The organism is Bradyrhizobium sp. 14AA (assembly GCF_054185205.1).
This window is the reverse complement of the sequence record NZ_JAVAYM010000042.1, coordinates 1-44,844: the sequence shown is the minus strand read 5'-3', so window position 1 is coordinate 44,844 and position 44,844 is coordinate 1. Positions and strand designations below refer to the sequence as shown.

49 protein-coding genes, 1 tRNA gene and 1 pseudogene are annotated in these 44,844 nt (G+C 64.7%); 19 read left to right on the top strand and 32 right to left on the bottom strand.

The features are described from left to right. Positions 1-442: 442 nt before the first annotated feature. A complete protein-coding gene (locus RAD15_RS40985) occupies positions 443-1,117 on the bottom strand; it encodes a TetR/AcrR family transcriptional regulator (protein ID WP_458184383.1) in 675 nt (224 codons plus the stop codon). A gap of 168 nt (positions 1,118-1,285) precedes the next feature. Here RAD15_RS40985 and mhpA point away from each other — a divergent pair, with 168 nt between their 5' ends. The 3 genes from mhpA to RAD15_RS40970 are packed head-to-tail and all read left to right on the top strand — an operon-like array spanning position 1,286 to position 4,920. Further along, a complete protein-coding gene (gene mhpA, locus RAD15_RS40980; protein ID WP_458184382.1) occupies positions 1,286-2,794 on the top strand; it encodes a bifunctional 3-(3-hydroxy-phenyl)propionate/3-hydroxycinnamic acid hydroxylase MhpA in 1,509 nt (502 codons plus the stop codon). Between the two features lie 22 nt (positions 2,795-2,816). Next, complete coding sequence (locus tag RAD15_RS40975) at positions 2,817-3,668, top strand: fumarylacetoacetate hydrolase family protein (protein WP_458184381.1); 852 nt, start codon at positions 2,817-2,819, stop codon at positions 3,666-3,668. A 40-nt stretch (positions 3,669-3,708) separates the two neighbouring features. Further along, the gene (locus tag RAD15_RS40970; RefSeq protein WP_458184380.1) at positions 3,709-4,920 is read left to right on the top strand and encodes an ABC transporter substrate-binding protein; all 1,212 of its coding nucleotides are present in this window, start codon (positions 3,709-3,711) and stop codon (positions 4,918-4,920) included. A 64-nt stretch (positions 4,921-4,984) separates the two neighbouring features. Here the strand turns inward: RAD15_RS40970 and RAD15_RS40965 are convergent, their stop codons facing one another. The 4 genes from RAD15_RS40965 to RAD15_RS40950 form a co-directional block, all read right to left on the bottom strand. After that, positions 4,985-5,827, bottom strand: a complete 843-nt coding sequence (locus tag RAD15_RS40965; RefSeq protein ID WP_458184379.1) for a hypothetical protein — start codon at positions 5,825-5,827, stop codon at positions 4,985-4,987. Positions 5,828-5,971: 144 nt separating this feature from the next. Continuing rightward, the gene (locus RAD15_RS40960; RefSeq protein ID WP_458184378.1) at positions 5,972-6,238 is read right to left on the bottom strand and encodes a hypothetical protein; all 267 of its coding nucleotides are present in this window, start codon (positions 6,236-6,238) and stop codon (positions 5,972-5,974) included. A gap of 170 nt (positions 6,239-6,408) precedes the next feature. Then, the gene (locus RAD15_RS40955) at positions 6,409-6,900 is read right to left on the bottom strand and encodes an SRPBCC family protein (RefSeq protein WP_458184377.1); all 492 of its coding nucleotides are present in this window, start codon (positions 6,898-6,900) and stop codon (positions 6,409-6,411) included. Positions 6,901-6,902: 2 nt separating this feature from the next. Next, complete coding sequence (locus RAD15_RS40950) at positions 6,903-7,289, bottom strand: ArsR/SmtB family transcription factor (protein ID WP_458184376.1); 387 nt, start codon at positions 7,287-7,289, stop codon at positions 6,903-6,905. Between the two features lie 282 nt (positions 7,290-7,571). Between RAD15_RS40950 and RAD15_RS40945 the strand changes: the two genes are divergently transcribed. Beyond that, positions 7,572-8,633: a serine hydrolase gene (locus RAD15_RS40945; protein ID WP_458184375.1), complete on the top strand. Its 1,062-nt coding sequence runs from the start codon at positions 7,572-7,574 to the stop codon at positions 8,631-8,633. 65 nt (positions 8,634-8,698) lie between these two features. On the opposite strand, the gene RAD15_RS40940 is transcribed toward RAD15_RS40945, so the two are convergent. Further along, a complete protein-coding gene (locus tag RAD15_RS40940; RefSeq protein WP_458184374.1) occupies positions 8,699-9,529 on the bottom strand; it encodes an outer membrane protein in 831 nt (276 codons plus the stop codon). Positions 9,530-9,799: 270 nt separating this feature from the next. After that, a complete protein-coding gene (locus RAD15_RS40935) occupies positions 9,800-10,504 on the bottom strand; it encodes an SDR family oxidoreductase (RefSeq protein ID WP_458184373.1) in 705 nt (234 codons plus the stop codon). 100 nt (positions 10,505-10,604) lie between these two features. Here RAD15_RS40935 and RAD15_RS40930 point away from each other — a divergent pair, with 100 nt between their 5' ends. Then, positions 10,605-11,447: a GNAT family N-acetyltransferase gene (locus RAD15_RS40930; RefSeq protein WP_458184372.1), complete on the top strand. Its 843-nt coding sequence runs from the start codon at positions 10,605-10,607 to the stop codon at positions 11,445-11,447. A gap of 6 nt (positions 11,448-11,453) precedes the next feature. On the opposite strand, the gene RAD15_RS40925 is transcribed toward RAD15_RS40930, so the two are convergent. Beyond that, positions 11,454-11,912: a hypothetical protein gene (locus RAD15_RS40925; protein WP_458184371.1), complete on the bottom strand. Its 459-nt coding sequence runs from the start codon at positions 11,910-11,912 to the stop codon at positions 11,454-11,456. A 273-nt stretch (positions 11,913-12,185) separates the two neighbouring features. Here RAD15_RS40925 and RAD15_RS40920 point away from each other — a divergent pair, with 273 nt between their 5' ends. After that, the gene (locus RAD15_RS40920) at positions 12,186-12,473 is read left to right on the top strand and encodes a hypothetical protein (RefSeq protein WP_458184370.1); all 288 of its coding nucleotides are present in this window, start codon (positions 12,186-12,188) and stop codon (positions 12,471-12,473) included. 65 nt (positions 12,474-12,538) lie between these two features. Here RAD15_RS40920 and RAD15_RS40915 read toward each other — a convergent pair whose 3' ends face one another. The 6 genes from RAD15_RS40915 to RAD15_RS40890 form a co-directional block, all read right to left on the bottom strand. Next, complete coding sequence (locus RAD15_RS40915; protein ID WP_458184369.1) at positions 12,539-12,823, bottom strand: hypothetical protein; 285 nt, start codon at positions 12,821-12,823, stop codon at positions 12,539-12,541. A 12-nt stretch (positions 12,824-12,835) separates the two neighbouring features. Next, a complete protein-coding gene (locus RAD15_RS40910) occupies positions 12,836-13,177 on the bottom strand; it encodes a curlin (RefSeq protein WP_458184368.1) in 342 nt (113 codons plus the stop codon). Between the two features lie 178 nt (positions 13,178-13,355). Then, positions 13,356-13,766 carry a curlin gene (locus RAD15_RS40905; RefSeq protein ID WP_458184367.1) on the bottom strand — a complete coding sequence of 137 codons (411 nt, stop codon included), beginning with the start codon at positions 13,764-13,766 and terminating at the stop codon, positions 13,356-13,358. Positions 13,767-13,797: 31 nt separating this feature from the next. After that, complete coding sequence (locus RAD15_RS40900) at positions 13,798-14,190, bottom strand: curlin (RefSeq protein WP_458184366.1); 393 nt, start codon at positions 14,188-14,190, stop codon at positions 13,798-13,800. A 118-nt stretch (positions 14,191-14,308) separates the two neighbouring features. After that, positions 14,309-14,710, bottom strand: coding sequence for a curlin subunit CsgB (locus RAD15_RS40895; RefSeq protein WP_458184365.1), 402 nt, complete (start codon positions 14,708-14,710; stop codon positions 14,309-14,311). A 168-nt stretch (positions 14,711-14,878) separates the two neighbouring features. Beyond that, positions 14,879-15,538, bottom strand: coding sequence for a response regulator transcription factor (locus RAD15_RS40890; protein ID WP_458184364.1), 660 nt, complete (start codon positions 15,536-15,538; stop codon positions 14,879-14,881). A 599-nt stretch (positions 15,539-16,137) separates the two neighbouring features. Here RAD15_RS40890 and RAD15_RS40885 point away from each other — a divergent pair. The 5 genes from RAD15_RS40885 to RAD15_RS40865 all read left to right on the top strand — a co-directional run bounded on the left by RAD15_RS40885 (position 16,138) and on the right by RAD15_RS40865 (position 22,857). Next, on the top strand, positions 16,138-17,565 hold the full coding sequence (locus RAD15_RS40885; protein ID WP_458184363.1) for an efflux RND transporter periplasmic adaptor subunit: 1,428 nt from the start codon (positions 16,138-16,140) through the stop codon (positions 17,563-17,565). Beyond that, positions 17,562-18,287, top strand: a complete 726-nt coding sequence (locus tag RAD15_RS40880; protein WP_458184362.1) for an ABC transporter ATP-binding protein — start codon at positions 17,562-17,564, stop codon at positions 18,285-18,287. Before RAD15_RS40885 ends, RAD15_RS40880 begins: the two co-directional genes overlap by 4 nt. Beyond that, positions 18,284-19,507, top strand: coding sequence for an ABC transporter permease (locus RAD15_RS40875; protein WP_458184361.1), 1,224 nt, complete (start codon positions 18,284-18,286; stop codon positions 19,505-19,507). The genes RAD15_RS40880 and RAD15_RS40875 overlap by 4 nt, the downstream gene beginning before the upstream one ends. A 48-nt stretch (positions 19,508-19,555) precedes the next feature. After that, entirely contained in the window at positions 19,556-19,873 is a 318-nt protein-coding gene (locus tag RAD15_RS40870) for a response regulator transcription factor (RefSeq protein WP_458184360.1), read from the top strand. 1,115 nt (positions 19,874-20,988) lie between these two features. Next, complete coding sequence (locus RAD15_RS40865) at positions 20,989-22,857, top strand: alkaline phosphatase family protein (RefSeq protein ID WP_458184359.1); 1,869 nt, start codon at positions 20,989-20,991, stop codon at positions 22,855-22,857. Positions 22,858-22,906: 49 nt separating this feature from the next. On the opposite strand, the gene RAD15_RS40860 is transcribed toward RAD15_RS40865, so the two are convergent. Continuing rightward, positions 22,907-23,479: a hypothetical protein gene (locus RAD15_RS40860; protein ID WP_458184358.1), complete on the bottom strand. Its 573-nt coding sequence runs from the start codon at positions 23,477-23,479 to the stop codon at positions 22,907-22,909. A 381-nt stretch (positions 23,480-23,860) separates the two neighbouring features. Between RAD15_RS40860 and RAD15_RS40855 the strand changes: the two genes are divergently transcribed. Continuing rightward, positions 23,861-24,520: a peroxiredoxin gene (locus RAD15_RS40855; protein WP_458184357.1), complete on the top strand. Its 660-nt coding sequence runs from the start codon at positions 23,861-23,863 to the stop codon at positions 24,518-24,520. A gap of 141 nt (positions 24,521-24,661) precedes the next feature. Here RAD15_RS40855 and RAD15_RS40850 read toward each other — a convergent pair whose 3' ends face one another. Then, positions 24,662-26,392, bottom strand: a complete 1,731-nt coding sequence (locus RAD15_RS40850; protein WP_458184356.1) for a methyl-accepting chemotaxis protein — start codon at positions 26,390-26,392, stop codon at positions 24,662-24,664. A gap of 115 nt (positions 26,393-26,507) precedes the next feature. Between RAD15_RS40850 and RAD15_RS40845 the strand changes: the two genes are divergently transcribed. Continuing rightward, on the top strand, positions 26,508-27,953 hold the full coding sequence (locus RAD15_RS40845; protein WP_458184355.1) for a cryptochrome/photolyase family protein: 1,446 nt from the start codon (positions 26,508-26,510) through the stop codon (positions 27,951-27,953). Between the two features lie 67 nt (positions 27,954-28,020). Next, positions 28,021-28,335, top strand: a complete 315-nt coding sequence (locus RAD15_RS40840; RefSeq protein WP_458184354.1) for a histone — start codon at positions 28,021-28,023, stop codon at positions 28,333-28,335. 77 nt (positions 28,336-28,412) lie between these two features. On the opposite strand, the gene RAD15_RS40835 is transcribed toward RAD15_RS40840, so the two are convergent. The 3 genes from RAD15_RS40835 to RAD15_RS40825 all read right to left on the bottom strand — a co-directional run bounded on the left by RAD15_RS40835 (position 28,413) and on the right by RAD15_RS40825 (position 30,662). Then, positions 28,413-29,156 (bottom strand): hypothetical protein, encoded by a 744-nt coding sequence (locus tag RAD15_RS40835; protein ID WP_458184353.1) that lies wholly within the window; start codon positions 29,154-29,156, stop codon positions 28,413-28,415. Positions 29,157-29,253: 97 nt separating this feature from the next. Then, on the bottom strand, positions 29,254-30,126 hold the full coding sequence (locus tag RAD15_RS40830) for a DMT family transporter (RefSeq protein WP_458184352.1): 873 nt from the start codon (positions 30,124-30,126) through the stop codon (positions 29,254-29,256). An 89-nt stretch (positions 30,127-30,215) separates the two neighbouring features. Beyond that, positions 30,216-30,662: a hypothetical protein gene (locus RAD15_RS40825; protein WP_458184351.1), complete on the bottom strand. Its 447-nt coding sequence runs from the start codon at positions 30,660-30,662 to the stop codon at positions 30,216-30,218. Between the two features lie 302 nt (positions 30,663-30,964). Here RAD15_RS40825 and RAD15_RS40820 point away from each other — a divergent pair, with 302 nt between their 5' ends. After that, complete coding sequence (locus tag RAD15_RS40820) at positions 30,965-31,228, top strand: hypothetical protein (protein ID WP_458184350.1); 264 nt, start codon at positions 30,965-30,967, stop codon at positions 31,226-31,228. A gap of 30 nt (positions 31,229-31,258) precedes the next feature. On the opposite strand, the gene RAD15_RS40815 is transcribed toward RAD15_RS40820, so the two are convergent. Further along, positions 31,259-31,720, bottom strand: a complete 462-nt coding sequence (locus tag RAD15_RS40815; RefSeq protein WP_458184349.1) for a host attachment protein — start codon at positions 31,718-31,720, stop codon at positions 31,259-31,261. Positions 31,721-32,045: 325 nt separating this feature from the next. On the opposite strand from RAD15_RS40815, the gene RAD15_RS40810 reads away from it, so the two are divergent. Beyond that, positions 32,046-32,321 carry a hypothetical protein gene (locus RAD15_RS40810; protein ID WP_458184348.1) on the top strand — a complete coding sequence of 92 codons (276 nt, stop codon included), beginning with the start codon at positions 32,046-32,048 and terminating at the stop codon, positions 32,319-32,321. Positions 32,322-32,361: 40 nt separating this feature from the next. Here the strand turns inward: RAD15_RS40810 and RAD15_RS40805 are convergent, their stop codons facing one another. Beyond that, positions 32,362-32,652: a hypothetical protein gene (locus RAD15_RS40805; protein ID WP_458184347.1), complete on the bottom strand. Its 291-nt coding sequence runs from the start codon at positions 32,650-32,652 to the stop codon at positions 32,362-32,364. A 119-nt stretch (positions 32,653-32,771) separates the two neighbouring features. Between RAD15_RS40805 and RAD15_RS40800 the strand changes: the two genes are divergently transcribed. Continuing rightward, complete coding sequence (locus RAD15_RS40800; protein ID WP_458184346.1) at positions 32,772-33,737, top strand: helix-turn-helix domain-containing protein; 966 nt, start codon at positions 32,772-32,774, stop codon at positions 33,735-33,737. Positions 33,738-33,796: 59 nt separating this feature from the next. Here RAD15_RS40800 and RAD15_RS40795 read toward each other — a convergent pair. From RAD15_RS40795 to RAD15_RS40785, 3 genes are all read right to left on the bottom strand, one after another. Continuing rightward, positions 33,797-33,873 (bottom strand) — tRNA-Arg (locus RAD15_RS40795). 153 nt (positions 33,874-34,026) lie between these two features. Next, a complete protein-coding gene (locus RAD15_RS40790) occupies positions 34,027-34,521 on the bottom strand; it encodes a hypothetical protein (RefSeq protein ID WP_458184345.1) in 495 nt (164 codons plus the stop codon). A gap of 172 nt (positions 34,522-34,693) precedes the next feature. Next, on the bottom strand, positions 34,694-35,260 hold the full coding sequence (locus tag RAD15_RS40785) for a hypothetical protein (RefSeq protein WP_458184344.1): 567 nt from the start codon (positions 35,258-35,260) through the stop codon (positions 34,694-34,696). 180 nt (positions 35,261-35,440) lie between these two features. On the opposite strand from RAD15_RS40785, the gene RAD15_RS40780 reads away from it, so the two are divergent. After that, the gene (locus tag RAD15_RS40780) at positions 35,441-35,827 is read left to right on the top strand and encodes a VOC family protein (protein ID WP_458184343.1); all 387 of its coding nucleotides are present in this window, start codon (positions 35,441-35,443) and stop codon (positions 35,825-35,827) included. Positions 35,828-35,887: 60 nt separating this feature from the next. Here the strand turns inward: RAD15_RS40780 and RAD15_RS40775 are convergent, their stop codons facing one another. Beyond that, a complete protein-coding gene (locus RAD15_RS40775; RefSeq protein WP_458184342.1) occupies positions 35,888-36,385 on the bottom strand; it encodes a hypothetical protein in 498 nt (165 codons plus the stop codon). 261 nt (positions 36,386-36,646) lie between these two features. Here RAD15_RS40775 and RAD15_RS40770 point away from each other — a divergent pair, with 261 nt between their 5' ends. Further along, on the top strand, positions 36,647-37,000 hold the full coding sequence (locus RAD15_RS40770; protein WP_211406421.1) for a GrlR family regulatory protein: 354 nt from the start codon (positions 36,647-36,649) through the stop codon (positions 36,998-37,000). A gap of 10 nt (positions 37,001-37,010) precedes the next feature. Here the strand turns inward: RAD15_RS40770 and RAD15_RS40765 are convergent, their stop codons facing one another. The 7 genes and pseudogenes from RAD15_RS40765 to RAD15_RS40735 form a co-directional block, all read right to left on the bottom strand. After that, on the bottom strand, positions 37,011-39,698 hold the full coding sequence (locus tag RAD15_RS40765; RefSeq protein WP_458184341.1) for a PAS domain S-box protein: 2,688 nt from the start codon (positions 39,696-39,698) through the stop codon (positions 37,011-37,013). A gap of 122 nt (positions 39,699-39,820) precedes the next feature. Beyond that, positions 39,821-40,735 carry a DMT family transporter gene (locus tag RAD15_RS40760; RefSeq protein WP_458184340.1) on the bottom strand — a complete coding sequence of 305 codons (915 nt, stop codon included), beginning with the start codon at positions 40,733-40,735 and terminating at the stop codon, positions 39,821-39,823. Between the two features lie 79 nt (positions 40,736-40,814). Continuing rightward, positions 40,815-41,630, bottom strand: coding sequence for an NUDIX hydrolase (locus tag RAD15_RS40755; protein ID WP_458184339.1), 816 nt, complete (start codon positions 41,628-41,630; stop codon positions 40,815-40,817). A gap of 4 nt (positions 41,631-41,634) precedes the next feature. Then, positions 41,635-42,588, bottom strand: a complete 954-nt coding sequence (locus RAD15_RS40750) for a dihydrodipicolinate synthase family protein (protein ID WP_458184338.1) — start codon at positions 42,586-42,588, stop codon at positions 41,635-41,637. A gap of 28 nt (positions 42,589-42,616) precedes the next feature. Then, positions 42,617-43,495 (bottom strand): SDR family oxidoreductase, encoded by an 879-nt coding sequence (locus RAD15_RS40745; RefSeq protein ID WP_458184337.1) that lies wholly within the window; start codon positions 43,493-43,495, stop codon positions 42,617-42,619. 162 nt (positions 43,496-43,657) lie between these two features. Next, positions 43,658-44,518: a MaoC/PaaZ C-terminal domain-containing protein gene (locus RAD15_RS40740; RefSeq protein ID WP_458184336.1), complete on the bottom strand. Its 861-nt coding sequence runs from the start codon at positions 44,516-44,518 to the stop codon at positions 43,658-43,660. A 195-nt stretch (positions 44,519-44,713) separates the two neighbouring features. Beyond that, positions 44,714-44,844: pseudogene (locus RAD15_RS40735) on the bottom strand (DNA-binding protein); the annotation flags it as partial.

Here is a 44,844-nt window from a genome sequence, read left to right as displayed (position 1 = left end):
GCTTCTGCCAGCTCAAACACTTCCGACGCTTGGCAACCCGCTATGACAGGCGAACCGCCAACTTTACCGGCTTCATCCATCTCGCAGCCGCAATGATCTGGATGCAATGAATGTCGATCGGTCCTAGTGCGCCCTGGACCCGGCACGGCGTTGTGACGTCAAAGCCTGGGAGGACGCATCAAAGACGACGCGGCATTGTGGGCTGAGCTGATCGCGCTGAGCGGCCATGCAGCTTCTGATCTGGTCCCGGTCGGGAACATAAGCAGCGCAAAGCCGAAGCGCGTCTCCCATGCAGGCTTGCCGCTGGTCAGCCTCGCTCGGACCGGACTGGGCCAGGGCCGGCGTGATCGTTGCGCTCAGCAAAGCAAGAACAAGACGAAATTGCATAGGGACTCTCACTCTCGGGTTGGACATTTGGCGAGGCTGGCGATGTCATCCAGCGTCATTGTGGAAGATGAAGAAACGTCGCGATGGTGGCCTCGACCAGCAGATCGCGAGAGGTTTCCGGGGCGATCTCAGGCGCAATCCGACTGAGCAGCATCGGAAAAGCCGGCGGCTGGTTCAGCGCAGCGTTGAGAAGCACAAAAAACAGCGCGGGATGGCGACTGCGAATGATGCCTGCTTCGATGCCGGCGGAAAAAAGCTCGCGAACCGTCGCATAGGCCGGATGTAGAAGTCGGTCGGACACCAGCACGGCCCGCTCCGGCGCGTCTGTGGCATGCCGGACGACGAAATCCCTGACGACAGGATGCGCAGCATAGAATGCGGCGATCGCGGAGATCACGCCGCGAAGCCGCTCAGCCAGCGGGCGCGTGGAATCGCGAGCGATCTCCTGGACACCGGCCATGGCGGGAAGTCCGATTCCGACGACTCGATCCAGGCAAGCCTCCCAGAGCGCCGCCTTGTTGCCGAAGTGAACGCGAACAAGGTTGGCACTGACATTGGCAGCTTTGGCAACGCTGCGCAGATCGGCGCCATCGAAACCGTGGCAGGCAAACGCGTGGGTGGCTGCCGCCAACAGCGCTTGCCGGCCGTCCGGCATGTCCTTGCTCCGGCGCCCTCGTGGGCGGGAGACCACTGCGGTCTTTTTCCTGGCCTTCGCCATCGTCATCTGCATATATGTTCACTTGTACATATATGCAGATGCGCGCCCATTGCAAGAGCTAATCATGCTCGGCCTTGCCCGGCCGAGGCGTCCGCGCCCCGGGGACCCGCCTGTCCGCAGGACGGACACTCGGCGCGGCGACGTTGAAGAGGTCACCCGCCTGAGGACAAAGATCGCCTCATGCAAAATAACTCCGCCCCCGAAGAGTTCGACGTCGTGATTGTCGGCCGTGGCCCGGTCGGCGCCACGCTCGCCAATCTGCTCGGCCTCTGCGGCCTGCGGACGCTGGTGCTGGAGCGCGAGGCACGGACCTATCATCTGCCGCGCGCGGTGCATTTCGACGACGAGTGCATGCGCGTGTTCCAGACCATCGGCCTGACTGATGCGATCCTGCCGCAAATCATCCTCAGCCCCGGCATGCTGTTCCTCGACGCGCACGGCAAAATGCTGCTGGACTGGTCGCGGCCGCAGACGCTGACGCCGATGGGCTGGCATCTCAGCTACCGCTTCCACCAACCCGATCTGGAGGATGTGCTGATCGGCGGCCTCGCGCGCTGGCCGCACGTCACCTTGCGCAGCCGCTGCGACGTGTTCGCGCTTGACCAGGACGAAGGTGGCGTGCGCGTCCGCTTCGAGGACCTTTCCAGCGGCAAGCTCGGCGAGGTCCGCGCCGGCTATGTGATCGGCTGCGACGGCGCGCGTTCTCTCGTTCGCCGCTTCATCGGCTCCGGGATGGACGATCTCGGCTTCCACGAGCGCTGGCTGGTGATCGACGTCCTGCTCAAGCGCCCGCGCGATGACCTCGGCGACTACAGTCTCCAGCACTGCGATCCCAGCCGCCCGGCGACCTATGTCCGCGGCACCGGCGCGCGGCGGCGCTGGGAGATCACGGTCCTGCCGGACGAAGATTCGAACGAAGTCGCGCAGCCGGCAAAGGTCTGGGAGCTGCTGTCGCGCTGGGTTACGCCCGACGATGCCGAGCTCGAGCGCGCCGCGGTCTACACATTTCATTCCGTCATCGCGCAGCAATGGCGGAACGGACGGCTCTTGCTCGCCGGAGACAGCGCACACCAGACCCCGCCCTTCCTCGGCCAGGGCATGTGCGCCGGTATCCGCGATGTCGCCAACCTCGCCTGGAAGCTCGCCAGCGTCATCCGCGACGGCGCTGCGCCCGATCTGCTCGCCACCTATCAGAGCGAACGCCAGCCGCATGTGCGCGAGTTCATCGAACTCGCCATTCGCCTCGGGGGCGTAATCAACACCAAGTCGATCGAGGCAGGTCTCGCCGCCGGCCAGGCGCGCGAGAATGCGCCGGTCAAGCTCGAGGTCAAAAAGCCCCTGCTCGGCCCGGGGCTGGCGCCCGGCGACCTGCTCCTCGCCGGTCATCTTGCCCCGCAGTTCATGCTGACTGACGGCAGCCGCAGCGACGACCGCATCGGCTACGGCCACGTCCTCCTCATCGAGAGCGCGGCCACGCTCCCGCCTGGCCTCGCGCTTTCGCAGGCGGGACTCAAAATCCTGACCAGCGACGATGCCGAAGGCCTCGGTCCCTGGCTCCGCGAGCACGGCATCACCGCCGCGCTCGTCCGCCCCGACCGCTACATCCGCGGCACCGCCCGCAACGATGCCGAGCTCGACCGGCTCATCGCCGCCATCATACCTCCAACCCACGTGCCGTCCGCGGCCTGACCGAACATCTCAAGGATATCTCATGAAGCTGCTCTCTTTTGTCGCCGACGGTCGTGCCTCCTTCGGAGCCGTCAAGGACAACGGCGTCGTTGATCTCGGCGCGCGCATGGCGCCCTGCACCACGCTGCGACAGTTGCTCGAAGCTGATCGCCTGCAAGAGGCGGCAAAGCTGGTCGCGTCCACGGCGCCCGATCATCCGCTCGACAAGATCAGCTTCGCGCCCGTCATCCCCGATCCCGGCAAGATCATCTGCGTCGGCCTCAACTATCGCGACCACGTCGCCGAGACCGGCCGCACGGTTACGGAGAAGCCGGCACTGTTCGTCCGCTTCCCCTGCAGCCAGGTCGGACACCTCCAGCCCATCGTGAAGCCGAAGGTCAGCGACGATTTCGACTATGAAGGCGAACTTGCGCTCGTCATCAGCAAGGAAGGACGGCACATTCCGGCCAGCCGCGCGCTCGACCACGTCGCCGGCTATTCCTGCTACAATGAAGGCAGCATCCGCGACTGGCAGCGCCACACCAGCCAGTTCCTCTCCGGCAAGACTTTTGCGGAGAGCGGCAGCTTTGGACCGTGGCTGGTGACGGCTGACGCGATTCCCGATCCGTCGAAGCTCTCCTTGCAGACGCGTCTCAACGGCACCGTGGTGCAAGACACCACCACCGATCTCCTGATCACCGCCATCCCCGAACTGATCGCCTACATCTCGACGATCTGCCCGCTCGTCCCCGGAGACGTCATCGTCACGGGCACGCCCGGTGGCGTCGGCGCCAAGCGCACACCGCCGCTGTGGATGCGTCCCGGCGACACCGTCGAGGTCGAGATCTCCGGCATCGGAATTTTGCGCAACAAGGTCGTCGCCGAGGCGGCCTGACCACCGCGACCGATCGATCAACGATAAATCAGGAAACGCCATGGCCCATCTCCGCACGACATCCACCGCCATCCTGCTGGTCACGCTGGCGCTCACAGCGCAAACTGCCCGTGCGGAGATCAAGGGCGATGCCATCCGTATCGGCGTGCTCACGGACATGAACGGCGTGTTCGCCACTGCCATGGGTCCGGGCTCGGTGGAGGCGGCGCGGATGGCGGCGGAGGAGTTCGGCGGCAGGATCAACGGCAAGCCGATCGAGATCCTGCAAGCCGATCACCAGAACAAGCCAGACCTCGCCGCCTCTCTCGCGCGAAAATGGTTCAGCGACGGCGTGCAGGCGATCGCCGACGGCGGCAGCTCCGGCGCGGCGCTTGCGGTGCAGGAGCTGGTGCGCGGCAACGGCAAGATCTTTCTTGTCTCCGGTGCCGGCGCCAATCAGCTCACTGACGAGGCCTGCGCACCGACCAGCGTGCAGTGGACGCAGGACGCCTATTCCACCGCGACCGCCGTGGTCTCCGGCATCATGCGGACCAGCAAGGAGCCATGGTTCTTCATCACCGGTGACTACGCCTTCGGCCATTCGATCGAGGCGACCGCGCGCGCCCGCATCACCGAGCTCGGCGGCAAGGTCGCCGGCAGCGTGAAAGCCCAGCTCGGCACCCCCGACTACTCATCGTTCCTGCTCCAGGCACAGTCGTCGGGCGCAAAAATCCTCGCGATCAACGTCGCCGGCGACAACGCCACCGCGATCAAGCAGGCTGAGGAATTCGGCCTCGCCGACCAGGGCATGAAGATCGTGCCGATGTCGTTCCAGAACGTTGACATCGAAGCCGTCGGCCTCAAGGCCACCCGCGGCGATCTCATCGTCACCTCGTTCTTCGAGGACGTCTCGCCGGCGGCCAGGAGGTTCTCGGACGCGTTCTATGCGAAGCGCAAAGCCATGCCTTCGCAAATCCAGGCCGGCGTCTATTCCGCCGTGCGCCACTACCTGCAAGCCGTGAAGGACACCGACTCCGACGACAGCGCGGCCGTGATGGCCAAGATGAAGGCGACACCGGTGTCGGATGCCTACACGCCCAATGGCCGCATCCGCGAGGACCAGCGTATGGTGCACGATCTCTATCTGGTGCAGGTCAAGACGCCGGAGGAATCCAAGGGCCCGTGGGACTTCGTCAAGCTCGTCGCAACCATCCCGCCCGACCAGGCCTTCCGCCCGCTCGACCGCAGCAAGTGCAGCCTGGTCGGCAAATAAAGCGTTTTCAAGCGAAGTGGATACCCGTTCGCGTGAAGAAAACGCGTCGAAATAAGAATCAACCTCAGGCGAGATAGCGCGTCAGATAGCCTTCCATGGCGTAGAGCGCGCAGAGCGCGAGGCTCGACCACACGGCGGCGCTGAAATACAGGAACATCCAGGTCAGCTCGCCCTTCCAGTGCGCGATGTCGTGGGTCACCACCCAGCGCGTCGAGACGTCATGCAGGCCTTCGAGAAAGCCGAGGAGCCTGTTGCCCTCGGCGTGCCCTGCCCGCCAGCGGCTGAGATACATCGGCACGTCGACGGTGACGAGGAAGGCGAGGAAGCAGGCGATGCCGACGATGCCTGACATCAGCGCCCAGCGCACCGGCCCCTGGAATTCCGGCATCAGCCGGCACAGCGCGATGCCGGCAAGGAAGAAGGTCACCGCCCACAGCGAGTTCTCGATCGCGTTGTAGAGGAAGTTGGTCGTCACGACCGCGTACCAGGAGAAGCACTCCGCGATGATGATGATCGGCACGATCACCAGCGCGATGTTCACCGCGGTCTCGGCACCTGTCATCTTGCCGAGCTGATGCAGGATGATCGCCCATTGCGCGACGAAGCAGAGCTCGGCCACGGTCGCGACCGTGCGGCCGACGACGACGCTCGACAGCCAGGTGTCGAACAGGCAGATGCGCTGCACGTCGGCGCGCGGCAGCACCGAGCGGAAGGCGCAGCCGAACACATAGCCGGCGCAGAGCAGGAACATCAGCCCGATGTCGGAGCCGCCACCGATGCTGCCCGCGACCGTCGGGTAGAACTCGCGATACAGCATGAACCAGACCAGAATATTGGCGCTGCTCACGAGCGTCAGGGATCCCCACCACCACGCGAGGGGATTTGACCGCGCCTGCCACTGCAACATGAACCGCTCCGCTGTAATCGATATTTCATCTAGCGGTAGCAATTCTGTCACAGTCAGGCAGCTCGTCGCGACAAGAATCTGCGTGACGGCACTGTCATAATTCAACGCCCGGGGGCCGCCCGGCCCGCATCCGGGCGCCTGCGCTCAAAGCCCTCCGGCCCGGCGGCCGCCGCTGCGGATGCGGTTGTCACATTCCTCGACGTAGTGCTGATATTCGGAGATCGCGCGATTGGCCATGCGGATCCGGTTCGTCTGCCCCTCCTCGAGCATCCCGGCGACACGTTGCGCGAGGAACACGCAGGCCTCGAATTCATCGCGGATGGCGTCGGTACGCGTGAGAAAATCCCAGGCGATATCGTAGGCCTGCTCGGCGGCCGGGTTGCGGTAGTCGCTGAAGATAATCTGCGTCATCGACGGTAAAGCCGAACGAGCGCGAACGTTCCTGTCGGTATTCTCGAGCGCGCCGCCCCGGCCGATGGAACGAAAACCACCGGCCGCTCCGGCACATCAGTGACCTGGTATCAGCCAGGGCCGTTATCCGGGCGATGCAGCGAATCGAGTCCGGAATGACGGCGCTGCTCTCACCTCCTCATCCCCGCCACATAGGCCGCGAGCTTGTCCAGCGTCTGGTAGCCGTATTCGACGGCACCGAAGCCGATCATGCCGTCGCGCTGCTCGGTGCTCGAGGCCAGTTGACGCATCATCAGCACGGTCTTGCCGTTGCTCTGCTCGGCGAAGGTGATCGTGAAACGAAACATGCCGGGATCGTCGTCCTGGTCGGTGCCGTGATCCATCTCCATCAACGAGGGCCGCTCGATGCGGCGGAAGCGCATGCGGTTCGGATAGACCGTGCCGTCGGGTCCGATCATGTTGAAGCGCCAGACCCCGCCGACGCGCACGTCGATCTCGAAGGTCTCGACCTTGAATCCCTTGGGCCCGAACCATTGCGGCAGATGTTTCGGGTCGGACCATGCCTCGAACACCAGATCGCGCGGCGCGTCGATCACGCGCGACATCACGATCTCGCGGTCCATCGACCATTGCGACAGGGCAGCTTTGGTTGAATTCGTCATCGTCAGGCACCTTTCCGCTTGGTTGTTCGGGACGGCCGCTTGGCGGCCGCCCTCTCCTTCTCTTTCTTGAGCTTCATCACATAGGCCTCGAACCGGTCGAGCCGCGCCTCCCAGATCGCGCGCTGCTGCTGGAACCAGTCCTCGGCACCAACGAGCGTGTCCGGACTGAGGCGGCAGGTGCGCACGCGCCCGGACTTCTCGGACTGAACGAGCCCGGACGTCTCCAGCACGTGGATGTGCTTCATGAAGCTCGGCAGCGCCATGTCGAAGGGGTCGGCGAGCTCGCCGACCGACGCTTCGCCCGCGCACAGCCGCATCACGATCGCCCGCCGCGTGGGATCGGCAAGGGCCGCGAAAACCTGGTCGAGCCTGGATAATTGGTTAGCCATGAAGCTAACTATACGGCCAGCGTCATCCGGCGTCAATGATTGTTAGCTCATGGGCTAAGTAATTTTCCACAGCGCCGGCGGAACCCAGAACGCGCAATCGTGAATTGGGTCATCGCGCCCTCACCGCTAAAAGAGACCCGGGGGCGCATCGCATCATTTGTCAGAGCCGTGCCGTCTGTTGTCACCACTCCATACCTCAGCCGGCGAACCCTCGCCTGGGCTGCGCTGGTTCCGCTCGCGATCGCACTGGGCCGGCCGCGCCGGGCAATGGCGGATTCCGACATGATCGCGCAGATGCGCGACATCGTCGCCGCCGAGCTCGCACCGACCGCAACGCCGGACCATCCAGGTGGTCTCTCGGCCGCGCTCTATGCCGGCCGCCATGTCGAGTTCTTCAACTACGGCTTTGCCGACGACGCTACGAAGAGGCCGGTGACGCCGGACACGCTGTTCAACCTCGGCTCCCTGCGCAAGCCATTCGAGGCGACGCTGGTCGCGCTCGGCGTGCTCCGCGGTGAGCTGCGGCTCGACGATCCCCTGCCGAAATATCTGCCCGAGCTCCGCGGCGATTATATCCGTCGCGTCACTGTGGGCGAGCTCGTCACGCACACTTCGGGACTGTTGCTACCGACCGACCATCCGCCCTGGCCGAACGAGGAGTTTTCGCGGGCGCAGTTCATCGACATGCTCAACGCGTGGAAACCGCAGGCCGGCGAAGCGCCCGGCAAGCAACGCATCTACAGCCATGCCGGCTACGCGCTGCTCCAGCTCGTGCTCGAGCGCTGTTACCGCACGCCGGTCGCAACGCTGTTCGCGCAGCGCATCCTCGGGCCGCTCGGCATGAATGCGACCTCCGTGCCCGAACGCGGCGAGGACAGCCGTGCCGTCATGGATACGGCCTGGATGGATCGCGTGGTCCAGGGCTATTCGGATCAGGGCACGGCCATTGGCCCGATCGGCAACCAGCAGAGCTATTTCGACTTTCCCGGCACCGGCCAGATGTTCTCTTCGCCGCGGGATCTCGCGACATTCGTTGCGGCCTGCGTCGACGGGCGGGCGGTCGAGCCGCAGCTGCGCGAGGCATTGCGGACGACGCAGCACGAGCTCTTCCGCGTCGACGACAAATTCGGACAGGGCATGGCCTGGGAGACCGTGCGTCTTCCTGATGTCACCGTCGTCGACAAGCCGGGCGGCCTCAACAATGCCTCCGGCTATATCGGCCTCGTGCCGGCACGGCGGATCGGCATCGTCCTGCTCGCCAATCGCGGCGAATACCCGCACGAGATCGCCCGCTACAAGATTCTGCCGGCGCTGGCGCATCTGATCGCCTCGCACACGGGCTGACTTGCAAAACAGAAAGCCCCGGCAGAGCCGGGGCTTTCCACGCCAGAGTCGGAACGGGATGACGATCAGTATCTGGCGACGACCGGTCCGCCGAACTTGTAGTTCACGCCGACGCGCACGATGTTCGACGTGAGGTCGATCGAATGCGTGTAGACGTTGGTCGGGAAAGTGCCGAACGACACAGACGTGAGATTCGTGCTGGTCGTCGTGGCGCGACCGAGATCAACATAGAGATATTCGGCTTTCAATGACCAGCCATTCCCGACCGCGTACTCGCTGCCGACGCCTGCGGTCCAGCCGACGCGGGTATCGCGGATCGTTCCGGATTCGGCCGCGCCACCGAAGAACGTGTCGGTGAACGTGAAGTTGCCCTTCACGTCGGCAATCGCGGCACCACCGGTGGCATAGAGCAGCCAGTTGGGGGTGGCGAGGAAGCCGATGCGGCCGCGGATCGTGGCAAGCCAATCGGCCGAGACTGAGGAGTTGACGGTGAAGTTGGCCAAGCAGCAAGGATATTTGGCCGAGCCGGTCGCACTACCCTTGAAGCCGAAATAGTTGATGTCGCCTTCAAGGCCGAGCACGGCGTTGTTGACCTGCCAGTTATAGCCGGCGGTGAAGCCACCGGTCACGCTGGAGCTGTTGACGTGCTGGGCACCGACCGCATTGACGGCAGGCACGCTGCTGGAGGTGAAGTAGGCGGGGGGATCGTACACGGTCGAAGTCGTCGGGTCGGCGCTGCCCCATTGTCCGCCGACATTGGCGCCGACATAGAAGCCGGTCCAGTTGTAGCCCGGCGCCATCATGGGCGCCTTGGTGTAATGCGCCGCGAGGTCGGCTGCATGCACCGATGCGGAGCCCAGCACAACCGACGCAACCGCAAGCAAAAACTTCTTCATTCCAGTCTCCTAGCCCCACGCGATGACGTCGCGTTTCGAAGCGCACCGACAGAAATCGTCGGGCGCAGCTGAGGCATAGGCCGCACCCCCCTGCTCGTCTTGGGCTGCGGCGAAGTTCATAGGGACTGTGAGGAAGTGTGAGCTTCAGATCGTGCGAACGGACGACGGGTGTGACCGATGGGCCACGCGTCGTCCAGCATCGGCGGCGTGCGACGCACGCCCGCGTCGCATCACGACAAGCACCCAGAACGCGATTCGACACTGCGTGCCTCAGACCGAGCGGGTCAGTCCACCATCGACGCGGATGTTCTGGCCGGTGATGTAGGCCGCGCCGTCGGATGCCAGGAACGAGATCGTCGCGGCGATCTCCTCGACCTTGCCGTAGCGCTGCATCGGCACGCTGTCGCGTCGCGCGTCGGTCTGCGGCAAGCTGTCGATCCAGCCCGGCAGAACGTTGTTCATGCGGATGTTGTCGGCCGCATGGGTGTCGGTGAAAATCTTGGTGAAGGCGGCAAGGCCGGCCCGGAACACTGCCGAGGTCGGAAACATCGCGCTCGGCTCGAACGCCCAGGCGGTCGAGATGTTGATGATGGCGCCGCTCTTCTGCGCCTGCATCACCGGCGTCACCAGCCGGGTCGGACGGATCACGTTGAGGAGATACGTGTCGAGGCCGGTATGCCACTGCTCGTCGGTAATCTCGGTGATCGGCGCGCGTGGGCCGTGACCGGCGCTGTTGACGAGTACGTCGATGCGCCCCCACCTGGCAAGCGCACCGTCGGTGAGCAGCTTCAGATCGTCGTTCGACTTGTTGGAACCGGTGACCCCAAACCCGCCGAGCTCGGCCGCCAGCGCCTCGCCCTTGCCGGAGGACGACAGGATCGCGACGCGAAACCCGTCCGCCGCAAGCCGCCGCGCAGCCCCCGCCCCCATGCCGCTGCCGCCTGCGGTAACGAGTGCGACCTTCTCTGCTGCCATGACCGTCATCCCCTAGGTTGAGGCGGGCCGCAGGCCCGGCCTATCATGAGGCCTTCTACCGCCGGACCTGCCGGCAGGTCCACCGTCGAGAGCAGCCATCATGAGCGATCTGCAGATCCGCAATTTGCGCCCCGAGGAGATCACGCTCGCCGTCGACTGGGCCGCGGCCGAGGGCTGGAATCCGGGCCTCTCCGACGCCGCCTGTTTCGCCATCCCCGACGCGCACGGCTTCTTCGTCGGCGAGATCGACGGCGAGCCGGTGGCGACCGTCTCCTGCGTCAATTACGACGATCGCTTCGCCTTCCTCGGCTTCTACATCGTGCGGGAGAGTTTTCGCGGCTCTGGCCACGGCCTGCGCATCTGGAACGCGGCCATCGCGCATGCGGGCTCGCGCGTGATCGGGCTCGACGGCGTCGTCGCGCAGCAGGACAATTACAGGAAGTCCGGCTTCCAGCTCGCCTACGCCAATATCCGCTATGGCGGCATCGCCGCCGCGCCACCGAAGCCGCCCACGGACGTCGTGGCGCTCGACACGATCCCGTTTGCGCGCGTGGAAGCCGACGATGCCACGGTCTTTCCGGCGCAGCGCAGCCCCTTCCTGCGCGCCTGGATCACCACATCGGGCCATGTCGGCCGTGCTGTCGTGCGCGAGGGCAAGCTCGCCGCATGGGGCGTCATCCGCCCGTGCCGGACGGGCCGCAAGATCGGCCCGCTCGTCGCCGACGACCGCGCGGCGGCGGAGGCGGTCGTGCAGGCCCTGCTGGCAAGTGCTGACGACGGCGAGGTCTTCCTCGATGTCCCCGCCGTCAATCGCGAGGCGATGGCGCTCGCGGAAGCGCTTGGCCTCAAGCCGGTGTTCGAGACGGCGCGGATGTACACGGGGCCGATCCCGCCGCTGCGGATCGACCGCGTCTTCGGCGTGACCAGCTTTGAGCTCGGCTAGCTCTGCTCAGTAGCAGCGCATGATGTTGACGGTATGCTCGCCGCCGCCGCGGCCTGGCACCGTCACCTGCTCCGTCGGACAGCTCGGGACATAGGGGCGATCGGACGGCACGACGTTCGGCGGGAAGCGATGCGCCCAGTCCCAGGGAACATCATAGGTGTAGGTGTAGCGCACGTCGTTCGAGAGCGGCTGCGCGGCATCGCCGAAGGGCTGGCTGTACGTCGCACCGTCGTAGACGAATCCGCCGCCGCCCGGCCAATAGACCCAGGGATTGTTACGCCGGTGGAACCGGGCGCCCGGCGCGATCGGCGGACGCGCCACCGTGCCCGAAGGCGATGCGGTGAACCCATGCGGCGCGGCGCCGCCGGGTCTGGCAAAACTGTCGCTGGGGCTAAGGAGCAGCGCGACTGCGCTGAGCGAGGCGAACAACGCCCCGAGTGGTCTCACATGTGATCTGGACGTCATGATACGCACCAACTCGTTTGGCTTGGCGATAGCGGCTCCCCGCCGCACGCTAGGCCGCCCTGTCGCCCACCCGCAAACGTATAATTAATTGTTGGTTAAGACACGGGATTAACGGGGAACACAGTGCGGCAGAACGCCCGGGATTCCCGACGCTTCGTTCCCAAATCGGTACTTCATAACCAGTTGATCCGAGTTGATCGCCTGGACGGGATTGGTCCGGAACGCTCCCCCAACGGGGCTGTTGGCCCCGACAAGAAAGAAGGAGCATCTCGCATGCAGAACACGTCGAAACTCGTTGGCCTGATCGCGGCATCACTCGTCGCAGGCACTGCAGCCGCCTCGGCGCAGGGCTACGATTGGAACGGACCGCGCGCAGGCTGGGACCGCACCGCCCCCGGCTATGACACCGTCCAGCCGCGCGCGATGTACTATCCCGGCACGGCGGGACCGTATGGCGCGCTCAACGGCACCAACCATCCGGCGCCGAGCTCGACGCAGGGCGACGTCGGTCCTGACGGCAACAACAACGGCACGCTGACCGGCAGATATCGCAGCTGGTAATGCCCGCTCGCGGCGTGGCCCATCGTCCCCTTCCGGACGGTGGGCCTTCGCGCGTCAGCGCCGTCTCAGTGCTCCTGCAGCTGCTTGCGCAGCCAGTCGAGCATGTCCTGCGGATTGCCGGTGCCCTGTGTCACGATCGCGGTGTTTCCGCCGCTGCGGCGATAGACCGTCGTGCGCCCCGGTTCCTTCTCGATCTTGACCTCGGCCTGCGCCGGATCGCCACTCTGCGTGATGACCGACGTGCCGTTCTCGTCCTGGACCACCGTGGTGTGACCGTCGCCGGCCCCGGACGGGGCCGCCGCAACCACACTCATGAGTCCTATTCCGGATGCGAGCAGGAGCAGCTTCATGTCACACCTCCATCATCGGCCGAACTGAAAGATCGCCAGCCAGTTGAAACGCCCGAACTGCCTCACAGCTCCCGTGTTCATGTCTCCGATCTGGAGCAGGAGCGCGTTGGTGGAATTGCCGATCTGGGTGATGTCGGCGGTGTTGCTCGCGCCGGACTGACCGATCACCGCGTTGGTGGTGCCGCCCACCTGGATCACGTTGGCATAGTTGCGCGTGCCGTTCTGGATGATGGTCGCGTCCACCGTCCCGGTCCCGCCGATCTGGATCACCCGCGCGATGTTGATGCGGCTGTTCTCCTCGATCGTGACGGGCTGAACATTGTCGCCGAACTGCACGATTGTTTCAATGCTCACGTTCCGGTTCGTCACGCTGCGCTGGACGGATCCGGCGCATGCCTGCGTCGTCGTGCCGATGGCGGCAAGCACGCTCGCCACGGCCAACACATGCCTCAGGGCTTGCCTCAGGACTTGTCTGCCGCATCGCATCGCGCTTCCCCGTTCGTTCTCGACGCCGAAAACTTCGCCCTGCGTGCTACGGTCCGGCCTGGACGATTGTCGACGCGTTGACCGCGCCGAATTGCAGTACCGCGCCCGCGTTCATGGCGCCGAGCTGGGATATCGCGCTGGTCGCCGACTGGCCGGTCTGACCGACGAAGGCGAAATTGTTCATCCCGGCCTGCCCGATCGATGCGGAATTCGTCCCGCCGAATTGCAGGACGCCCGTGGCATTGTTGGTGCCGGTCTGAGTCACTGTCGCGCTGGTGCTGCCGCCGATCATGAACACGCCCGCCATGTTGAGCTGACTGTTCTGGTTCAGCACGACGGGCGGCCCGCCGACCGACACGATGGTCTTGATGTCGGCCGTCTGGGCGCCGGCCGACCCGGCGCCCGCCGCGCACAGGGCGAATATTACGACGCACGCGCGTCCCAAATGATGCTTCATGACATGCCTCGTCACTTCAGAGCGGATCCGCTCACGGGGTCTGCTGGAGAATCGTCGAGCCGTTCAGGATTCCGAGCTGGCCGACTCCAGCCACGTTGTTCGCACCGATCTGTCCGATCAGGCTCGAATTGGAGCCGCCGACCTGGCCGGCCAGCGCGGTATTCGACGCCGTTGGCGTCGTGCCGCCCTGCCCGATCACCGAATTGTTGACGGTGAGCAGCGAACCCGTCTGCAAGGTGGTCGCCGTGTTGGTGGCGCCGAATTGCAGCGTGGTGGCGCTGTTGCTGGTGCCGCCGCTCTGCGAGATGAAGGAGCTGTTGGTCGTGCCGAATTGCAGCACGCTGGCCGAGTTGCCGGCCTGGGCATCGACGGCCGTCAGCATGCCGAACGTGACGACTGCCGCGATGAGATATCTGCTTCGCATGTCATTTCCTCCGTCAAAGCCGGCGATCGATCTCGATGGGTCGACCGGCCCTGTTGCGGTGCTGTCGAGAATGGCGCGGACGCGCCGCGTGTGACGCGTCCGGCCAAACGGGGCTGGTTCAGTGCGCCGTCTGCGAAACGGTGCTCGTGTTGATGCCGAGAAGGCTGAATTGGCCGACGGCGGCCGAGTTGTTCTGCAGCGCGGCGGGCCCGAACGAGTTCTGCGTGATCCCGCTGTTGTTGTTGCCGAAGGCCACCTGGCCGGTGGTCGCCGAGTTCTGCACGCCGATCTGGTTCACGGTGCTGGCGTTGTTGAGCGAGGCGGAGCTGGTGCCCTGCATGGTGGACGCACCGTTCAGGATGCCGACCTGGGTCGTCGACGAGCTGTCGTTGGTGAGGCCGTTCTGCGTGACGCTCGAACCGTTCACCACGCCGACCTGCACAGTGGTCGAGGTGTTGGCAGCCTGGGCTGCGGAAGACAGGGCGAACACGGCAACGGAAGCAAAAAACAATTTGCGCATGGAGTATCCCTTTCTAAGCCAAAGTTGTCTGACTGGGTTCGGATGCCGTCTTGGAGGAGGCCGACATCGTAGGGATGACTGTGAACCGATCATGCGCCGTGCGACAGACTGCAGTTCATGCTAATCGGTACGGACTAGACGACGTGCAACATGTCGGCACATGGAAGCTCAGGAGCAGCGCCTGACCGCACTGGCACGCGTCGTATCGGCCTCGCGCCCCATGCTGTCGATCAGCCGCACCACTTCGATCGGCGAGCGAAGCTCCAGCTTTCGCATCATCCTGGCGCGATGGACCTTCGCCGTCACTTCGCTCACTCCGAGCTTCGCCGCGATCTGCTTGGCGACGAGCCCTTCGGCCATCAGCAGCATGATCTCGTGCTCCCGCGCCGTCAGAGTCTCGACGCGCTGCCTTGCTTCACGCACGGTGTCTTCGCGTTCCAGCCGTCTGCGGTCGCGTTCGATACCGTGCCTGATCGCATCGAGGATCTCCTGCTCGCGAAAGGGTTTTGGCAGAAACTCGACCGCGCCGCGCTTCATGGCCTCGACGGAGACGCGAACGTCGGAATGCCCGCTGATGAAGACGATCGGAATCGGCACGCCGGTCTCGGCGAGACGGCGCTGGAGCTCGAGGCCGGTCGGCGAGGTGCCGGGAAAGCGGACGTCGAGCACGAGGCACGAAGGCCCGCCGGAAATACTCTCCGCGAGAAACGCTTCCGTCGACGCGAACAACTTCACCTGGTGTCCGGTCTCCTCGCAGAGATTTCCAATCGCAGTTCGAATCTGAATTTCGTCATCGACAATATAAACTGTGGCTTGATCTGAACTCATGGCAATGGACTCCCCGGATTGGCGCTCGATGAGCAAGCAACGAGCCATCCATTCTTCTTGCAGGCGGAAACAAGGTGCTTGAATGAATTCGCGGGGATCGAGCGAATGGCTTCGGTCCGCCAGCTTGATGTCTTAGGGCCAACGCCCGCCCGAGGCGAGTGAACGCGTTCACACATCGGGCTTCGTGATTGGAGGGATTCGAGCCCGCTGCCCCGCATCACAGCGGAGCCCGGTATCGGGAATGCGACAATCCGGTGTCGTGACCGCGGACTCGCCCACTGCGTCATTGCATCGTCACTCATGTGCCGACTTGAACGACGGCCACGGGCCGCCTCCGCCACACCAGACGGGACGTTCAGTCAGCTTATCGAGTTCGATACCGCGCGCATCGTATCGATACGCTCCGTATGCATTCGCAGCAAATCACGAAAAGTCGCACCCCACGGACTTTACTACTGGATGATCAAGCGCGCCCGACCGCCGCCCCGGCAGCGGCGACATACTGACGATCGATACTACTCTAGATGTTTTACAACCATAGCGCGATCTTCGTCCGTACCGCCAACGAAACCATTTTCATCCAGGGGCGGGTTTTTGATATGCGATTTGTGCCAATTATTGCCTTGCTCGGAACTGCATGCGGCCTCGTCGCGGTCTATGCCGCGGGGTCGGCCGTCCTCGGCGCCGCGGCCGGGAGCGCGGCTGACAAGGCGACGCACGCCTATGAGTCGACCCGGCGCCTGCTCGTGCCCGACGGGCGCGAAGCACCGACCTTCGGATCGGATACGCCGGTGTTCCGCTATGCCGCGATCCAGCGCGGCAGCATCGAGCAGACCGTCACCGTCACCGGCGCGCTGCAACCCGTCAAGACGATCGAGGTCGGCTCCCAGCTGTCCGGTCAGCTCGCCCGGGTCTATGTCGATTTCAACGACACCGTCGCCAAGGATCAGCCGCTCGCCCTGATCGATCCGCGCAGCTTTGCCGCCAAGGTGGACGAAGCCAGGGCCTCCATGGCCGTCGCCAACTCCCTGGTCGACATCGCCCGGGCCAAGCTCGATCGCGCCAGGATCGACCTGCAAAACGCCAGGGGCAGCCGGGACGTGCTCGCCGCCAAGCTCGAGAGCGCCCAGGCGGTCAAGAGCTCGGCGCAGAAGACCTTGCAGCGGAAACTGGCGCTCCAGTCGCAAAACGTGGTGGCGACGACGACAGTCGACGACGCACAGACCGAGTTCACGGCCCGTCTGGCCCAGGAGCGCGAGGCCGAGGTCCTGATGTCCCTCAATTCCTATTCGGTGGATGGGGCGCAGGCCGACGTCCGCCGCATCGAGGCCGAGCTGCAACAGGCACGGATGGCGGTGCCGGAGAAGGCGGCCGTTCTCGCTGCGGCGCAAGCCGATCTCGACCGCACCGTGATCCGTTCGCCGATCGACGGCGTGGTCGTCGGCAGGTTCGTCAACGAGGGCCAGACGCTCGCGGTCGGGCTGGAATCGCGCACCACCTTCGTGGTCGCGCATCGCCTGGAGGACATGGAGATTCATGCCCAGGTCGACGAAGCCGATATCGGGCGCATCGCCCCCGGCCAGCGCGCCCATTTCACCGTGGACTCCTACCCGGACCGCCGCTTCGAGGCGGTGGTGCGGCAGGTGCGCAAGGCGCCGCAGAACCAGCAGCACGTCGTCACCTACACCGTCGTGCTGTCGACCTCCAATCTCGACGGCGCGCTGCTGCCGGGAATGACGGCCCTGGTGAAGATCGTGATCGAGCGGCAGGACGACGTGCTGAAGGTGCCGCTCGCCGCGCTTCGTTTCCAGCCTTCCGGCACGCGGCCGGACGCTGCTGCGCGCAGCGGGGTGTGGGTACGCACCGCAAGCGGCTCGCTTCAGCGCATTGCCGTGACGGTCGGCGCGGCCGGCACCGAGCAGGTCGCGCTCAAGAGCGGAGACCTCGTCGAGGGCAGCCAGGTCGCCGTCGGCCAGGCGATCCGTCCGGCGGGAATGGAATTTTTCGGCATCAGGTTCGGATCATGACCGCCTCCCCGCCCCTCATCAGCCTCCAGTCGGTCTGCAGGACCTACCGAACGGATGGAGTTGCAGTGACCGCGGTGCGCAATGTCAGCTTCGACATCGCGCAAGGCGAGATCGTCGCCGTGATGGGACCGTCCGGATCCGGCAAATCGACGCTGATGAACATGATCGGGCTGCTCGACCTGCCGAGCGAGGGCGCGGTCTATCTCGAGGGCGCCGACGTCGCCGATCTCTCGGAAGACCGCCGGTCGTCCTTGCGCGCCCGCAGCATCGGCTTCGTATTCCAGTCCTACAATCTGCTCGCCCGCCATAACGCGATCGAGAACGTGGCGCTGCCGCTGGTCTATTGCGGCGTCGGTCGCAAGGAACGTCTGGCGCGCGCCGAGCAGAGCCTTCAGGCCGTCGGCATGCTGCACCGGGCCCATCACTTTCCGCGGCAGCTCTCCGGCGGCGAACAGCAACGCGTCGCAATCGCGCGCGCACTGATCGCCTCTCCGCTGATCGTGCTCGCCGACGAGCCGACCGGCGCGCTCGACAGCCGCACCGGCGCCGAGATCCTGGCCCTGTTCGCCGCGCTCAACCGGACCGGCCAGACCATCGTGATGATCACGCATGATCCCGGTATCGCGACGCAGTGCCGGCGCACCATCCGCCTGCATGACGGCGAGCTCGTCGCCGACGAAACGCTGGTTCAGATCCTGCCGAAACGGAGCGCCACGCCATGACGATGCTCCAGGGCTTTCAGATCGCGCTGCATGCCCTGCGCCTCAATCCGCTGCGCAGCTTCCTCACCATGCTCGGCATCGTGATCGGCGTCGCCTCCATCGTGACGGTGTTCGCCATCGGGTCCGGCGCGCAGCTCCGCCTCCAGGAACAGATCCGCTCGATCGGCGCCAACGTGCTGATGATCACCCCGGGCGCGGTCTACCAGGGCGGCGTGCGTCTCAAGGACGGCAGCAAGCTGACGATGACGGAGAGCGACGTGCAGGCCATCCTCGAGCAGATTCCGGAAATCCAGGCTGCGGCCGGCTCGATTGCCGGAACGGCACAGGTCATCCACGAGAGCAAGAACTGGAATACGACGATCAACGGTACGACGACCGGGCACTTCATGGTGCGCGACTGGCAGCTTGCGAGCGGGCGCTATTTTTCCGGCTCCGAAGAGGCCGGCGCCGGCAAGGTCGTGATCCTCGGAAGCACCGTCGCGCGCGAGCTGTTCGCGCCCGGCGACGACCCGATCGGCGCGCAGATCAGGATCATGAAGGTGCCGCTCGAAGTGATCGGCGTCCTCGATCGCAAGGGACCGGCGCAGGACGACGTCGCCTTCGTGCCGCTCACCACCGCCAAGCTGCGCTTCCTCGGCAGCGCAAGCAACATCAACCGGGATTCGGTGGCCTACATCATCGCCAAGGTGGCCGCGGACGGACAGATGGCGGGAGCACGATCGGAGATCGAAAGCCTGCTGCGGCAGCGCCACCGCGTTCCCGCCGGCCAGGAGGACGACTTCAAGGTCCAGGACCCGGCCGCCGCCATGGAAGCGCAGCAAGGAGCGATCCGCACGGTCGCGCTCCTGCTCGTCGCCATCGCCTCGGTCTCGCTACTCGTCGGCGGCATCAGCATCATGAACGTCATGATCGTGTCGGTCACCGAGCGCACGCGAGAAATCGGAATCCGCCGCGCGCTCGGCGGGCGGATGCGGGACATCCGTCTGCAGTTTCTCTGCGAGGCGCTGGTCCTCTGCCTGCTCGGCGGCGCCATCGGCGTCGGCTGCGGCGTCACGCTCTCGATGACGGTTGCCCGCATGGCGGGATGGATCACCTCGATCGACGGCCAGGCGATCGGCCTTGCCCTCGCCTTCTCGATCGCGACCGGCCTGGTCTTTGGTTTTTATCCCGCCCACAAGGCATCCAAGCTCAGCCCGATCGAGGCGCTCAAGACGGAGTGAGAGTATGCCGGGCGTCCGCGTCAACCAAAGACCAGGGAGGCACCAACCATGAGCCCGGATCCAAAGGATTCGATTACACCGACACCGCGCGAGCGGGAGCTGATGATGCTGATCGCGCGGGGAATGCAGAACAAGAACATCGCCTACGAGCTCAAGATCTCGGAGAACACGGTGCGCGCGCATATCGGCAACATCATGCGCAAGTACCGCCTCCAGAACCGAACTCAGATCGCGATCATCTTCGCCCTGCACGCGGCACCGCCGTCGCTTCGCCGCGATCTGGCCGATGGCGGCGGCTATCCGGCCAGGACAGGGTCGGCGCAGGCGCTCGCACGCAATGCGCGGGTGCCGACCTTGCCGGACTGACGGTCACGGCCACAATCCCTTGCGTTGCTTCGGGCGAAACACCCAAGTCCGGGGTCAACGGAGCGGCGGCGAAATATTTCGCTTTATTAGAATTCGGAATTTTGTTAGGAATTGCTCACTCTGGCCCAAGGAAGAGGGGCGTATCGCGATCGTCACGAACGCGGGCCGGGCGGCGGTGGACGCAGATGGCATCGGCGCGAGCGGGTTTGCAGGGCGGGAGACCGTGAGCAAGGCCGCCGCGCATACAACCGGTGCCATCAGCGTACGGCAAAATCGTGTGGTCCTGACGCCCGGGGTCTGTGCGTCAAGTCTTGTGGTGATGTGTGCGGCCCGACCGGGCCGGCAAATCAGCCATCCGCAAGGCGACGGGGGCAATAGTGCATCGCTCCCCGGGGAGAGCACGACATAAGCCGTAAAACCACTGCGCAGGGAAGGCCGGTTGCTAGGCTTCACCTGTATGCCGCTGTGCAAATTCTTGTTGCCACCTTTCGCACAGTGGACCGTGGGTGCCCGGCCGGCACTCGGTCTTCCCTGCGCCCTCTTTCAATTGAGGGGGCATTGATCAAAGCTCGGGCGAAATGCGCCGCGAGGCTGCGAAGGTGTGGCCGCACACTCGCTGTCATCGCCCGCGAAGGCGGGCGATCCAGTATTCCGAGACAGTTGTGATTGAACCGAGAAGCCGCGGCGTACTGGATTCCCCGCCTCCGCGGGGAATGACAGTGGCACTTGGAGGATCAAGTTGACGCCCCACACTCCGTCATTGCGAGCGCAGCGAAGCAATCCAGAATCTTTCCGCGGAAACACTCTGGATTGCTTCGCTGCGCTCGCAATGACGACGTTGATGCACTTGCGCGAGATATCTCTCCACCGTCGTCCTGGCGAAAGGACCCATTACCCCGGTCAGCGTTGTCTTGGCGCGATGTGGCCACCAGCGGTCGCAACAACCAATTTCGGTGGCTATGGGTCCTGGCTTTCGCCAGGACGACGGCGAGGATGCGGCCTCCCCAGCCCTCTTGCATCGACAACAGCCCTTGTAACAAAACCGTCATACAGCGAAACTAAACGAAGGCCGGGGCCGCGATCGCGGCCATGCCGCCTCACCGCAGGAGACCTCGATGCGCCGTTCACTGGTGTTGCTGTCCGCCGGACTGACAGTGCTGTCCACCGGACTCGCTTCCGCCCAGAACAATACGCCCCGTAACCTGATCCTGTTCATTCCGGACGGTCTTCGCGCGCTGAAGGTGACGCCGGAGACGGCGCCGGCGATGGCCGAGGTCCGCGACAAGGGCGTCAACTTCAAGAACCCGCACTCCCTCTTCCCGACCTTCACCATGGCCAACGGCTCGGCGATGTCGACCGGCCACTATCTCGGCGACACCGGCGTGTTCTCCAACACGATCTGGACCAACTACACCTCGGTCCCCGCCGGCGACACCGTGGTCCCCTTCATCGAGAACGACGCCGTGCTCGGCGACATCGACGAGCACTTCAAGGGCGACTACCTCAACGAGGAGACGATCCTGAAGATGGCCCGCGACAAGGGCCTCAGCACCGCGGCGCTCGGCAAGGTCGGTCCGACCTACCAGTTCGACCACACCGACAAGCCTGAAAAGCCCGGCCTGCACTCGATCGTGTTCGACGATTCGACCGGCGGCAAGAACGGCGTGGCGCTGTCGGACGAAGTGAAGGCGGCGCTGACCAAGGCGGGCCTCCCCCTCGCCACGCCGCCGCGCGGCGACAACAGCAAGGCGGGCGATGCCAAGACGCCCGGCACCATTGTCGCCAATGTCGCGCAGCAGGCCTATTTCGCCGACGTCGCCACCAAGGTGGTGCTGCCGATGTTCAAGGCGCGCAACAAGCCGTTCGTGCTGGTGTTCTGGTCGCGCGACCCTGACGGCAGTCAGCACAACACCGGCGACAGCCTCAACCAGATCAAGCCCGGCATCAACGGGCCGACCTCGATGGCCGGCATCAAGAATGCCGACAACAATCTCGCCCAGCTCCGCAAGGCGCTGGACGAGCTTGGGCTGACCGCCAGCACCAACATCATGGTGCAGGCCGATCATGGCTTCTCGACCATCTCCAAGGAAAGCAAGACCAGCCCCTCGGCCAAGGTCAGCTATGACGACACGCCGAAGGACTTCCTGCCGATGGGCTTCCTGGCGCTCGACCTCGCCAAGGCGCTCGATCTGCCGCTGTTCGACCCCAACGACAAGAACGCGAAGGTCGAGGACAACAAGCACCCCAAGGCCGGCAACGGCGTGCTCGGCAAGGACCCGACCAAGCCCGACCTCGTCGTCGCCACCAATGGCGGCTCGGACCTGATCTATCTGCCGAACAAGGACAAGAAGCTGGCGGCGAAGACCATCAAGGCGCTGCTCGAGCAGGACTACGTCTCCGGCCTGTTCGTCGAGGACTCGCTCGGCCGCTTCCCCGGCACCCTGCCGCTGTCGAGCCTCAACCTGCGCGGCAAGTCGGCGACACCGACGCCGTCGATCGTCGTCAACTTCCGCTCCTATGCCAGCGATTGCGGCGAGGCGCCGACCAATTGCTCGGTGCAGGTTGCCGACACCGTGCTGCGCCAGGGCCAGGGCATGCATGGCAGCTTCAGCCGCGGCGACACCATGAACTTCATGGCCGCCATCGGTCCTGACTTCAAAGCCGGCTATGTCAGCGAGATTCCGGTCAGCAATGCCGACGTCGGCATGACCGCGGCGCAGCTGATGGGCCTGCGCGCCTCGCAGAACGGCGGCCTGGTCGGCCGGGTGATGTCGGAGGCGCTGCCCAACGGCATCGTGCCGAAGGCCTATGCCGGCACGCAGAAGTCTAAGCCTGCCGAGGGCGGCCTGATCACCGTGCTGAATTTCCAGCGCGTCGGCAGCCAGCGCTATTTCGATGCCGCCGGCTTCCCCGGCCGCACGCTGGGCCTCGAGGTGGACCATCTTGGGATGGGGACCGGCAAACAAAAAACGGCGGGGAAATAACCCCGCCGCTTCGCTCGCGCCCCGCAAGGGGCGCGACAATCTCGTCTCGTTACATGCCGATGTCGAACACGTTCGGCAATTGGCCCGCCAGGGGCAACGCGGTGGCGCCGAGGAACGTCGCCACCATCGCCATCAGGCGACGGTTGTTCTGGCGCTTGCCGCGCATCTGGCCGGCGATCCACTCCAGCATCTCGCTGTTGACCTTGGAGGCATAGGACGGTGCCCAGCTCTCGATGTCGGTGTCGGCCGCCAGCGCGACGCTGCGCGGCGGCACCTTCAGGCCCGAGGCGCTTGCGGCATAATGGGCAACCGCCTTGGCGAGCAGGTCGTCGAAGCGGCCGCCATCGGTGCGCTCGGTCGCGGCCTCGTTGATCTCGAACAGGGCTTCGGCCTCAGTGCGGCTGACCGGCTGGTCGTTGACGGCTGTTGCGGTCAGGATGCGCGTGCACCAGGCGGTGTCATCGGCATCGAGCGAGCGGGAGAAATGGACCCGGCCCTTGGTGGTCGGGCCTTCGCCCGTGATCACGCCATCGCGGACGATGGAGAGGGCATAGGCCGCGGTATCGCGGCAGGACGGTTCGAGGGACGGCGACTCAACGGATTTAGGCGCAGCGGCAGACATAGTTCACTTCCAGATTTCTTCTGATCGACCAGCATTTTCATGCGGGCGTAAAGGGGTGGTTAACGATTCGATACGGGGATCGCGACTTTTCTAGATGGTTGCCAATTGGTCGCTCTCAGGACCATTTTGGTTCTAGGAAGCGCGGGGCGGCCGTGATGGGAGTCATAAAAGGCTTTATCGGGGCAATCGGACCCGTGCGGCCCCGGTGGAGATGTTTCGCCGCAGGCGCGGCTGTAACAGAAAGGTGCTAGAAAATCGGCTCTTCAGGGAAGGAATTCACATTTTACTTCAAGCGGTTCACTTGGCGCTGCCAAGCCCCTATAGTCATAATGACGACCAGAGATAAATTCTCAAGTAAATTCAATGAGATGAGGTAGAACCATGACACTTCCGATCGGCACCACCGCACCCGACTTCGAAGCCGACACCACCGAAGGGAAGATCAAGTTCCACGACTGGATCGGCAACAGCTGGGCGCTTTTGTTCTCGCACCCCAAGGACTTCACGCCAGTGTGTACGACCGAGCTCGGCGCTCTCGCCAAGTTGAAGCCGGAGTTCGACAAGCGCGGCGTCAAGCTGATGGGCCTCTCGGTCGACCCGGTCGATCGTCATTCCAAATGGTCGGAGGACATCAAGGAGACGCAAGGCGCTGCCCCGAACTACCCGATGATCGGCGACACCGACTTCAACGTCTCGAAGCTCTACGAGATGCTGCCGGCCTCGACCTCGGGCGATCCCCTCACCCGCACGCCGGCCGACAACCAGACCGTCCGCAACGTCTTCATCATCGGGCCGGACAAGAAGATCAAGCTCGTGCTGGTCTATCCGATGACGACGGGGCGGAATTTCCAGGAGATCCTGCGCGTCGTCGACTCGCTCCAGCTCACCGCCAAGCATCGCGTCGCGACGCCGGCCGACTGGACGCAAGGGCAAGACGTCATCATCGCGGGCTCGGTCTCCAACGACGAGGCCAAGACGATCTACCCGCAGGGCTGGAAGGAGCCGAAGCCCTACATCCGGATCGTGCCGCAGCCGAAATGACTTTTGGCGGTCGCGGATAGCCCGCAAAAAGTCATCCCGGGGCGATGCGTCAGCATCGAACCCGGGATCTCGAGATTCTCTGGTGCGCAATTGCGCACCAGAGTTCGGTCCTACGGACCACCCCGGAATGACCGTGCTGGGTTAAGCCGCGCGCACGCGGTCGAGGAAACCGTCGACCTCGGCCTTCAGATGCAGACTCTCGCCCGACAGCGCCTGGGCGGAGGCAAACATCCGGCTCGAGGTCTCGCCCGTTTCGCTCGCGCCCTCGGCGGCGTGGCGGACATTGACCGCGACGTCAGCCGTGCCCGACACCGCCGCGCGAACGCTCGCCACGATGTTGTGGGTCGCGCTCTTCTGCTGCTCGACGGCCGCCGAGATCGAGCCGGCAATGCCGCTGATGCGTTCGATGGTCTGACTGATCGCCTTGATGGCGACGACCGATTCCTCGGTCGCGAGCTGCATGCTGGCGATCTGGCTCGAGATCTCGTCCGTTGCCTTGGCGGTCTGGCCGGCGAGCGTCTTGACCTCCTGGGCCACCACCGCGAAACCGCGGCCGGCATCGCCGGCGCGGGCCGCCTCGATGGTGGCGTTCAGCGCCAGCAAATTGGTCTGCTCGGCGATCGAGGTGATCAGCTTGACGACATCGCCGATGCGCGAGCCTGCCTCGGAGAGCTGCGCGATGCGCTGGTCGGTGGCCTCGGCCTGCCGGACCGCCTCGGCGGAGATCTCGTTGGATTCCTGCACCCTGCGGGTGATCTCGGAGGTCGCTTCGGACAGCTCGTCGGAGGCGGACGCTGCCGAACGCACGTGCTCGGAGGCATTTTCGGACGCTCCGGCCGACTGCGCCGACAAATCCGCGGTGGAGCGTGCGAGGTCGGTGAGCTGCCGTGCCGAACGCTCGAACTCGCCCGACGATGTCAGCACCTTGTCGAGGATGCCGCCGACGCTGCCGCGGAATTCCTCGACGAAGTTGCGCAGGTCGGATTTGCGCTGCTCGGCGGCGGCAGCGGAAGCCTCGGCCTGCTCGCTGCGCATGCGCGCCCGCTCCAGCGAATTGCTCTTGAACACCGCGACCGTGCGGGCGATCTCGCCGATCTCGTCGGCGCGATCCTCGCATTCGATCGCGACGTCGCTCTGGCCGTCGGCAAGCGCGGTGAGCGAGCGCGTGACCGAGGTGAGCGGCCGGGTGACGCGGCGGACGACCAGCAGGGTGAGGACCAGCACCAGCAGCGCAGCGAGCCCGGCGGCGGCCGCCATGCTCGAGATCGCCTGGGCCAGCATGCTCTCGAACTGGGCCATCGGAATGCCGACATAGAGGATGCCGGCGACCTTGCCGGTGGCGTCAGCGACGGGGAAATAGGCGGTCATGAACGACTTGCCGAACAGGGTGGCCGGACCCTTGTAGGCTTCGCCACGGCGCAAGCCCGCCTGGGCCGGATGATCGGCGGCGAGCTGGGTGCCGACGGCGCGGTCGCCGTTCTCCTTTTTCACATTGGTCGAGCGCCGCACGAACTGCCCGCTCGCCTCGTCGAACACGAACAGGGTCGCGTTGCCGCCGACATAGGACACCGCGCGATCGACGATGGCATGGTCCTTGAAGTCGGGCATTTTCGGGATCTCGGCGCGCACCACCGCGCCATCCCTCACCGTGATCTTGGCGTCGGGCGTGGTCTCGGCAAAGGCGAGCGCCAGCGTGCGCAGATTGACCTCGATGTCGCGGAGCGCACGATCATTGAAGGCCGAGGTCAGCGACCAATAGCCGGCGCCGACCACGAGCGCCGTGTTCACGGCGATCAGCACCACGGCACACAGGACGGCCTTGGTACCCAGCTTGAACTGCGGCAGGAACTTCGCCGTCGAAACATTGGACATGAATGGAACTACCCCCGTAATTCCTGCATATACGTGCAATCGGCTTACGGTCGCATTAACGACGGTTCACACCGCCGCGCGCGGCATGGTTTCCAAATTGTAAACGAGGCCGCCCGTGACCGCGCCGAGCGAACCGCCCATCATCGTCTGGTTTCGCGATGACCTCCGCCTGTCCGACCACCCCGCGCTTCACGCGGCCGCCAAGACCGGCGCGCCGGTCATTTGCCTCTACGTGCTGGACGAAACCGCCGGTCGCCCTTTGGGCGGCGCGGCGCGCTGGTGGCTGGCGCAGTCGCTGCGGGCGCTCGGCGCCGACATCACCACGCGCGGCGGATCGCTGATCCTGCGCAAGGGACCGGCGGCCGGGATCATCGTCGAGATGGCGCGCGAGAGCTACGCCCGCGCCGTCTACCGGAACGCGATCGCGCAAGCGCCGCATCAGGCGGTTGAGAGGCAACTCGAAACGGCCTTGGCAAGGCTCGGCGTGGACTCGCAAACCTTCCCCGGCGACTTGCTCGTCCCGCCTGCGGCGATCCGCAACAAGGAAGGCCGCGGCCTGCGCGTGTTCACACCATTCTGGCGGCGGGTGCTGTCGCTCGGCGATCCGCCAAAGCCATTGCCCGCCCCAAAAGAGCTGCGTCCTGCACCGAAGGTTGTAAGCGACAGACTGGAGAGCTGGCAGCTCGAGCCGGGCAAGCCCGACTGGGCCAGCGGCCTGCGCGAGACGCGGACCCCGGGCGAAGCCTCTGCGCGAGGGCACCTGCGCGACTTCCTCAAGCACACCGCGTGCGATTATGTCGGAGATCGCGACCGCCCGGACCGCGACGGCACCTCGGACCTCTCGCCGCATCTGCGCTTCGGCGAGCTCAGCCCGCGCCAAGTCTGGCACGCCGCACGCTTCGCCGCCGCGGAAACTCCCGCGATAGGGTTAGGCGTCGACAAGTTTCTGAGCGAGCTCGGCTGGCGCGAATTCTGCCGCCACCTCCTCCACGATCACCCCGACCTCGCCACCGAAAACCTGCAACCGAATTTCGACGGCTTCCCCTGGAGACGCGACGCCAAGGCACTCGCCGCCTGGCAGCGCGGGCGCACCGGCTATCCCATCGTCGACGCCGGCCTGCGCGAGCTGTGGCACACCGGCGTGATGCACAACCGGGTGCGGATGGTGGTGGCGTCCTTCCTGGTCAAGCACCTCCTGATCGACTGGCGCGATGGGGAGAGCTGGTTCTGGGACACGCTGGTCGATGCGGATGCCGGCAGCAATCCCGCCAACTGGCAATGGGTCGCCGGCTGTGGCGCCGACGCCGCGCCCTATTTCCGCGTGTTCAATCCGCAGCTCCAGGGCGAGAAGTTCGATCCTGATGGAACCTATGTCCGCCGTTGGGTGCCGGAGCTGCAAGGGCTGCCGGCGAAGCTCATCCACCGGCCGTGGCAGGCGACGCCGATCGAGCTGGCGAGCGTCGGCGTGACACTCGGCAAGACGTATCCGCAGCCGATCGTCGATCATGCCAAGGGACGCGAGCGCGCACTCGCCGCCTACGCAACGATCCGCAAAGGTTGAGCGTTGCTTTGACACAATTTTGAAACCCGCTATCGTCGTCGCTCCATGCAAACTATTGGGGGACGATATGGATGACGATAAACCCGTGACCGAACAGGCGATGGACACGATCACCACCGCCGTGGAAGCGACCAAGGACGCCGCAGTCACCGCGGTCAAGAAGGTCAGGAAAGCCGCCAAGAAGGTCGCGAAGAAAGTAGCGCCGAAGAAGGCTTCCAAGAAGAAAGCCAAGAAAGCGGCCAAGAAGGCTTCCAAGAAAGCGCCGAAGAAGGCTGCAAAGAAGTCGTCGAAGAAAGCGGCCAAGAAGACCGCGAAGAAGGCCACCAAGAAATCTGCGAAAGCCGCCAAGTCGAAGAAGAAGGCCAAGAAGGCCAAGCGCTGATCGCAACGCGCCAAGGCCACTAACGCCAAGACAGGTCTCCGGGTGCGGACGCGCCCGGAGACAGCTCCCGGAACGCCCTACCCTCGCTTTTTGGCTGCACGCCGGCCCGGGTGATGTTCGCCCTGCGGATCGCGGAATTCGCTGCGATGGCCGCGCCGGTCCTCGCTATTGAAGCGCCGCCGCTTCCCGGGCGACCCGAACGCCTTGATCACCTTCCTGCCGTTGACCTTCTTGATGACGTAGCCTCCCTCGGTCATCGAGAACGGCTCCTTGAGCGTTCCCTTGTGGTCGAACTTGGTGCCGCGGGGATGCTTGAACGGCTCGAACCAGGATGGATAGACGAAGTTCGACATCTCGAAATCGCCGACGCGGAAGGAGTCCTCCTCCACGGCGTCGCAGACCTCGTAGGCATATTGCGTATTCGGATTCTTGTCGGCCCAGAGATTGGCCATGGGATCGAGCACCATCTCGAACAGCTCATGCGAGGCCGCTACGCTGATCGGCTCGTTGCCCAGCGCCTTGACGAAGATCTTCGAGATCGGCTGTCCGCGATGCGTCAGCTCGTGGCGCCCAAGCATGTTCTTGTGCGAGGCGTCGTCGAAATAAACCAACTGCCAATCGGTTGGCTTCGGCTTCCGGGTGACATAGAGATCGACCGGATAGCCCCACACGGGCAGGAAATGCTTGTCGTAGCATTTCTGCAGCGCCGCGGTGAGCCTGCTCATGGTGCGGCCGTTGATCGACGCTTCCGCATAGTTGATGCAAGCAATCCGGACTGGCTTCAAAGACCTGCCGAGCAGCGCACGCCTGGCTTTTTTCATGGAAATCACCGTGGTGAAAGGGAAGCTGAAATGCGTTCAGCCTACCACGATCGCGCCCGCACGTCAGGGATGTATTCGGGCCGCGTCACGTGGCGGCCTAGAAGCGCCGATTGACCACGAACACCGCCGCCGCGCACATCGCCATGCCGGCGATCGCCAGCGCATCGAGCTTCTCGTCGAACAGCAGATAGGCCATCAGCGCGGTGACGGCCGGCACCAGGTAGAACAGGCTCGCGACCGAGGTCGCGGCGGCGTGGCGGATCAGCCAATACAGCAGGCCGATCGATCCGATCGAGAGCGCCACGGCAAGCCAGGCCAGCGCAAGCACGAACTCTTGCGTCCAGTGCACCACGCGGTCCTCGAACAGGAAGGCACCGATCGCAAAGAAAATGGTGACGGCCACATATTGCACGAGATTGCCGGCACGCCAGTCGATGTGATTGCAGTAGCGGCGCTGGTAGAGCGTGCCGAGCGTGATGCTGATCAGCGAGACCACCGAAGCGAGCCAGCCGAGCCCGGCTTCGCCGGTCATGGGACGGTTGTGCAGGATCAGCACCACGCCGCCGAGGCCGAGCAGCAGCCCACCCCATTGCAGCGGCGTCACCCGCTCGCCGAGCCAGCGGTTGGCGATGGTCGAGGTCAGGATCGGCTGCAGGCCCGGAATGAGCGCGGAGAGCCCGGCCGGGATCGAATGCGCGATCGCGATCGCGGTGCCGCCGAGATAGAAGCCGTGGACGAGGATGCCGGCGACCGCGCTGTGCGCGATGCCAATACGGTCAGGCCATTTCGGCCGCGCGACGCCAGCGATGATCGCCATCAGACCGACCACGATCGCCATGCGGATGGCGAGATAGGTCAAGGGATCGGCGTTGTTGACGACGTATTTGGTGCCGATGAATCCGGTGCTCCAGAGCAGCACGAACAGGATCGGCGCGGCGCGGGCTGTCAGGGCTTCTTGATTATGGCTCATTGCCGCCCTCATTGCCCGATGGGGGCTTATGCGGCAATGCGAATTTCGGATGAAGGATGCTGCGCTGCGATGCGGGAGCGGTCAGCCGCTCACCATTCTTCCGGACAGGGGTCGATGATCTTCCAGAGGTCGACACCGTTCTTGATCTTCTTCATGTCGGTGGTGAGCCCGCCATTGCGGCGGATCCAGTCCTTCACCGTATCAGGATAGTAGGACATCAGGTCGGACGTCCCTTCCGAGCTGGTGACCTTGATGCCGAAGGTGAAGGCCTTGTCGTAATAGGCCTGGTGGAAGCCGAGGCTGGCACGCGGCGTCACGCAGATCTTGTTCATCGGCACCATGCCGAGGACGAGGGTGCAGGCCGAGTTGCAGATGCCGTCGATGATGACCCGCTCGCCCTTCTCGCGGACGCGCTTGTACTTGGCCTTGTACTCCTCGACATAGCCGCCATGGTCGCGGGTGATGTGCAGCTCGGCCCGCGCCGGCGTGGCGATGGCGACGGAGAGCAACAGCAGGCTCAGAGGCGTGATGCGCATGGCGGCGTGACGGCGAAAGCCTTCAGGAATGGACCGGCCTCGAAGGACCCGCGAGATGATCCCTGGGGCCGGCAACAGGATTCTTAACCGAAGTCTCTTTGGTCATACTTGTGTGGGGAATTCGTTAAGCATCCCGAAAAGGCCAAAAATGGGCAAGCTTCGACCGCATGTCGGGCAATTCTGTCACACCCACCCGGGAATCTGCAGAATCAGCCCCGATTTCAGGCCGCCGGACGGGTGTCTTGCCCGCCCGAAATGGCTATAAACAGCTGACCTATTCGTGCGGGTTCCGGAGAATCGAGATGAGCAAGTTGAAGCTTGTAGCCGCGGTGGCTGCCCTGTCGGCCGCAATCCTCGCCCCTGCCGCCGCGGAGGCACGGGGACATCACCGGTACCACCGTCACTACGCCAATCCGCTGCCCTACCCGATCAGCTATCTGCACAATTACGGCCCCGGCATCACCCCCGGCACCTTCGCCTATTACGACGGCCCGTCGACCAACCACTGCTACCAGAGCGCGGCCGCCTATGTCGGCCAGGACCGCCGCCGGCACCCCTGCTACTGAGGGGCGCTGGCGCGTCCGTTGCGGGTGCCGCTATTTGGCGGCGCCCGACAGCAGCAATTGCTTCTCGATCTCGTAGACCGGCAGCTTGACGAGGTCCTTGCCGACCTCGTTCTGGAGCGCCTTGCGCACGACATCCGTATAGTCGGCGCGGATCATGCCGAGCGCACGCGGCGAGGCCACCATGGTCAGGGCCGAGGTCTCGCCCGAACTGACGGCTGCATCGAGCCGGCCGGCAAGACTCCGCAGGAAGGCGCGCTCGGCTTCATCGTGCCAATCGGTCTGCTCGACCGAGCTGCGCGCGCCGCCGACCGCGCCATGCAATCGGCCCGGTGCATCGGTCCCTTGCGCGCCGGTCGCGGGATTGGGCTGCTCGTGCACCTCCCTGGTATGGAGGTTCGGAAACATCTCGTCGCCGAGATTCTCCAGAATGAGCGCCTTGCGCCCGTCGCACACGACCAGCCAGTCACCCTTGTCGATTCTCATCTTGTCCATTGCACAGCTCCAATCAAACCGTGGCCTCGGCCGATGCAGGCGCCCGGCCGGCCGCCCTTCGATTTCCGCGAAGGACTGCCCACGACGACAAGACTAGGGAGGAAGGCGCGACGGCGAATTGCGCAGGATCAAGGATGGCGGTGAAGTCCTGCCTGCCAAGCGCGGCATGGCCACGCCGGCAAAGCTAAGCTAGTCTGGCAGCGTCAGGTCAGGCCCGCGGCGGACTGGCTGAAGATTTGTTCATCAGCATTACATTTCGGTTCCGCCACAATTTGATCAGAACAACTTCGATATTCTGTATTGCGTAAGCAGAGGAAGACACATCATGAAGCTTAGAATTGGCCTCGTTGCCGCGTCCCTGTTTGGTGCCTTGTTGGCATCGCCGGCGGCGTCTGCCATGCCCATCGCGCCTGCTCCTGCGACGCCGCAGGTCTCCGGCGTCGAGCAAGTCCGTATGGTCTGCGATGCCTGGGGGCGCTGTTTCTGGCGTCCTAACTATTATGGATATTATGGCGCACCAACGCCGTATTACGGCCCCCGATATTATGGGCCGCGCTACTACGGCCCGCGCTATTACGGACCACGCTATCGCCGCTGGTGATTTCGAAAGGGGCCCTCCGGGCCCCTTCGCTTTTGCGAAATCAGTCTTGAGCGGCCGCGATCGGCCTGGAGCCATTCCAAAACTGATCTAGATCAAAGATGAAAATCCGCCGCGTCGTCATGCTGCGACGATGGCCGATTTGATCGTTTTTCGATGCCCCCTGACGGGCATGAACGTGCAGACGCATCTGGAAAAGCAGCAGAGACGGGAGGGACAAAGCTTTGCGTCCTTTGCCTGCCCCGCCTGCACGCGGCTCCATTTCATCGATCTCGCCTCCGGCCGACCCATGAGCCGTGAACGTTGACGGTTGCATTGATCTGACGGACGTCATGCCATGATGTCCGCAATACTACGGCCCGGAATTCGGTTTACTGGAGCGCGATGTTTCGCCATTGATGGCGATGTATTGATGTTCATTTAATTGTCACATTGCAACAACCGGCCCGACGCATGTTGTTCGACACGCTCACCCCATCCTCCGCGCTTCAACTGATCGACTTTGCCGACGTCGATGCGTTTCGTCCGGTCGAGTCGGTGGAGGACGCCCGCAGCATTCCGCTCGACGTCTCGAATTTCGCGGCGGCCCGCGCCGTCGTCTCCCTGCCGGCGTGCCGCATCATCATGATGAGGTCGTTCGCGCGCATCCTCGAGACCGCCTATCGGATGCCGGGCGGGATGATCGTCATACCCATGACCGACGACCTTCGGGTCAATTTCAAGGGACTGGATCTCGACACGCGCTTCTTCGTCGCGCTGCGCGGCAACGACGAGTGCCATTACGTCGAGCCTCAGGCCAATCATCATGCGATGATCATCTTCTCGCCGATCCTGAAAGACCGGGGCTGGTTCGATCACGCCGACGATTTGCGGTCCTATGTCGCGAACCGGCCCGCCCTGCTCCACACACGGCAGCTCCTGCTCGACATTCTGCGAACCGCCTCGGTGCAGCCGCTCCTGTTCGAAACCACTGAGGTCGCCGCCCATCTGCAGGAAGGTCTGCTGCTCGCGCTCGACGATTTGTTTCGGATCGATCCGCGGTCAGAACGGAGTGCCTCGGTCCACGGCGAGCGGTCGATCAAGCTCGTGCAGCGGATCGACGATTACGTCGCAGCCTATCCGACCGCCCCGATCTATACGGCCGATCTCGCCGCTCAGTTCGGCGTCTCGATCCGGACGCTCGGCGGGGCCGTCAGCAAGGTGCGTGGCATGAGCCTGCACCAGTACATTCGCCTGAAGAGGCTGTGGGCAACTCGCTCCCGGCTCCTCAAGGGCGGCGGCGCCACCGTCGCCACATGCGCACGCGCCCAGGGTTTCCATCATCTCGGCGAGTTTGCCGCGGTCTACCGCGCGACATTCCACGAGACGCCCTCGGACACGCTGGCCCGCGGCCGGCAAATCATTCTGCCCACACGCTGACACCGCAAGCCGTGGCGATGATGACCCAAGGCAATTCCTGTCGGGAACAGATCCAGAACTGGCGCGCTCGGAAGGATTCGAACCTCCGACCCTCGGAATCGAAATCCGATGCTCTATCCAGCTGAGCTACGAGCGCCCTGGCCCGGGGATTGGGCCGCAACCGAGAAGCACCCGACCGTGGCTGGCAAGCCAGCACGCCGGACGGCACTCGGACGGGTTCGAATTAGCAGAGAGGCTGGCCAATAAAAAGCCCTTCCCGCCTCGATCGAGGCGGGTCACAGCCGGCTTGTCACCAGGTCGTGTTGAAGAGGCCGAAATGCGGCTGCTGTGCCACCATCATCGGCCGGCCGTACTGCGGCCCACCATATTGTGGCGCACCATACTGCGGCGACGGATGCGCCCTTGCGACCTTGCGCTTGGGCTGAACCGGAGCCCGGGCGGCAGCATCGGCCTTCGGAGCCGGCGTAAACTGGGCGAAGGTCTCGCGCACCCGCGCCTTCGCCGACATTTCGGCCAAGGTCGGCGACACGCCATCCTGTACCGGCGGCTGGGGAGCCGCGACCGCGGCGGTCTTCACCGCTGGCGCCGCGATCGTCGGCTGGGTGGTGTCGAGCACAACACGCTCAGGCAGATGGCGATCGGACCGGATCCGGATCAACGGCTGGTCATTGCTTGCGGTCGCGACGGCTGGCGTCACGGGCGAGGCCGGCACGACGAAGTTCACCGCAAGCAGCAGGGTGAGCAACGCTCCGCCGACAAACATGAAATACCGAAAGATGGGCATTGGCCGCACTCCGCCCCCCGCAATCCCCGCGTGGGCTCTCCGCCTTAACAGGCGATACTTTGATTGGTTCCTGGCCCGGCCCTTCGGTTCAAATGGCGACGCCAAGTTTTTTGGCCAAGGTCCGAACAAGGCCGGAAACGGTAACTTTTCCGCTACCGGAAGACGCCGCCCCTCATGCCCGCCGTGCCGCAACCAGCGAACACTTTGCCTGATCGGCATTGACGTTGACGTAGCCGACCGGAATGCGCGCGAAGGTCTTGCGGCTCTTCATGCTGACGGTGTCGGGCAGCATCCGGTTGCGAACAGTGAGAGGCGTGCCGTCACGACGCACGAAAGCGCAGATGATCTCGACATCCCTTACGGCATAGTCATTGTCGTTTCGCAGCGTGAACGTCACCAGCGCCTTCGAGCCGAGGCCGCCGCGACGCCAGGTCTGTGACGAAATCCTGAGACGATCGAGCTCTGCCGCAGCGGCAACCGGAGCTTCGGCCGTCGGCGACACCACCGCATCGCCCGGAGCCAGCGGTTCGACAGCGGCCATGCCCGCTTTGACCGGCTCGGTGCTGTTGCCCTTGGAGAGCGGCAGCAGCATCCAGATGCTGCAACCGACGATGACGGCCGCCAGCAGCCACAGCAAGCCTCGGCCAACCGAGACGCTCGCAACCGTCACGGCTCTCGCCAGTCGCTCGCCGGTCCCGGCTAAGCGCCCCAACCCGATCCGGTCAAGCTTGGCGTTCATGATGCACCACCGAGGCGGCCGAACTGCGTTTGCACGACGAGCAGGCCACTGCTTACCTTAATCCGGGAGAGGAACTAAGGTTCCCGCGCTTTAGGCGAGTCGGCAAGGACGGTGGCGATGACCGGTCGGTGCCGCTAACATGCGCCGCAACATCGCAAGACCCCGTTGGGAGACTATGAAATGCCAATCGCCGTCACTTGGGATCACGTCCATCTGCGCAGCCCCGATCCGGAGGCCACTGCGGCCTGGCTGCGGGACATTCTCGGTGGCGAGATCGTTCGCGCGCCGGGACGGATCGACGTGAACCTTGGCGGTGCCAGGATATTCATCGCCCCGCTCGAGGGCGACAACGCCGTCAATCCGCCGCCCCCGCACCCGCATCAGGGCCTCGACCATTTTGGGCTCACGGTGAAGGACATCGACGCCGTCGCCGCCGAGATCAAGGCCAAGGGCGTGACGTTCACGCGCGAGCCGACCACGATCCGGCCCGGCGTGCGCATCTGCTTCATCCGCGGCCCCGAAGGCATCTCCATCGAGCTGCTCGAGCGCGACAAGAAATACACCTGACGCGGCGCGCCGCATCGGGCATCAGTCAAGCCAGGCCAGGCGGATTGCCGCCTGGTCGGGCTAAGTCATGCTGCCGGGCATGAAGCAGCGGATGGTGACGCCCATATAGCCGTAGATCGGCCACACCATGGTGCGCCCCACCCTGTTCGGTTCCGAGATCACCGCCTCCTCGGGCACGTCGACCCAGACGAGTTCCTGCTGCTTGCCCTCGAGCGCGTAGCCATAGCGCGGGACGCGCACACGATAGTGCCCGTCCTTGCTGTCCCAATCGGAGTCCGAGAGCGCCGAGCCGTCGGCATCGGAGCAGCAAGGCCCCTTGCCGCTGCGCAGGCCGTCGAACCAGGCTTTCAAATCGGCATTGGTGTTGACGAACTGGCCGCGGTCGCGCGCGTACCCGAACGGGGCTGCGAGCCCGACCAAGGCCAGGGCGCACGCCAGCCCCGTCACGCTTCGCCAGCGTGTCGCGCTGCCATTCCGCCATCGTTCGTTTTTGCAATTCGTGGGACGCGCACTGTACAGACGCGGCTCATCGCCGCCGGAATCGATCCAGTTGCTCACGTTTGTCCTGCTCCAGCACTCCGCGGCCAGTGCAACAATGGTTATGCATTTCGCGGGCCAACTCTGATTCGCAACGATCGGCCTCGCCTCATCATCAGGCCGTCATGGCGGCGTCACACACAAGCCGGGACAACTACGGCTCGCGGTGACAGGCTCTTTCGCCCAGCCGGCAAACTGCCGCGTTGCGCGAGCGGATGCGCTTTGGCATAAAAGGTGAACCGGTTACGCCATTGGGCAATGGCGGCCGGCCCGTGGGACGTTATGAAGAACGGCCTCTATTCGATTCACGTGACGCTGCTCGATGGTCGGGTCGGCAAGGGCAGCGGTGTGATTCTTTTTCGCGACGGCAAGATTCTTGGCGGCGATGCCTACCTCTATTACACCGGCAGCTACGTAGTGAAGGACGACCGCACCTTCAAAGGCGAAGTGCTGGTGCAACGGCACACCTCGCCGCGGGGCGATGACAATCCGCTGTTCGGCGGCCCTGCCCCGGTCGGCATCGGCGTCAGCGGCACCTACACGGACACCCGCGCGGAGATGACGGGCACGGCACTCGTCGGCAAGGCCAGCCTGATTTTCGGCGCGACGCTGCACAAGCTCGCAGAGGCAGATTAGAGCGTTTCAGCTATTCCGCGGCCTGCTCGAGCGGCGCGGTGCGCGGCAGGATGATCTGGATGCGCGTGCCGCTGCCCGGTTCGGAATCGAGATCGAGCCGGCCGCCGAGCCGGTTGGTGACGATGCTGTAGACGATGTGCAATCCGAGGCCGGTGCCGCCCTGGTCGCGCCGTGTCGTGAAGAACGGATCGAAGGCACGGCGACGCACGTCGAGCGACATGCCGCAGCCGTTGTCGGAGAAGATGATCTCGACATTGTCCTTGCCGGACTCGCGCACCTGGATGTCGATGGTCCCCGGCCTTCCGTCCGGGAAGGCATGCGCCACCGAATTGAGAAACAGGTTGGTCAGCACCTGGCCGTACGGGCCGGGATAACTGTTCATGGTCAGATCGGGCTGGCACTCGACATTGAGCGTCAGATTGTGCTTGCGCAGGCCCGGCCGCAGACTCATCACCACCTGCTCGGTGAGGTCGCCGAGATCGAAGTTGCGCTGGTCCGAATAATTGCGGTCGGCGGCGACCTGCTTGAACGACTGGATCAGCTCGGCGGCGCGGTTGAGATTGGAGACGAGCTGCGAGGATGCGTCGCGGCTGGTGTTGAGGAAGTCGTTGAGCGTGGAGCGGCGCAGTTCGCCGCGCTCGACCTCGGAGGTGAACATCGCGGTCTTGCGCTCCAGCGCGGAGGCGACGGTGAGGCTGATGCCGACGGGGTTGTTGACCTCGTGCGCGACGCCGGCGACCAGCCGTCCGAGCGCGGCGAGCTTTTCCGCCTCGATCAGCGAGGCCTGGGTCTCGCGCAGATTGCGCAGCGCGGTCTCGGCGGATTCCTTGGCCTTGCGCATCTCCTGCTCGCCGCGCTTGCGCTCGCCGATGTCGAGCGCAACGGTGACGATCCGCTCGATCTCACCCTCGGCATCGAGCAGCGGCAGCTTGTTGACCAGCCATTGCCGCATGTTGCCGGAGGCGTCCTTGTACTCCTCCTCGTAGAAGCCGAGTCCCTTGCGGAGCCTGAGCACGCGCTTGTCGTTCTCGTCGGTCTTGGCCGCGCCATAGCGCGACATCAGGTCGGCCGTGGTGCGGCCGAGCGCATCGCCGGGCTCGATGCCGAAGATGCCGGCCATGTAGCGGTTCATCAGCACGTAGCGCAGATCGCGGTCCTTGACGTTGATGACCGCGGGCACGGTGTCGATGACCTGCTGGAGCAGACGGCGGCCTTCGGCGATGGCGTCTTCCGCCCGCTTCTGGTCGGTGATGTCGCGCAGCGTACCCTCGTAGCGGACGATGTTGCCCGCCTCGTCCCGCACGCCCGTGGCGCTGTCGGAGAGCCACAGGATGTCGCCGCTGCGCTGGCGCACCTGGTACTCGAACTCGCGCACCATGCCGTCGCGGGCCATCAGTCGCTGATATTCGCCGCGCGCCTCGGGATGGACGTAGATGGTGTGGGCGATGTCGTTGATGCTGTCGATCAGGTGCTGCGGGCTGTCGTAACCCATCATGCGCGCCAGCGCCGGATTGGCGTTGAGGAGGTCACCGGCCGGCGTGGTGACATAGATGCCGTCGACCGAGCCCTCGAACAGCTTTCGGTAGCTCTCTTCGGCGAGGCGCTGCTCGGTGAGCGCGCGCACCGCGGCCTCGCGGGCCGTGTCGGCCTCCTCCAACGCCCGGCGGAACACTTCGGCTGCGCGCGCGATGTCGCCGATCTCGTTGTCGAGGTCGGCAGACGGGATCGAGGTGTCCTTCTCGCCCGCCGCGAGCGCGCGAATCGATCGCGCGATCTGGGCGAGCGGGCGCACCGTCCTGCGCACCACGAATCCGGCCGCGACGATGCCGATCAACACGCCGATGGTGCCGAGCACGATGCTCTGCCAGCGCGCCTCCGTCAGCGTGCGGGCGAAGTCGCGCGACAGCACGTGGCCGCGCCTTGCACTGACCTCGCGCAGCAGTTCGGTGACGCGGCCGATCAGCCGTCCCTCGGTTCCCAGAACCTCGCGGTCGATGTCGGCGATCTGCCGCTCCCGGACGGCAACGGCCATGATCGCCTCGGCGTAATCGTTGACGGCCGACCTCAGCCTGGGATCGGTGATGTTCATCGTCCGCATCCCCTGCGCGGCCTGCTCGGCCGCGGACGGGTTGCGCGCGAGCAGCCCGAGCGCGATCCGGCTCTGCGCCTCGGACAGGCGGGAGGCGAGCTCACGGTCCGCCGTGCCGGAGACGGCGGCATCGAACTGGTCGCGCAGCGGCGGCAGGCCGGCGAGCAGCTGCGCGCGGCGGTCGATCAGGGTCGAAATCCGCTCCAGGCCACTGCGATAGGTCGCAAGGCGCTCGGTGACCCCGTCGATCATGTCCTGCTGCTCGGGCGCGAGCTCGATGCGGGTTTTCTTCAGGATATCGCTGAGCGTCGAGGCCGCCTCGCCCACCTGCTTGAACTGGACGCCGGCGCCGGGATCGGTGACGAAATCGCGCGCGGCGAGCCGCAGCTCGTTCATGCGGCGGTCGATGTCCTCCGCGAGGTCGCCGACGCTCTGGAGCCGCTGCAGTTCGGCGAAGGTCGTGTCGATATGCCGGATCGCGATCACGCTCGCGGTCGAGGTGACGATGATCACCGCCAGCACCAGCAGGAAGCTGCCGAACGTCAGCTGTCCGATGGAGAGCGAAAAGGTTCGCTTTTTCTCGGGGGGCGGCGTCAATTCGGCGGACATGAGGGCGTATTGGGGACCGGGCTATTGGAGACCCAATATACGACGTATTGCGGCCCCGGGGGAACATGCCTCGGACCGCCGAATATCCTTAATATTGCGGTCCCGGAGCCCCCTTCCCCGATCTATGACGGTTTGACACTCGCTAGCCGCCGGGCCGGGATCGTCATGGCGGCGACGCCGAGGACGACGCAGGCAAGCCCGATCCAGGCGGTCCGGCTCAGGGTTTCGCCGAGGAAGGCAACGCTGATGGCGACCCCGATCGGCACCCGGAGATAGGCCTGTGCGGTGGTGCCGACCGAGCCCAGGGTCTGGATCAGGCGGAAGTAGATCGCGAAGGCCGCGGCCGTCGAGAAGGTCGCCAGTGCCAGCAGTGCCAGCACCGAGCTCAGCGAGGGCGACAGCGTCCAGGGCTGCTCGAACACGAGCGAGGCCGGGATCAGGACCGCCGCCCCTGCCAGCAGCGAGCCGGCCGCGGGTGCCATGGGATCGAGGCCCCTGAAGCCGCGGCCGAAGATCGCAGCGCAGGCGTAGCAGATGGTGGCGGCGACGATCGCCGCCTCCGCAATGATCCCGCGTCCGATATCGTGGAATGCGTCGAGCCCGACGATCAGCAGGATGCCGGCCATGCCGGCGACCACGCCGAACAGTTTTCGCGGGCTCGTCGCCTCGTGGCGGGTGACGCTAGCTGTGAGCAGGAAGGTGAAGATCGGCCCAGCCGAGTTGAGGATGGTGGCGAGGGCTGCATCGACATGGCGCTCGCCCCAGGCGATGAGCGTCCAGGGGATGACGCTGTTGAGCACGGCCTGGAACGCGAAGCGCTGCCAGGTCGCTCCGTTCGTGGGCATCCTGATGCCGCGCGCCCACATGACGACGAGTAGCAGCAGGCCGGCGACGGCCGTGCGCGCCGCGATCAGCGTGATCGGCGGGATGGTGGCAACGCCCAGCTTGATGAAGGTGTAGGAGCCGCCCCAGAGCGTTGCGAGCGCGACCAGCAGCGCCAGCTCGACGGCGATATTGGTGTCCTGCCTGATATCCATGATGCGCCCCGTCCATTCCGCGATGGACGGAAGCTAGCGCGTCCGTGGTCACCAATACTTCGCTACGTGTCGAAGTATCCTAGCCGAGGGCGCCGACCTCGAACACCTCACCGTCATAGCCGGCTTCGCGGGGGATGCGGAGCTGGCGACCGGTTTCGGTCTTGGTCATGACCGGCATCACCGTGACGATCGACATGCCCTTGGCATGGTCAAGCGCGTCTTTCACGCTGCCCTGCTTGGCGAGGCGAATCAGATTGCGTGTGGTCGGGAACGGCAGCTTGAAGCGGCCGCTCTCGCCGCCCTCGACGGCCTCGCGCGGCGAGACCCAGATCGAATCGGTCGACTCCCTTCCGTCATGCGCACCGAGTTGATCGGGCGGCGCTGCCGCGAGGAAGAACCAGGTGTCGAAGCGCTTCGGCATGCCCTCCGGCGTGATCCAGTGCGCGTAGGGCACGAGCGTGTCGAGCGCGAGCTGGAGGCCGTTGTCGGCCAAAATGCTCAGGAAGCTGATCTTGTGCTCGTTGAGCGCGACGCGATGCGCATCGGCAATCTCGCCGGCACGCTTGGCATCAACAGGCGCGCCCGAGGCTTTCGACCGCGCCAGCAGAATCCCGCTTTCCTCAAAGGTCTCGCGAATCGCGGCGATCCGAAAGCCGCAGTCCGATTCGCTGAGACCCTCGCCGCCTGAATAGAGATCGGACTGCTTGACGATCTCCTGATCGCCGGCATCCACGCTGCCGCCGGGAAACACCAGAGCGCCCGAGTTGAACTCGATCTGATGATGGCGAACCATCATGAAGACCTCGACCTCGCCGCGGCCCTTGCCGTCGGCCTTGGCGCCGTCACGGAGCAGGAGGATCGTCGACGCCGGGCGTGATGCTGATGTCTCGGCCATGCAACTAACCTGCGGCGCTGGATTGCGGGCCGAGATTGGCGCGCTTGTCGACGCGGGCGACGCGCGACAGCAGGTACTCGACCTCCGCCTTCGCCGCCGCCGTGATGGTCGCACCGGGCTTGCGCTGGGCGCTGGAGGCGATGATGCCGCGCTTCTGGAGCACGTGCTTGCGCACCGCCAGGCCTGCACCGGGCTGCTGCTCGTAGCGGATCAGCGGCAGATGCGCGTCGAACAGGTCATGCGCAGCATCGCGCTTTCCGGCCTTGGAGAGATTCACGACGTCGATCAGAAGCTCGGGGAAAGCGTAGCCGGTCATCGCACCGTCGGCGCCGCGCTCCATCTCGAAATCCAGGAACATGCCGCCATTGCCGCAGAGGATCGAGAGCGGGCGGAGCGAGCCGTCCTTCTGGAAATTGCGCAGCGTCGAGATCTTTTCCAGGCCCGGCCAGTCCTCGTGCTTGAGCATCACGCAGTTCGGATTGTCCATGACGATCTTGCGGATCACCGCGGGGGTGAAGATCACCGACAAGGTCAGCGGATAATCCTGGAGCACCCAGGGCACATCCGGCCCGATCGCTTCCGCAGCCTGCTTGTAATAGCCGACGATCTGGTCGTCGGTGCGAAGCGAGGGCGGCGGCGCGATCATGACGCCGGCGGCGCCCGCATCCATCGAGGCCTTCGCCAGCGAGCGCATGGTGGCAAAACCCGGCGCGGAGACGCCGACGACCACCTGCATCTTCTTGGCGCGCTTGACGAAGCGCACCGCCACCTGCTCGGCCTCGGCGGCGTCCAGCTTCGGCGCCTCGCCGAGAATACCCAGCACCGTGACGCCGTCGCAGCCGACCTCCTCGTAGAAATCGGTCAGGCGGTCGATCGAGCGCTCGTCGATCCGGCCGTCATCGTGGAACGGCGTCGGCGCGATTGCGAAGGTGCCCTTGGCGTCGGCGGTGAGTTTCATCGTCTTCCTTGTTTCTCTCTGTCGATGGCTAAAACCGTCTCGCGCCCATCTTGATCTGCTCCTCGGAGAAGAAGATCTCCTTGGCATGATCGACGATGTCCTGGGCGTTCCAGCCCGAGTGCGGCGGTTTCCAGCCTTCCATTTCCATCATCCGCATCTCGCGCACGCCGCGGGGCCCAGACACGCCCAGCACCTTGCCGGTCTGGTCGCCCGACAAGTCGCTGACCATGTATAGCACGGCCGGCGCGATGCCGTCCGGCCCCAGCGCCGCCCCCGGGTTCTCCTTATAGCGGGGCAGGTCCGCCGTCATGCGGGTCAGGGCGCCGGGGGCGAGCGTCCATATCCGGATGTTGTATTTCCGGCCCTCGATCGCCAGCACGTTGGACAGGCCCCAGATGCCGCCCTTGGCCGCGCCGTAATTGGTCTGGCCGAAATTGCCGATCAGGCCCGAGGTCGAGGAGGTGTTGACGATGACACCGCCGCCGTTTTCCCGCATCCAGCGAAACACCGGCATGGTGCAACAAAAGGTACCCTTCAGATGCACCTTGATGACCTTGTCCCAATCGGATTCGCTGGCCTTGGAAAAAGTCTGGTCGCGCAAAATGCCGGCATTGTTGACGAGGATGTCGGCGCGGCCGAAATGCTTGATGGCGTCGTCGAACACCGACTGGCCGCCCTCCATCGTGGAGATATCGGCGCCGTTGGCGACCGCCTTGCCACCCTCGGCCTTGATCGCATCCACCACGATCTGAGCCATCGACTTGTCGGCGCCGGAGCCGTCACGGGGGCCGCCGAGATCGTTGACGACGACCGAGGCCCCTTCCCGCGCGAACAGTTTTGCGTAGGCCTCACCGAGCCCCCCACCCGCGCCGGTGATCAGCGCAACCTTGCCGTCGAGTAATCCCATGGTGGCGTCTCCCTGTTTTTGTTTTCTGGTGTCCCGGACGCGATGCAGCGTGAAACGCTGCGTCGCAGAGCCGGGACCCAGCTCTTTGTGACGGCCTCTGGGCCCCGGCTCTGCAGCGCACCGCAAAGGAGCGCTGCGCTGCGTCCGGGGCACGAGACCGGCCTAACCCAGCACCGTCTTGCCGTTCTTGATCACGGTGACGCCGCGCGACTTCACCTTGGCTTCGAACGAGATCACATTGCCGTCCTTCCAGAGGTCCATGGTCACGGTCTCGCCCGGGTAGACCGGCGAAGAGAACCGCGCGACGTGCTGGCGGAAGGCGGAGGCGTCGTAGTCGGCAAAGGTCTGGAGCACGCCGCGGCAGGTGATGCCGTATGTGCACATGCCGTGCAGGATCGGGCGCGGGAAGCCGGCCTTCTTCGCAAACTCCGGATCGGAGTGCAGCGGATTGCGGTCGCCGCAGAGACGGTAGACCAGCGCCTGGTCGGGACGCGTGACGATGTCGATGGTCTTGTCGGGGGCACGCGAGGGGATCTTGTGCGGATCGGGCTGGGTCAGGTTCGGCCCGCCGAAACCGCCGTCGCCGCGGGCGAAGCGCGAGGCGACAAGGGTCGCCAGCTTCTCGCCCTTCTCGTTTTTCAGCACGGTCTGGTGAGCGATGACGACGCCCTTGTCCTTGCCCTTGTCGTAGACCTCGACGACGGAGGAATCGGCGGTGATGTTCGCAGCCACAGGCAGCGGCTGATGGAAGGTGATGTCGCGCTCGCCGTCTACCACCATGACGCGGTTGAGGTTCATTTCGCCGGGCCCCGAGCCCCAGGCAGCGACGGACGCAAATGTCGGCACCACCTTCAGCGGTCGCGGCGTGAACGTGCCCTCGTTGACGAAAGCGAGTTCGTTCTCGTCCATGGGATCGGCGCCGAGACCGATGCCATAGGCGTAGAGCATCACCTCGCGATCGCCATAGGCGTATTTCTGACCGAGGTTCTTGAGACCTTTGAGTTCTTCGTATCTGGCGGACATTTTTTCGCGTTTCCTCCCGAATGTCTTCGGCACCGCCAGTTGAAGAGCCCTCTCCCCTTGTGGGAGAGGGCAGCGAGGACGGTGCGGCAAACTCATTTGGGTGAGGGGTCGCCTCAGCAAAAGTCTCTCCGCGAAGAGGACCCCTCATCCGGCGCTTCGCGCCACCTTCTCCCACAAGGGGAGAAGGGAAGAACCTCAAGCCGGCGTGAAGAACGGCAGCGGGGCGCCGTCGGTCGGCTTGAACACCACCTTCACCTTCTGGCCGATCTTCAGCTTCTCGAGATCGCAGTCGACGAAATTGGTTTGCACCGATGGCCCCTCCTTCA

Coding starts and splice junctions, on each gene's coding strand:
- RAD15_RS40960 (WP_458184378.1), bottom strand. CDS start 6,238: ATGACGCAGATTATCTTCAGCGACTACCGCAACCCGGCCGCCGAGCAG.
- RAD15_RS40875 (WP_458184361.1), top strand. CDS start 18,284: ATGACGATGCTCCAGGGCTTTCAGATCGCGCTGCATGCCCTGCGCCTC.
- RAD15_RS40920 (WP_458184370.1), top strand. CDS start 12,186: ATGCAGAACACGTCGAAACTCGTTGGCCTGATCGCGGCATCACTCGTC.
- RAD15_RS40840 (WP_458184354.1), top strand. CDS start 28,021: ATGGATGACGATAAACCCGTGACCGAACAGGCGATGGACACGATCACC.
- RAD15_RS40825 (WP_458184351.1), bottom strand. CDS start 30,662: ATGCGCATCACGCCTCTGAGCCTGCTGTTGCTCTCCGTCGCCATCGCC.
- RAD15_RS40805 (WP_458184347.1), bottom strand. CDS start 32,652: ATGACGTCCGTCAGATCAATGCAACCGTCAACGTTCACGGCTCATGGG.
- RAD15_RS40820 (WP_458184350.1), top strand. CDS start 30,965: ATGAGCAAGTTGAAGCTTGTAGCCGCGGTGGCTGCCCTGTCGGCCGCA.
- RAD15_RS40945 (WP_458184375.1), top strand. CDS start 7,572: ATGATCGCGCAGATGCGCGACATCGTCGCCGCCGAGCTCGCACCGACC.
- RAD15_RS40800 (WP_458184346.1), top strand. CDS start 32,772: ATGTTGTTCGACACGCTCACCCCATCCTCCGCGCTTCAACTGATCGAC.
- RAD15_RS40885 (WP_458184363.1), top strand. CDS start 16,138: ATGCGATTTGTGCCAATTATTGCCTTGCTCGGAACTGCATGCGGCCTC.
- RAD15_RS40955 (WP_458184377.1), bottom strand. CDS start 6,900: ATGACGAATTCAACCAAAGCTGCCCTGTCGCAATGGTCGATGGACCGC.
- RAD15_RS40835 (WP_458184353.1), bottom strand. CDS start 29,156: ATGAAAAAAGCCAGGCGTGCGCTGCTCGGCAGGTCTTTGAAGCCAGTC.
- RAD15_RS40970 (WP_458184380.1), top strand. CDS start 3,709: ATGGCCCATCTCCGCACGACATCCACCGCCATCCTGCTGGTCACGCTG.
- RAD15_RS40900 (WP_458184366.1), bottom strand. CDS start 14,190: ATGCGAAGCAGATATCTCATCGCGGCAGTCGTCACGTTCGGCATGCTG.
- RAD15_RS40925 (WP_458184371.1), bottom strand. CDS start 11,912: ATGACGTCCAGATCACATGTGAGACCACTCGGGGCGTTGTTCGCCTCG.
- RAD15_RS40915 (WP_458184369.1), bottom strand. CDS start 12,823: ATGAAGCTGCTCCTGCTCGCATCCGGAATAGGACTCATGAGTGTGGTT.
- RAD15_RS40815 (WP_458184349.1), bottom strand. CDS start 31,720: ATGGACAAGATGAGAATCGACAAGGGTGACTGGCTGGTCGTGTGCGAC.
- RAD15_RS40750 (WP_458184338.1), bottom strand. CDS start 42,588: ATGAAACTCACCGCCGACGCCAAGGGCACCTTCGCAATCGCGCCGACG.
- RAD15_RS40975 (WP_458184381.1), top strand. CDS start 2,817: ATGAAGCTGCTCTCTTTTGTCGCCGACGGTCGTGCCTCCTTCGGAGCC.
- RAD15_RS40860 (WP_458184358.1), bottom strand. CDS start 23,479: ATGTCTGCCGCTGCGCCTAAATCCGTTGAGTCGCCGTCCCTCGAACCG.
- RAD15_RS40965 (WP_458184379.1), bottom strand. CDS start 5,827: ATGTTGCAGTGGCAGGCGCGGTCAAATCCCCTCGCGTGGTGGTGGGGA.
- RAD15_RS40870 (WP_458184360.1), top strand. CDS start 19,556: ATGAGCCCGGATCCAAAGGATTCGATTACACCGACACCGCGCGAGCGG.
- RAD15_RS40810 (WP_458184348.1), top strand. CDS start 32,046: ATGAAGCTTAGAATTGGCCTCGTTGCCGCGTCCCTGTTTGGTGCCTTG.
- RAD15_RS40780 (WP_458184343.1), top strand. CDS start 35,441: ATGCCAATCGCCGTCACTTGGGATCACGTCCATCTGCGCAGCCCCGAT.
- RAD15_RS40755 (WP_458184339.1), bottom strand. CDS start 41,630: ATGGCCGAGACATCAGCATCACGCCCGGCGTCGACGATCCTCCTGCTC.
- mhpA (WP_458184382.1), top strand. CDS start 1,286: ATGCAAAATAACTCCGCCCCCGAAGAGTTCGACGTCGTGATTGTCGGC.
- RAD15_RS40985 (WP_458184383.1), bottom strand. CDS start 1,117: ATGCAGATGACGATGGCGAAGGCCAGGAAAAAGACCGCAGTGGTCTCC.
- RAD15_RS40745 (WP_458184337.1), bottom strand. CDS start 43,495: ATGGGATTACTCGACGGCAAGGTTGCGCTGATCACCGGCGCGGGTGGG.
- RAD15_RS40935 (WP_458184373.1), bottom strand. CDS start 10,504: ATGGCAGCAGAGAAGGTCGCACTCGTTACCGCAGGCGGCAGCGGCATG.
- RAD15_RS40850 (WP_458184356.1), bottom strand. CDS start 26,392: ATGTCCAATGTTTCGACGGCGAAGTTCCTGCCGCAGTTCAAGCTGGGT.
- RAD15_RS40890 (WP_458184364.1), bottom strand. CDS start 15,538: ATGAGTTCAGATCAAGCCACAGTTTATATTGTCGATGACGAAATTCAG.
- RAD15_RS40905 (WP_458184367.1), bottom strand. CDS start 13,766: ATGAAGCATCATTTGGGACGCGCGTGCGTCGTAATATTCGCCCTGTGC.
- RAD15_RS40855 (WP_458184357.1), top strand. CDS start 23,861: ATGACACTTCCGATCGGCACCACCGCACCCGACTTCGAAGCCGACACC.
- RAD15_RS40785 (WP_458184344.1), bottom strand. CDS start 35,260: ATGAACGCCAAGCTTGACCGGATCGGGTTGGGGCGCTTAGCCGGGACC.
- RAD15_RS40740 (WP_458184336.1), bottom strand. CDS start 44,518: ATGTCCGCCAGATACGAAGAACTCAAAGGTCTCAAGAACCTCGGTCAG.
- RAD15_RS40880 (WP_458184362.1), top strand. CDS start 17,562: ATGACCGCCTCCCCGCCCCTCATCAGCCTCCAGTCGGTCTGCAGGACC.
- RAD15_RS40940 (WP_458184374.1), bottom strand. CDS start 9,529: ATGAAGAAGTTTTTGCTTGCGGTTGCGTCGGTTGTGCTGGGCTCCGCA.
- RAD15_RS40930 (WP_458184372.1), top strand. CDS start 10,605: ATGAGCGATCTGCAGATCCGCAATTTGCGCCCCGAGGAGATCACGCTC.
- RAD15_RS40895 (WP_458184365.1), bottom strand. CDS start 14,710: ATGCGCAAATTGTTTTTTGCTTCCGTTGCCGTGTTCGCCCTGTCTTCC.
- RAD15_RS40950 (WP_458184376.1), bottom strand. CDS start 7,289: ATGGCTAACCAATTATCCAGGCTCGACCAGGTTTTCGCGGCCCTTGCC.
- RAD15_RS40770 (WP_211406421.1), top strand. CDS start 36,647: ATGAAGAACGGCCTCTATTCGATTCACGTGACGCTGCTCGATGGTCGG.
- RAD15_RS40865 (WP_458184359.1), top strand. CDS start 20,989: ATGCGCCGTTCACTGGTGTTGCTGTCCGCCGGACTGACAGTGCTGTCC.
- RAD15_RS40790 (WP_458184345.1), bottom strand. CDS start 34,521: ATGCCCATCTTTCGGTATTTCATGTTTGTCGGCGGAGCGTTGCTCACC.
- RAD15_RS40765 (WP_458184341.1), bottom strand. CDS start 39,698: ATGTCCGCCGAATTGACGCCGCCCCCCGAGAAAAAGCGAACCTTTTCG.
- RAD15_RS40830 (WP_458184352.1), bottom strand. CDS start 30,126: ATGAGCCATAATCAAGAAGCCCTGACAGCCCGCGCCGCGCCGATCCTG.
- RAD15_RS40760 (WP_458184340.1), bottom strand. CDS start 40,735: ATGGATATCAGGCAGGACACCAATATCGCCGTCGAGCTGGCGCTGCTG.